Origin of the sequence: Desulfatibacillum aliphaticivorans DSM 15576 (genome assembly GCF_000429905.1) — a bacterium.
Taxonomy (GTDB): Bacteria; Desulfobacterota; Desulfobacteria; order Desulfobacterales; family Desulfatibacillaceae; genus Desulfatibacillum; species Desulfatibacillum aliphaticivorans.
In genome coordinates, this window is the sequence record NZ_AUCT01000041.1 from 1 (window position 1) to 44839 (window position 44839).

Here is a 44839-nt window from a genome sequence, read left to right on the forward strand (position 1 = left end):
GACGGCAAGTACTTGTTGTCCTGCAGCGACGATACCCTTTCGCCCGAGGAGATTGCCCTGGGCTACAAGCAGTTGTTGGAAGTGGAGCGAGCCTTCCGCACCCTGAAAAGCACCTTGGATCTGCGCCCGGTGTATCACCGCAAAGACGAACGCATCCGGAGCCACGTGACTTTGTGCTGGCTTGCGCTGTTGCTGGTGCGTTTCATTGAGTTGGAAACGGGCATGACCTGGAACCAGGTTCGCAGGATTCTGGAGCGCCTGCACATGGGCGAATTTTTTTTGAATAATTCGCGTGTACTACAGCGTACGGAATTGTCGGCGGATCAGAATAAAGTTCTGAAAAAATTAAAGATAAAGCCCCCACCCCTTATCAAAAAGATCGATTTGACCTCCTGATTTGTAGGCACCACACTATTTTTGTCCTCTCAGATAACTAATTGTTTTTATATCCTATTGACAAAATCGTGTTCCTACCACTGTCGAAGGCAGGTGCTACGTCACTCATCCTAGCTTTGCGCAGTCTCCTGAGCACTATGTTCGTGCCTTTTTGCTAATATTAAAAGACCTTCAAGAAATTTTTGACTTCGTCGAACCTTCAGACAAGAATCAGGAATGCTACTCATATCGGATTCATGCATTGCTTCTTCGTTCGTGTGTTGAGGTTGAAGCCAACTGCAAGGCCATAATGAAGGAAAATGGATACAATAAGTCTGGCAATTGGAATATGGATGACTACAAGAAAATAGACAAAACTCATTTTCTGTCTGCATATGAAATTAAAGTTCCGAATTGGGTTGGAGAGAATTCAATTCGGATGCCATTTATGCCATGGTCTGAAGATAAGTCTCTTTCTTGGTATCAAGCGTATAACGCTACCAAGCATGATCGTCATTTAAAATTTGAAAAGGCGACTTTCGAGCATCTAATTGATTCATGTTGCGCCGTCCTCATTCTCCTATCAGCGCAGTTTGGGACGAATGATTTTTCACCAAGAGCAGGTTCTTTAATGTTAGAAGGATCATATGATCAAATGGAAAGCGGGATAGGAGGGTTCTTTAGAGTAAAATTTCCTAACGACATACCTCATGAAGATAGGTATGATTTTAACTGGCAGGAGTTGCGGAATTGTCCAGACCCCTTTCAGGAACTTGATTACCAAAATATGTAAAGTGAATTCTACGTTTGACGCTTGAGTATGTTGAACGAGGCTGATTAACGGCCAACGCTGGATTCCCGCCAGGAACACGCGGGAATGACGGGAAAAATGGACCGGGATAGACTATGAAACGCCGCCTGGGCTGTTAGGCCGGGGCGGCGCTTTTGTTTTGATTTCAGGACGGCGATACTTATCTCAAGCGTCATGCGGCGGCCACTTCGATTTTCCGGCCCTGAGAAGCCGGGGCTTCCTTTCTGGGGATTTTGATTTTCATGACCCCGTTTTTATAAGACGCCTTAATGCCGTCCTGATCCGCATCATGGGGCAATGACAGGACCCGCTGGAATGAACCGTAAGAGCGTTCCATCCGGTAATGGTTCTTGCCCTTTTCTTCGGTCTCCTGCTTTTTCTCGCCGGAAATCCGCAGGACGTCCTTGTCCAGTTCCAGGTGGATGTCCTTTTCCTCCATTCCGGGCAGTTCCACGGAAACCTGATATTCCTTATCCGCGGCGCTGATGTCCAGGGTGGGCTTAATCCACGGATCCCTGGCCAAGGCCGGAAGGCTCCAACCGGTTCCCAGGCCGGGCATGCCGAAGCTGCGGAACACGTCATCGAACATCCTGTCGATTTCACTGTGCAACTGCGCCAGGGGCGCCTGGGGCTGTACAGCCTGCTCGGCGTTTTTGTTCACAATGGGCAGATTTTTTTCTTCCAGTTCCTTTTTAAACCAGTTCCATGGTGCGAGTTTTTTGGCATCCATAATAATGACCTCCTTGTTCTTGATCACAATTAGCGGACAATTCCCGCAGCACAGTTCCGCCCAATGGGCGGGCCTTCCATATTACACTTTGGGCACGGTGATGATGATCTGGTCATCGCCGTTGGTGATTTTGGCGCTTCCGTAATTGGCGTCGTCAGGCAGGGAGAACCGCTGGCTGATGGTGGAGGCGACCTCCTGCCTGGCCGTCACCTCGCCGTCGGCGTTTTTCTTTTCCACCACTTTGTTTAGGGTTCCCGAAATTTGAATGCCGTCTTTGGTGACGTCCACCTTCAAATCCTGGCTCGACCGGTTGGGTATGGAAATCTTGTACTCATAGGCGTGGGCCTTATCCTCCATGGACATGGAAAAGGAGTCGTGACCGGTGAACCGGGCGTCGTACCAGTCCCCCCAGGAATTGTCGAAAGCGCCTTGCTGACCTTTTTCCAATTGTTTATGGATATCCCTTCTCAACTGCTCCATCTTTTGAAAGGGGTCGGAATTGTCCTTGAAAAAGCCCTCATCAAAAAATTTATCCAGCATGTCAAAGGCCTGATCCTGGCCCAGCTTGAACTCCTTGGAGAAAGATTTTGAAAAAGATTCAAGGCCCTTGGGCATGGCGGGCGCGCTCAAATCGTCAATCCGGATGGGCTCGTCCTTGTCTTTCAGGAGGGCGGCGCCCAGCAGGACGCAAACTACCAAAAGAGCCAAAACGCCAAACTTGGCCAAGGTGTATTTTTTTTCCAGTTCCATGAGATTCTCCTTTCCGCACAATAGGCCGCGGTTTCGAAAGAGCGCTTTTCCTCCGAAAAGGGACCTCACTTGTCAGGTGCGATCTGTTTGGTTGGGATTTCTTCAGCTTGCAGGGACGGATTAACGGCCCTATATCCCTGCAGTAAGGATGGTTCTTTATGGAAAGGCGTTGGGTTTCATTTTTTTCCTCCTTCTTCGGCTTAAAGTCAGAAAAAAATATCGGTTGCGATGTTATTCTTATGAATACATCCAACTTCCGAGTAAAAAATAACGCAACGCCATGCCCTGTCAAGGGGAAGCTGGGCGACTTTTTATGAAAGGCGGCTCCATGTTGCAGACAAATAGGTAGAACGTCTATAGGCGCCAAATCAAAACAAAAAAGGACGCCGGGCCCCCCTTTCCGAGAATACGTCGCGGGAATGGCGGATATACTGCGACAGGCGGTCATGACATGTGCTTATGACATGTTGCGTCAAAGGGTCCGGATGTGGTATTCTGTTTATCGAACGTGGAATTCTCATCAAAAAATCTCTCTTAAAGGCCTTGAGACAAATCATGCTGGATTTTCTGAAAATGCGGGACATCGACGCCTTGGATAACAGGGACCTTGGCCTGATCGACTGGGTTTCCCCTTTGACGGGCAGGCTGTTGAAGGCTTACTTCCGCGCTTCGGTGCACGGTCTGGAGAACGTCCCCCGGGGGCCGGCGTTGTACGTAGGCAACCACAATATGGGGATGATGACCCTGGACACCTTTATTTTCTTTGCGGAGGCGTACAAGGTTTTGGGCGTGGACGCCCTGCCCTACGGACTGGCGCACGACTTGCCCATCAGGCTTCCCGGGGTCAATCAAGTGCTGACTAAAATGGGTGGAATCCGGGCCTGCCAAGAGAACGCGGCCAAGGCCTTCGCACAAGGCAAAAAAGTGGTGGTCTATCCCGGAGGAGACGCGGACGCCTGGAGGCCCTTCAAGCACAGGAACAAGATCGTCTTCAGCGGGCGCCGGGGATACATGAAGCTGGCTCTAAAAGAAAAGGTTCCCATCATTCCCTTTGTGGCGGCGGGCGCCCAGTCGACGACCATTATCGTGAGCGACAACCAATGGCTCGCCAAGGCCCTGGGCATGGATAAATGGCTGCGCACCAAGGTGTGGCCCCTCACCTTGTGCCTGCCGTGGGGAATTGCACCCGGGCCGGCGCCGGTCTTTCTGCCTTATCCGGCCAAGATCAAAATCGAAGCCATGAAGCCCATACGATTCCGCCGCCGCGGCCCCAAAGCCGCGGAGGACCTTGATTACGTCAATCAATGCGCCGACAAGGTGGAAGCCGCCATGCAGAAAACCCTCACTCGCCTGGCTGGCGAGCTTAAGGGTGAAAAAACCGCCTGACCGCTTCGCTTTTAAAACCGGATGACCACTTTGTATTCCCACGCGTTAAAATCTCCCCATGGGATCAGTCTTGTCCCGGCCCCAAGGCCGGGAGGGAACGGGTCTCTGGCGCGCAGGATAAAGGGGCCGGCGTCCGTGTATCCATAGACTACATAATAGTGATTCCGGTTGCCGATCACCACCAGCTTGTCAGAGCCGATATCCTCCCGAAAGTCTCGGGGCGAACAGGAAGAGCTAATGGTTCCGCCAAGATCCCAGTGGTTGAAGATTCCGTACGTGCGCTTTACCATTGCGACTCTCTCGCTGTCCGGATTGGGTGGATTGCCTGAGACATCCAATTGTTCGGGGGTAATATCGTCATCCACCTCCAGCAACAAGTCGGTTTCGGCGGCGGTTGACCAAGCAAGAAGAACATCCGGATCCCCCTGGCTGATCAACAACATGAGACTGGCATAGGCAATGCCGTACTGGGAAGGAACATCCATGTTCAGGTAAGCCCTGACCATTTGCTCTGCGGCGGCGAAGCACCATGCGCCGGTTTCCTGGGCCACCAGGTCCGGAGGGCCGGTCACGTCTCTGGACATAGCAATACCTCCATAAATGCGCGGCCAGGCGGATAATCTCCGGCATGCGCGGTTCTCCGCCAAAATCCGTCCTAAACGCGCCAGGCGCGCAAAATCGCTTTTTCACGCCCAAAGGATTAAAACCGGATCACCACTTTGGCGTGCCAAGCGTTGAAGTTGGCGTAGGGAACCGCTGTGGAAAGGCCTCCCACGCCCGTGGGCATGGGGTCCCGGACTTTGAGGTCAAATCCGTTGATGTCGTTATATCCATAAACCACATAGTAATGGATAAAGTTTCCGATCACCACGATCTTGTTGGCCTCTATATCGGCCCGGAAATTCCCCTGGGTGGCCTGTCCGCCCAAACTCGCTCCCGCAAAAGGCGCTATGTTAAAAGCCCCCATTGTGTTTTGCACCAGGGCGACCCGCTGGCTGTTGGGATTAGGAGGGTTGCCGCTCACGGCCAACTGGGCGGGCGTAATATCCGCGACTACCCCGTTCATCAAATCAAGCAGCGTGGCGTTGTTCCAATTGGCCAAATGGGGCGGCGCCATGGCCCCTACCAGTTGCATGAGGCTGTTGTAGGCAATTTCGTATTGGTTAAGGACAGGGAGCCCGTAATAAGCGCGCGCCATCTGCTCCGCGGCGGCGAAGCACCAGGCGCCGGTTTGCTGGGCCACAAGGGCTGGGGGGACGTTCACATCTCTTGACATGGCATTTTCCTCCTTTGCGGTGAAAAGGAACGAAAAAACGGGCCTGACATTATCATGGTCATTTATTTATCATGTAGTACACAATACACAATAGGTCAACAAAAAAATTCCATTGGCGTCCACTCTTAAGGAACGTTGAAAAATAAAAGAAGCGGGCTTTCAACAGCAATACAGTTCGCCATTGGATATTGGAACTCCGGTCATCACCGGTCCCCTTATTGGCCTGCGGCCCCTGGCATTGCATGCCAGGACCGGCCGGGTGATTCTTGCTGCGGAGTCACGATTGATCCTCCACCAAGAACGGGCGTCCCTCCTGATCAGCATTCTACCAAACGATATAGGGTGAAAATTGGTCTCCGAGTCACAAAATCGAGCTGATTATCCGGGCGAAGCGGCCGCTTTTGGCCATGGCCCATCCGGCCAGGGTCTTGCCCAGGCCGGGAAACTCCGGAGGAATGTCGGAGGCGAGGCGGGGTTCGCCGCTGTTTTTATGCCTTGCTTCCAGGGCTTGAAGGGCCTGGAGGTCTCCGCGCTTTTCAATTTCCTTCCACACGCATTTGCGGGCGGGGTCCACGGCGCATTGATCGCCCTCCTGGGGCTGTTTGGAGCAGGGGGAATATTGGCGTTTGGCCGGGCATTTGGACAGCGGGCAAATGCCGCCGGTATAGGTGAGGACGCACTGGCCGCAGCCGGTGCACAGGCTTTCCGCGATAATGCTTTCTTCCCGCGTGACCACGGCGCTTCCCATGGAGTCCAGGGCTGCGACAATGGGCATGCCTGGGTCTGCAATGAATGCGGATTTAACGCCTCCGGAGCAGGAGAGCATAACCAGGGCGTCGCATTTGGAGGCGACGGGGTCCAGATGCATTTTTTTGGTCTGGCTCATGATTTCCTGGGAGCAGCAGGCCACTACGCATTGGGAGAGAACTACTTTTTTGCCCCATTTTTTCGCCAGGCCGCGCATTTTTTTCAGTCCCTGATAACCGCCCGTTCCGCTCAGGTTGGCGCACACGGCGCAGGAGATGACGGCGATGCGGTCTTTTCCCTCCAAGGCCAGCCTGATTTCCTCTTCAGGCTTCCACTCGCTTTTTACCATTAACTTTCCCCCCAATTTTAACGGGACCAGACAAGGCGCTGCTTGTCGTAGTCCACATGGAACTTGAAGCCCATGAGAAAATCCATGCCCAACAAGCCGTCGTGGCCGCCGGCGGCCCTTCTTTCCAGCACAAGGACGTTCATGTTTTTTCTTTTATTCGGGCCCACCCTGATTTCATCCACCGGTATATCCATGGCAGGCAGCAGCCCTCCCCCCACAACCTGGATGCCTGTCATGCCCCCGTCCTCCGGCTTCAAACCCAGCCGCTCGCCCACGTCTTTATTGATCAAAGTCCTGTTGGCGCCGGTGTCCAGCAGCATGGATGCGATTACGGTCTTGCCTTTAACACGAAACTGAACCGGCACAACCACCTGGCTGTTGGCGATGGTCACGGCCGTATACCCGTGCGAGCCCCTGACGTCATTGGAGGTTGCCGAGTCCGCCTGGTTTTGCAATTGCTGTTTTTTTTGCTGTTCGCGCTGATACTCCAAAAGCTGCTCCCGGCGCATTTGGCGATAGTTCCGCTCCCTCTCCCTCCGGGCTTCCAGGGCTGCTTTTTCGGCGGGAGTCATGTTATCCGCCTCTTCGGCGTAGCTTTTTATCTGGTCCCTGTATTCGGGAGGAACTTTTGCGATGTCGTCCACATAGCAGGTCTTTCCGGAATCGTCTTTGTATCTGTAGAACTCCGCGCAAAGAAGGGCCGGAAAGCACAGCAGCGCAATCAAAAGCAAGATGGGATAAAAATATGCGGACGGTTTAATCATTGGAACCCCTATTCATCATCCACCAGGGACGCGGAGGTTTGGCGCAGCCTGTGAGCCAGCCGGGTGGCGCGGCGGGACGGCGTGTCGTTTCCCACGGCCAGGGACACGGCTTTTTGGCTGCCCACCAGCACCATAAGGCGTTTGGCCCGGGTTATTCCGGTGTAAACCAGATTGCGCTGCAACAAGGCGTAATGGGCCGTGGACAACAGCATGATCACCGCCGGATATTCCGATCCCTGGGACTTGTGGATGGAAATGGCGTAGGCGAGCACCAACTCCTCCATTTCGCTGAACGTATAGGGAACCGGGCCGGCGTCAAACTCCACCACCACGCTTTTGGATGACGGGCTTACATTGGTGATGGCGCCGATGTCGCCGTTAAAGACCTCCTTGGAGTAATTATTCTTGATTTGCATGACCTTGTCGCCCGCCCGGAAGCATTGCTCCCCTCTGGTAATGAGGTCCGGGCCGGGGTTTAAGATCTTTTGCAACTGCCGGTTGAGGTTGATGGTTCCTGCAGGCCCTTTGTGCATGGGCGTCAACACCTGAATCTGGGTCATGGGGTCGAACCCGAACCGGTTGGGGATGCGCTCCCGGCACATGGTCAGCACCAGGGACACCATCCTTTCCTGGTCGTTTTCGGACAGGAAATAAAAATCCGGGTCTTCCTTGCTCTGGTCGCGAACCGTGACCAGGTCCTCTCCCGCATTGACCCTGTGGGCGTTGCGGATAATCAGGCTTTGGGCGGCCTGCCTGAAGATCTTGGTCAAATGAAACACCGGAACCTGGCCTGACTCGATGATATCCCGCAATGCATTGCCCGGCCCGACCGGGGGAAGCTGGGAAACGTCCCCCACCAGGATGAGCACGGCGTTCATGGGGATGGCCTTGATCAGGTGATACATCAAAAAGGCGTCCACCATGGAGGCTTCGTCCACGATGATCACATCCGCGTCCAGGGGTTCTTCCTCGTTGCGGAAGAACTTGCCTGTTTTAAAATCGTAAGCCAGGGCCCTATGGATGGTGGAGGCGTCCCGCGAGGTGACCTCCGCCAGGCGTTTGGCCGCCCGCCCCGTGGGAGCGACCTGAAGCACGCTTTTCCCCATGGCGGAAAACAACAGCTGCACCGACCGGACCAGGGTGGTCTTTCCCGTACCCGGACCGCCCGTGATCACGGAAATCCGGGAGCCGAAAATTTTTTCCAGCACATCCAACTGCTCTTCGGACAAACGAATGGCAAAGCGCTGGTGCACCCTTTCCAGGGCTTCCTCGGCCTTGATTTTTTTCAGGTTCAAAGGCACGGTCAAAAAGGCCTGGATGCGGCGGGCCAGCCCGACTTCCGTGGCGTAATAGGCGGTCAGGTAAACGATATCCAGTGGATTTTCCGGATCGTCCGTGATTTTATCGAAAATCACCTTGCCCGTCTGCCACATGCCGCTGAGGATGTTGTCCACTTCCGAAGGGTTCTGATCCAGCAAGGAAGCCGCCTCGTGAATCAGCTCCTCCCGGGGCAAATAAAAATGGCCGTTATTGGAAGCCCGGCTTAGGGCGTGCAGAACCCCCGCCTCCAGGCGTTTGGGCGAATCCGCCGGGATGCCCATTTTCCGGGCGATGCCGTCGGCCGTGGAAAAGCCGATGCCGGCCACGTCTTCAGCCAGTTTATACGGATTGTCCTTGATGATGGCGCCGGTTTCCTGGCCGTAGGTCTGGAATATGCGCACCCCGTAGGCTGTGCCTATTCCAAAACTGGCCAGAAACATGAGAACGTTGCGCTGAGTGCGCTTGTCCTGCCAGTCGGCGATGATTCCCTTGAGCTTTTTTTTGCCGATGCCTTTGACTTCGGAAAGCCTTTTCGGGGATTGGTCCAGGATTTCCAGGGCCTTTTCGCCGAAATGATCGATGATGCGGTCGGCCATGGCCGGCCCCACGCCCCGGATCATGCCGGAGGCCAGGTAGTTGCGCACCCCCTCCGTGGTGGAGGGAAGGAGGATTTCAAAGGCGTCCACCTTGAATTGCTCGCCGAAGCGGGGGTGGACGTCCCACTCGCCCCGGGCTTTGATGGTCTCTCCAACGGCCAGACGCCCCATAGCGCCCACCAGGGTTTTCAGGCCGTTGTCCGTGTCCACCCTGGCGATGGTGTACATGTTGCGTTCGTTAAAAAAGGTGATGCCCTGCACTTTGCCTTGGATCTCAGGCATGAAGGCCTCCGGAGGCTTCCTTATCCCGCGCAAGAAGCCATTTCACCGCATCAAGAAGGTCATTAGCCGCATAATCGGGCTCCACGCCCTTACGGCGCAAATCCTCCAGGGCGGCTTCTCCGTTCCCCGTACCCACCAGAAGGGCCATGCCGCACCCGGCGGCCCTGGCCGCCAGGATGTCTTTGGCGCTGTCGCCGATCATGGCGTGATTGGACAGGTCCAGGCCGAAAGCGTCCCTGGCCTGGTGCAAAAGCCCCGGCTTGGGCTTTCGGCAATCGCAATGATCGTCGGGCGTATGGGGGCAGAAAAAAATCTCGCGGATTTCGCCGCCGTTTTCCGCCGCAACCCGGCGCATATTGTCATGGGTATTTTGCAAAATATGGGGCTCAACCATTTTCCGTCCTATGATGGACTGATTGGTGATAACCACCACATTATACCCGTTTTCCTTCAGTAATGCCAGGGCTTTAAGGCTGCCGGGCAGAAAATGGAATTCCGACCAGTTCTTGATATAATCAGGCGAGTCCCGGTTGATGACCCCGTCCCGATCCAAAAAAACAAACTTCCTGCTGTGCAAATCTTTCATAATACCGTTATTCAGCAACCACAAAGGCGTTTTTATATCCCCCGGACCTCATGACGGACTGGAACTGGGCGGCCTGCTCCAGGGTGGAGCATTGTCCCACCCGGACCCTGTAATAAAGATCACTCCCGACCATTGTCTGGACCATATGGGCGTTATTGTATTTGACCGACAATTTTTTTACCAGATTTTCGGCGTTGGTCCTATCTTTAAAGGCCCCTATCTGAATTGTAAAATTGCCTTTATAATAGACGTTCCGGTCTCCCTGGACCGCTCCGGCCGGAGGCGCCAGGGCTTTGATGCGCACTTTGGCCACTCCGGGGCCGACCAGGCCGATCTCCTTGGCTGCGGAGTAGGACAGGTCGATGATGCGGCCTCGTACAAAAGGGCCCCGGTCGTTGACGCGCACGTCGCAGGTTTTTCCGTTGGTGAGATTGTAGACGCGCACCCACGTGCCCAGGGGAAGGGTCTTGTGGGCGGCTGTCATGGCGTGCATGTTGTAGACTTCGCCGTTGGCGGTTTTCTTGCCGTGAAAATCCTTTCCGTACCAGGAGGCTTTTCCTGTTTGGGTGAAGCCCCTGGCGTCGGGAATGGGATGGTACCATTTGCCTTGGATCTTATAGGGCTTGGACGTGGGCGTGGAGGTCTTTATCTGCTGCTTGGGCGGCGGCGATTCCTTGACGCAAGCCGGAATCGCCGCCAGGCAGAAAGCAATCAAAACGCCCATGGCGGCTGAAAGGATCAGTCTTCCAGGGCCAGGGCCAATACCTGCTCCATGGAATCCACAAAGTGGAAGGTTATTTTTTCCCTGGCGCTTTCCGGAATGTCTTCCAAGTCCTTTTCGTTCCATTTGGGTAATATCAATTCCTTGGCGCCGGCCCGGTAAGCTGCCAGAACCTTTTCTTTAATGCCTCCCACGGGCAAAACCTGTCCGCGGAGAGTGATTTCCCCTGTCATGGCAAGGTCCTTTTTAACAACCTTGCCGGTGCACAGGGAGGTGAGCGCCGTTAATATGGTCACGCCGGCCGACGGGCCGTCCTTGGGGATGGCGCCGGCGGGCACGTGCACGTGGATTTCGTGCTCCTTGAAAAAATCAGGATCCACCTTCAGCTTGTCCGCGCGGCTGCGTATGAACGACAAGGCCGCCTGGGCCGATTCCTTCATGACGCCGCCCAACTGGCCGGTGAGGGTCAAGCCTTTCTGGCCGGGCATGGCCACGCTTTCCACGGTCAGCATTTCCCCGCCCGTGGGGGTCCAGGCCAAACCGTTCACCACGCCGGGAACCTTCACGGTCACGGCTTTTTCGTTAAGCCTCTTGATGGGCCCGATGTACTCATGCAAATCCTTGGGTTTGACCGTCACGGACTCTTCCAGGCCTTCGGCGATCTTGCGGGCCGCGCCCCGGCATACCGAGGCGATTTCCCTTTCCAGGTTCCTGAGTCCGGCCTCCCGGGTGTAGCCGTTGATGATCTGCTTGATAGCCCCATCCGTTATTTTTATGTCGCTGGCCTTGAGCCCATGGGCGTCCCTTTGCCGGGGGATCAGGTACTTCTTGGCGATCTTGACCTTTTCCTCCATGGTGTAGCCCAAAAGCTCTATCACCTCCATCCTGTCCCGGAGGGCCGGAGGGATGGTGTCCAAAATATTGGCCGTGGCGATGAACATGACCTTGGACAGGTCAAAGGGCACGTCCAGGTAATGGTCCGAAAAGGTGTCGTTTTGCTCCGGATCCAATACCTCCAGCAGGGCCGAGGAGGGATCTCCCCGGAAATCATTGCCCAGCTTGTCCACTTCGTCCAGCATAAAAATAGGATTGTTGGACTCCGCCCTTCTTATATTCTGAATAATCCTGCCTGGCAAGGCCCCGACGTAGGTGCGCCTGTGCCCGCGGATTTCCGCCTCGTCCCGGACGCCGCCCAGGGAAATGCGCACGAAGTTCCGGCCCAAAGCCCTGGCAATGGAGCGGCCCAGGGAGGTCTTGCCCGTGCCTGGAGGTCCCGCGAAGCAAATGATGGGGCCTTTGGAGTCGGGCTTGAGCTTGCGCACGGCCAGGTATTCCAGGATGCGCTTTTTCGGCTTTTCCAGGCCGAAATGGTCTGCGTCAAGTATCCTCCTGGCCTCGGCGATATCCAGGTTATCCTCCGTGCTTGCGTGCCACGGCAAGGAGGTGATCCAATCCAGGTAGGTGGCGGCCACGGTGTATTCCGCGGACGACGGATGCATCCTGGACAGGCGGGAAAGCTCCCTTTCCGCTTCCTTTTGGGCGGCCTCGGGGAGGTTCATCTCCTTGATTTTGGCCTCGTACTCCTGGACCTCGACGTTTTCCTTGTCGCCCTCGCCCAGCTCCTGCTGGATGGCCTTCAACTGCTGCCGCAGGTAGTAGTCCCGCTGGGTTTTATCCATGTCTCCCTTGACCTGGGTTTGAATCTTGTCCCCAAGCTCCAAAATTTCCAGTTGATGGGAGGCCATCTTGGTCACCGCAATGAGGCGCTTGTCCACCTCGCGGGTTTCCAGGATTTTCTGCTTTTCCTCCAGGGTGGACTGGATGGTGGAAGCCACCACGTCGGCCACGGTGCCTGCATCCCCCACGGTTTTGATCCACTCGGCCATTTCCGGGGGCAGGAGGGAGGTATAGTTGACGATCTTGCCGAACAAGGTCACCAGGTTGGCGGTCAACGCCTCGATTTCCTTGCCCTTGCCCTTGGGGTATATGTCTTCCAACGGAGTCACCCTGGCCATGAGGTAGGGTTCTTCCTGGGTGTATTCCTCGATTTTAAACCGGGTAATTCCCTGGACAAGCATCTGGGCCTTGTCCGGAGCCCCTTTGGCCATCTTCATGATAGCCGCCGCCGTCCCCACTTCAAACAGGTCGTCGGGCTTATGGTTTATCTGGGGATCGGCGATCTTGGATGCAATAATGCCAATGACCCGATCGTTGGCCATGGCGTTGTCCACCAACTCGATGAGCTGGCTCTGCCCCACAACCAGGGGCAATTGCATTTTGGGATACAGGGCCACATCCACCACGGGAACGATGGAAATTATTTCCGGGATCTTACCTGGCTGCATTTCTTCTTGGGACGAAATCTGGTCAGTCATGTTTTCACCCTGATTATTCCTTAGTCTTGAATTTGAACTCTCTGAGGCGACAATGTTTTCGCCTTGGCCACACGGATTTCCAGCATGCCTTCGGCGTAGGTGGCCGTCACCTTTTCCGGGTCCACGGGCCTGGGGAAAAACAACGTGCGTTCAAAATATCCGTAAGGAATTTCGGCCAAATGAAAGCGCGCCTGGGCGCCACGCCGGATTTCCCTTCTCCTGCCGGATATTTTCACCGCCCGCGAGTCGAGCTCGATTGACAGTTCATCCTTATTTACGCCAGCCATTTCAGCCATAACAACGATTTCATCGGGAGTTTCAAATACATCGGTTGCAGGCCGGAAGCCCTGGGAAGAACCGGAGAACACAGGGCTGGCGGTCCTGTACAAGTTGTTCAGCGTTTCTTCCAGCTCTGACTGCAACTGCCCGAAACCACCTCCGAAACGGATTTTTATGTAATCCATTTTCTACCTCCGGGTTAAGGGTCGCCGGTTTCACGCCCGGCGCCGTGTTAATGCCTTACCTACAATGATAACACAGGGTTCCGGCATCGTAAAGGTTAGGCGTGTTCGATTTTTATTCAGTAACAAGCATGAAGAGCGGAATTTAAGGCCGCAGGGGGCGTGCTTTTCGCCATAGACGGCGCGGGAGACGGCCCGCCTCCGGCGGTAAACAGCATAACTGCCTGCCTCCGGCGGCAAACCCTTTTTCTGCACGCCGCGAAGCGGCAAAAAGATTTGATCAAAACGTTAAAATGGCGCTTCGCGCAAGTGAGAAAAGAAGCAAACGTCCGTCATTCCCTTGCATGCCTCATCTCTAACCAACGACGAAATCGTAGATTGGGTTGAGCCTGCGAAACCCAAAAAATTCCGCCGCGATGCGGCATCCTTGTTTTTGCACTGCGTATCCCTTTGGGCGCTGCCGCCGCCCAATCTGATCAATTTTTTAGTTTTTTACCATCATCCCCAAGGTTTTTTTGACGGATATCCCCAAAACTTTTGTTTTTGCATTGCAAAGCAAAATGTTTTATCCTGGCGTCTATTGGGACTCTTTCTTGTGTGTTGTTTCGGCAGCCGGCAATGTCTAACATCGCCGCACTAAAATTGCTTTGCAAAGATTATTGCATAGTTCCAAGTATTTATATACATCCTCGCATATTTGCCGTATGGAGCTATGGCACGGATTTTAAAATGCTATGCACAACATGGCGGGACGGCGATAATTACCGTTGATCAGGAGGAGGCATGGGCATCAGCCTCGACATGAATGAAGACATCGGCATTCTGGTAGTCACCTACCTTCCGGAGCCCGTCACGCCGAATGATCTGGCAAAGCAAAGAAAGATGGTGGCTGACGCTTTATCGAGTAGCGTCATCCAAAAGGTCCTCATTGATGCCTCATCGCTCCTGAGATTCCCGCCAATCGTCGCCGCGCTGGAACACAACGAGAAAATTGCCGAAGACGAGAAACTCAAAACTATAAAATACGCCGTCCTATGCTCGTCACTGGGACAAGACGAAAGAAGCCTCGAGACCACGGGAATTAACCGCGGCATTTACTTAAAATGCTTCACGTCCAGAAAAGATGCGTTATCCTGGTTGGTCGAAGAACAAGAAAAATGAGTTTTACAGGACTCCCTGATTAATCTGCTAACAGGTCAACCTGTCTCTTTTAATAGGGAGAAAGACTTTTTTTGGGGACATCCGTCAAAATGTCAATAACTCAAAAGACTGCTTAAAGACTGATGGGAAGATTGTAAAAATGGAATAATTTGACGGATTGGGCAAGCCCTCTGAGAGGCCTGAAAAAGTGCAGACTCCCACAGCAAGCTGTAAGGCGCCTCAAAAAACCGGCGCAGCAGGCTGCGGGGCGTTTAACCACTCTACAACAAAAGGATTTGGGTTTTCGCCCGTACGCAAGGAAGCGTTTTTTTCCGATATCTGTATTGGGCAAGGTCTTTATCATTTCGAATAATGACTTGCCTTTCAAATCCTTATTTTGGACAAGAGTGAGTTCCTCTATCCATTTGCATCCAGCACCGCCCTAATCTTTTCAGCGAGATTTTTTCGTGTAAATGGTTTGGGGAGAAAATTCAACCCATCCGCCAAGCCACCGTGCCGCTCAATAATGTTGGCCGTATAACCGGACATATAAAGGCATTTGCCATTTGGATATAAACCCATCAGTCTTTTAGTCAATTCAAGGCCATTCATCTCCGGCATCACCAGATCGGTCATAAACAGATGAATTTCGCCGGTGTATTCCTCGGCCAGTCGGAGGGCTTCATCTGACGTGCTTGCTTCCAAGACTTTGTATCCAAACTGTTCTAACATTTGACGGGTCATGTTCAATATGGCGCGCTCGTCTTCCACCAATAAAATGGTTTCGTTTTCCCGTGCAGCAGGAAGCGCTTGATTCCGCCTTTTTTGAGGCGGTCCAGTAATGATTTCATGCCGGGGTAAATAAATATTAAAGGTGGTTCCCTGGCCAAGTTCACTGTAAACAGTGATGAAACCGCCATTTTGCTTAATAATTCCATATATTGCGGAGAGACCAAGTCCGGTCCCACTCCCCACGTCCTTGGTGCTGAAAAAGGGTTCGAACAGGTTGTCACGGGTTAGCTCATCCATACCGCAGCCGTTGTCTGAAATAGCCAGCAGGATATATTCGCCAGGCGCACAACCTATATGCTCCGCACACAGGGCCTCATCAAAGGCCACATTGTCCGTTTTTATGGTGATTTTGCCCTTCCCCTCAATGGCGTCTCGTGCGTTGGCGCACAACTTAACCAAAAGTTGATCAATTTGTGATGGATCCACTTTGACGATCCCCAAATTTTCGCCGGGCAGCCAAACCAGATTTATATCCTCGCCTATGAGACGCCGAAGCATCTTGAGCATTTCTTCAACCTTTGTATTCAGATTGATTGCTTTAGGTGTAATGATCTGTTTGCGTGCGAAAGTTAGCAATTGCCGTGTGATATCCGCGGAACGCTGAGCAGCGTTAAAAATCTCCAATACGTTAAAATGAAGCGGATTATCCGGGGCCATCCCGTCCAAAGCCATTTCCGCATGGCCCAATATTACACCTAACATATTGTTGAAATGGTGCGCCACCCCGCCCGCTAATCGTCCTGTGGACTCAATCTTCTGAGATTGAATCAGTTGGGCCTGTAGTCTCTTACGCTCTTCTTCAGCCTGTTTTTGGTCGGTAATGTCGATGGTCGAGGAGGTCATGGCGACCGGATTTCCCTTGTCGTCAAAAACTGTGGAAGCCGAAACCTGAACATCAAAAAGAGAACCATCTTTCCTTTTGGCTTTGATTTCTCCGGTCCAAATATTCTCAACTTCCAGGGCCTTCATAACATCTTCGTATTTCTCCCCCAATATCCAAAATTTTGTGAAATGTTGCCCGATACATTCATCAGGGCTTTTAAAATCCCACCATTTATAAAAAACAGGATTGGCGTAAGTCATCATCCCTTCAAGGTTGCAGGTGGCGATAGCGATAGAAGAACACCGGATAATGTTTTCTTTGACAAGTAACTTATTCTCATATTCTTTCTGCCCAGTAATATCTTCGATAATGCCCACACAACCCACAATCTTCCCACTGGTTAAAGATATGGGTGCATAATGCACCTTTACGGGAGTTTCCTTGTGAGCCGTCACAGAGCGATAAACATCTTCATAAAAACCAAGATCTCCTTGTAAGGCTTTTTGCATTTCCCCAACCATTTTTTTGTCCGGCAGGGTGAACATATCCAGCCCCACCAACTTGTCTCGTGATGAACCAATTATTTTTACAAAATTATCGTTACCCGATACAATAATTCCATTTTCATCGGTTTGAAAAACACCCAAAGGAGAATGCTCGAACAGCATGCGATAACGCTCTTCACTAAGCCGTAAGGCATCTTCCGCTTTTTTGCGGGCGGAAATATCCCTTGTGACACCAAGAATCCCGGACGGATTGCCCTTCTCATCACGAAGCAGAGTCGCTTTTACCTCAGTCCAGACCGTGGAGCCGTCCTTACGAATCATCTCCAGTTCAATATTTTTGGTAACCCTGAAATTTGAATCTGTTTGTTTTTTTTGTTCCAATTCTTCCGAAACGACTTGTGTCGCTATCAACAATGATTTGGGAGTTAATACTTGATCAATGGCCTGTCCAATCACCTCGGATGGTTCATATCCCCGGAGAATTCTCACCGATGGGCTTATATAGGTGTAATTCAAATCCATATCCAAAGTAAAAATGACATCTCCGGCATTTTCAGCTAAAAAGCGGTACCTTTCTTCGCTGCATTTAAGGGCGGCCTCCGCGTTTTTACGTTCGGTAATGTCATTATATGTGACCACCACCCCATGGCCTTCAATAGGCAGCGGGGCTGCAGTGACATTAAGCCAAGTGACGGTGTTGTCGGATTTGACGATCCCCATTTCGCAATTCCTAACCGTCTGGTTCTCATTTAGAGCAATGATACTCGCCCATTCATTAGGAGGCATGTCGGACCCGTCGGGACGAATAATCCGCCATTCCTGACTATCCAGGTTTCGCCCTTCATGCTCATCCTTACCTAAGCCCAGCAATTGCTCTGCAATGGCGTTTGTCTCAATGATGCGGCCCTGTTCATTCGATACCGTGATGCCCAGGGGAAAGGCGTGGAAGAGGGTTTTATACTTCTCTATGGCACGTTGAAGGTCCTTGCGTTGCTCATGCCATTTTGTCATGTCCCTTATGATCGTACAAGCTCGCTGATCCCCGTTCTGGTCTTTAAAAATGACAGAAGCAACTTCCGCGGGAAAAAGACTGCCATCCTTTTTCCGGTGGGTCAGAATCCCTCGGAATTTGCCGGTAGTCTCTCTTTCTGCAACGGCTTGCGCTAATTGTGCGTCACCGTCAGCATACATTAATGCTCGGCCTCCAGAGATCAGTTCCCCCTCCGTCATTTGGAACAGTTCACAGGCCGCCGGATTGGCATGGAGGACCTGCCCATGAGGCGCAGTCAGAAAAATGGCATCCGAGCTGACGTCGAATAATGTTTGCAATCTTATGGCCTTGGATCGCAACTCACGGTTTTGCTGCTCAAGTTCGGCGACTTTGCTTTTTAATGCTTCATATGAGGGGTTATCACACATAATGATATCTCCAGCGCCGGAAGGTATTGCTCATGTTCATCAGTACTGACATTTTTGGGACGATCTTTTCAACTTTCCAACATTGCTTTGAATGGTTAGTATTACTTAATATGGCCCCCGCCAAAAACATAATCCACCACAATCGAATCAGTCAAACTATTTAATTTTTTTACTGATTCCCAGAAAAATTGACCCCAGTTCAATCTATCTGGAGATTTTCAAAATATCGAAAATACCGTGACGTATATTTTTGAAATCCTATTTTTTACATTAAAATTATGATATATTTTCGTTTGATATTTGCTGCAATAATTTTTCACTTTTTTATCTTTTCATAAAAGATATTTTGCTTTTTTTGACAGGCCCGTCCCCCAAGCCCAATGTGCCTTAGGAACGCCTTTGATCAATCGACTAACTCCATGAGTGGTCTCGGGGATGATGGCAAAAAAAGAATGATTTGACAGGTTGGGCAAGCCCTCTGAAAGGGGCCTGAAAAAGGGAAGCATTCCACAGCAAGGTGTAAGGCGCCTCAAAAAACCGGCGCAGCAAGCAGCATCCAAATACAGGCAGGAAGAAGGGCAGGCCAAATGCGGCATTCCGGCCGATTAAGTCCGTCCTCCTCGCGCATGTGGGAACCCAAAGTCATTGTTGTTCTAAAGGCCAACGCTGGGTTCCCGATAACTACACTCGGGAATGACGGCGAAAAAATAAGGATGCCGCTTCACGGCGAAATATGTTGGGTTTCGCAGGCTCTACCCAGGGTTTCCTGAAAAAAATAAAATTCTAAAAAGGCAAGGCGCGAGTACAATTCCTGGCTCGGGAGGCATATGGATTTTTCTGTCCCATAGCCTCCCCTTCTTGTTCCAATGAGCCCGTCGCCTTCCATGCCTGCTCTAAAAAACAGGCTCAAGGACAGTTTAACCCCAAACTCCGTGCCCTTCCCGGCCTTGCCCCTGCACATGGGGCTGGCTTATGCTTACGATGCGGTCGTCCACGCGCTTGGCCTTGTTGCCGCACATTCACTGCTGCTGCCGGTGCACTTCGGATATCACCAGGAGATCCTTGTATTGACGTGGAGGCAGAACACCCAACCCCACTTCCCGGGAAAGCGCCTCAATTTTTAAAATAAACCGCTATAAATACATCATCAAGAGCAAGAATTAACGCCGGCGCCTATTCATATCCGTGGGGCGCCTCCCCTCCCCTTTGCAGGCGCTCACAGACTGCCTGATCCGTGGGAAAGGCCAGGTTGTGGGGCAATTCGTCCAGGGAAAAAAAGCGGGCGTCCAGGGCGTCGGAGCCCGGGGCGAGCCGCCCCCCGATTTTTTTACCCCAAAACCACACGCCCACGGTATGCCGGCGGTCGTCGTGAAAATTGGACAAGGCGTCGAATACCGGGCCGATGCGGACTTCCAGCCCGGTTTCCTCAAAAATCTCCCGGCGGGCCCCTTCGCGCACGTCTTCGTCCCATTCCAAATGGCCGCAGGGGATGCACCACATGCCCTCGTAGGAGCCTTTTCGTTTGACCAGGAGCAGCCGGCCCTTTTCCATGACGATCACGGCCACGCCCACCGTGGGGTTTCTATATTGGATGTAACCGCAGGCATGGCAAATTTTACGCCGGATTCCATCGGCTATGGATTCTTCCAGGCGTTTGCCGCATTTCGGGCAGAAGTCGTACAACATAAAGGGAGATCCTTTTGTGAGGCTGTGTAAGAACCGAAGCGCGTTCATGTATAGCACAAATCCGCCCGCCGCACCAAACAAAGCAGCCATTCTACACGAAAGACGTTGTTTTTCGGCTTGAAATAACATGGACTTGTTTGAAGATTGTTACTATTGATGACCCAAACGGCTGTTCCGTGTTATATTCCGGGCGGAAATTCGGAAAACGCCGGCGGAAAAAAGCCGCGCCAATACTTAAAAGCAGCCTATATGCCAGGGAAAGACAACCTTATTAAGCCCAGGACCATCCTGTCGCTCCATTATTTTTTGTATTTTGGAGTCTTCGGGATTGTGCTGCCCTATTTCAACCTCTACCTGGACCACCTGGGCTTTGACGGCATCCGGATAGGCGTGATTGCGGGCATTCGCTCCGCCGCAGTGGTGGTCATGCCCCTGTTATGGGGGGTGCTGGCGGACAGAAGCGGCAAAAGAAAGGCCATTTTCGTCCTGTGCAACGTGTGCAGCGCCGCCCTGTTCTCCTTGTATTTTTTGAGCACGGAATTCCTGCCTGTGCTGGCCATAACCGTCGTATATTCCCTGTTTTACGCGCCCATTATTTCGTTCATCGAAGCTTTTTCCATGGAAATTCTGGGGCCGAAAAGGAATCAGTACGGCCGCGTGAGGGTGTGGGGCACCATCGCCTTTGTGGCCATGGCCCTTGTCATGGGCAAGGTGGTGGAGACTTTCGGGGTTTCCGTCATTTTGGGTTTGATCCTGGCCGGCGCGGCTGTACAGGCCCTGATCAGCGCCCTCATGCCCGAAGCTCCCGCTCCTTCCGCTCCCCAGGAACGGATAAACGCCCTGGGCTATTTTTTTTCCAAACCCGTGGTGATTTTCCAGGTTTGCGCCTTCCTGATGCTGGCCAGCCATGGAACCTATTACGGCTTTTTTTCCATCCACCTGGAAAAAGCGGGCTATTCCTCCACCTTCATAGGCTTTGCATGGGCTCTGGCCTCCGCCGCCGAGATGGGAGTCATGATCAACTCGGGCCGGATCCTGGGACGGTTTCATCCCCGGAGGCTTTTGTTTTTCTCCCTGTGCATTGCGGCCATGCGCTGGGGCCTGACCGCCTGGACTTTATCCCCCGTCGCCCTTTGCATGGTGCAGGTTCTGCACGCTTTCACCTACGGCAGCTTTCATATTGCCAGCATCGTATACATCGAGCAGCTTATTCCGCCCCAGGCCAGGACGGCCGGGCAGGCGGTCAACAATTCCATGACTTACGGCCTGGGCATGATGGCCGGATTGTTCCTGAGCGGCTATTTGTTCGAACGCCTTGGCGGGGGCATGGCTTTCGCCGCCAGCGGCGCCATGGCCTTGCTGGGAGCGATTCTGTTTGCAGCGTACGGCAGGGCGCCTTCGGGGCGAAAAACCTCGCCTTAGCAGATAATAGTTTGTTATGATTATGATAGCAGCTTGACAGCCTTGGAATGCCCCCTATATTCCGTAAATAGGCTCCGGCCTTAACTGTTTTCCTAAACCTGTGAGGTAAAATGAAAAATCGTTGGACGTGGGTCGCCGGATTGGCTTTCATTCTGATTTTTGCGGCGCTTTTTTCCATTCGAGTAGGCTATTTTGACAAAGAGGTCGAGGTTCCTGAAAATTTCCTGGACGTGGAGCGCGGATTTCAGGACGACTCCCGGACCTTTATGGACATCCTGCAGAACGGCAAAAAGATCGGGTATGTGGATTCCTCCTTTATTAAAACCGATGACGGATGGCTTGCCAAGGAGACGGCTTATATGGAGCTCAACGCCCTGGGGACCGTCCAGAAAACCACGTTGACCTCCGGCGCCCACTTGAATCCGGATATGACGTTGCGGTCCATGGGCTTTAAGATGAAATCCGACCTAGGATCTTTTGACGCCAAGGCCTGGATGGACGGGGACGTCCTGAAAGTGGAAACCGGAGTAGGGGAAGCCAGGCAAGTCATGGAATTCCCTATGGAAAGCCCTCCCCTGATCGACGCAGGCCTGATGCACCTTAAAGCCTTGCGGGAACTGAAGCCCGGCGAAAAGGCCGCGTATCCCATCTTCGACCCGGCCACCATGACCAATTACAAGGTGGCAATCAAGATGGTCGGCCCGGACTCCATTAAAATCCTGGGGGAAACCATTCCCGCGAAAAAGCTGGAGATGGCCTTTATGGGCCAGACCCAGACCACCTGGATATCCGAAGACGGAGAGATGCTCGCCCAAGAGGGTTTGATGGGCCTCCGGTTGGAGAAAACCACCAGAGACCTGGCCATGGAAGAGACGAGTTTTGAAAAAGGCGACGACCTTTTCGCCCTGGCGGCCGTTCCCGTGGACACGCCTTTGATGTCGCCCCAGAAGCTGAAGATGCTCAAGGTGAGAGTGACGGGCGCCGATCATTTTGCAGAGAAACTGAATCAGGGCCGGCAGACATTTGAGGACGGCGTGTTGACCGTGAAGGTGGAGCCGCTGCCCGATCCCGGCTTGGAAGTTCCCTACACGGGCGATCCGGCCTTTTTAGGCTCGGACTCTTTTATCCAGTCGAACCATCCCGAAGTGGTGGAACTGGCTCATAAAATCGTGAATGAGAATGACGCGCCCCAAGAAAAAGTCCGGAAAATCATCCAGTGGGGATACGAGGAGTTGGAAAAAACGCCGGTCCTGAGCATGCCCCAGGCGCTGGAAACCCTGCGCACCCGCAAGGGGGATTGCGGCGAGCACGCCATGCTAATGGCGGCCCTGGCCCGGGCAGTAGGCGTTCCCGCCCAGGTGAACATGGGCCTGTACTATGTGGACGGCGTATTTGGATTCCATGCCTGGAACTCCTTTTACGTAAACGGACAATGGATTACGGGAGACGCCACGGTGGGGCAGTTCCCGGTGGACGCTGCGCATTTGCAGTTCGCCCAGGGCGGATATGACGTGCAGTTGGAAGTGGCCGGCTTGATCGGCCGTCTGACGATTGAAGTATTGGAGCAAAAAAAATGATTGAACTTTCCGGCCTGACGAAAAGATACGGCAGGATCATGGCCGTCGATAATCTGAATTTGAAAGTCGAGGAAGGCGAGGTTTTCGGATTTATCGGCCCCAACGGCGCCGGCAAGACCACGACCATCCGCATGATGGGCGGTTTGATTGCGCCCACCTCGGGAAGCGTTGTGATCAACGGAATCGACATGCTCAAAGACCCCGAACAGGGCAAGCAGGACATCGGCTTTATCCCGGACCGGCCTTATCTTTACGGCAAGTTGACGGGCATGGAGTTTTTGCGTTTTACGGCGGACCTCTACGGCATGAACAATAACGGCTTTTTCGACAAGGCCGAAAGCATCCTCAAAACCTTTTCCCTTTGGGACTGGGCAGGGGAATTGATTGACTCCTACTCCCACGGCATGCGCCAGCGTCTGATCATGAGCGCGGCCCTGATACACGACCCCAAAGTGCTGATTGTGGACGAACCCATGGTGGGGCTGGACCCCCGGGCCATCCGTCTGGTCAAGGATATGATCAAGCGGCTTGCAAGGGAAGGCATGACGGTTTTCGTCTCCACCCACACTCTGGAAGTGGCCCAGGACATATGCCACCGCGTGGGGGTGATCCATAAAGGCAAGGTGATAGCCACGGGTACGACCAAGGATTTGGTGGAGCAGGCCAGGGTGGACAGGGAGGACCTGGAGGCCGTATTCCTGCGCCTGACCGAGGAGGCCTCCTGACATGTTCAAGACCGCAACCTTGATTCGGCCCAGGGTAATCGGCCTGAAACGGTATAACGAACTTGATGACGGCAAGGGCAGCAAGTATCGGGCGTTGTTGTTTGCGCTTTTCGGGCTGGCGTTCTGGTTAGGGATTTTTTATATTTTTTTTCGCATCCTCACGTACTTCCAGGGGGTTGAGGAATTTGGAGACATCTTGGCGGAAAAGCTGCTGTCCATGGTGTTCCTCACCTTTTTCGCCCTGCTGTTGTTCAGTTCCATCATAGCCTCCTTGTCCAAGCTGTATCTCAGCCGGGACCTGCATCTGGTTTTCAGCTATCCGGTGGACCATAGGCAGATCTTCCTGGCGCGATGGATGGAAGCCGCGTTCGACTCCTCCTGGATGGTGCTGGTTTACGCCACGCCGGCCTTTTTTTCGTATGGAATCGTATACCAACAGGGCGCCCTGTTTTACCTGAACATGATCCTGGTCCTGATTCCCTTTTGCGTGTCCGCGTCCATTATCTCCACCCTGGCGGTAATGGCTGTGGTTGTGGCCCTGCCGGCCAACCGGCTGAGGGGCATGCTGATATTTGTCGGCATGGGGCTTTTTGTGGGCCTGTATTTTCTTGTTCGCATGCTCAGGCCGGAGCGGCTGGTGGACCCTGACGCGGCTTTTTCCGTGTCCGAGTATATAGCCAGCTTGCAGACGCCTGCGGCGGACTGGCTGCCTTCCACGTGGGCTTTCGACTCCATGACCGCTGTGATTCACGGGAATTACGGCGAGGCCCTGTTTCATAACGCCACGGCGTACAGCGCGGCCGGCGGCCTTGTTTTTATCGCCTTTCTTTTTTCCGGGCTGGTCTATTTTAAGGGGGTTACCAAAGCCCAGATCACCCGCACAGGCAAGCAAATCGAGCCGGAAAGGCGGCATTACCAGGGTCGGAGGCTGTTTGGCTTTTTAAAGGGCCCCAAACGGGCCATTATGACCAAAGAAATCAAAATTTTCATGCGGGACTCCACCCAGTGGTCCCAAATTTTCCTGGTCGCTGCGCTGGTAGCCATCTACCTGTATAATTTTAAGGTGCTGCCGTTGGAAAAGGCGCCCATTAAAACAGTGTACCTGCAAAACCTTTTTTCGTTTCTGAACATGGCCCTGGCGGCTTTTGTGCTTACGTCCATTGCGGCCCGGTTCGCCTTTCCCGCCGTGTCGCAGGAAAAAAGCGCCTTTTGGATACTGCAAAGCGCCCCGGTTTCCCTTAAAACAGTGCTTTGGATCAAATTCGCCGTTTATGTGGTTCCTTTGACGATCATGTCTCAGGTGCTGATTATAGCCACGAATATTTTGCTGCACGTCACGCCCTTCATGATGTGGATGTCATCGTTGACTTTGCTGTTCATGGCGCCGGGCATTGTCTCTCTGGCCGTGGGGTTGGGCGCGGCTTATCCCGATTTTCAGTCGGAGAATCCGGCCCAGACGGTCACCAGCTACGGTGGGCTTTTATTCATGATTCTCAGCGCCTTATTCACGGGGCTGGTGGTTATTTTGGAGTCCGGTCCGGTGTATTCCGTGGTGTACGCCGGGTTGCGCGGAAAGGCTGTTTCGGACGCCGCCTGGACCTGGACGGCGATCTCTTTCGGCCTTGTCCTGGTTCTTTGTGCCGCGACTATAGTTCTACCCATGCGATACGGAGGAAAAAAGCTGGCGGCGCGTTAGTAAAATACGGGGAAAGCCCGTCACTATTGTTATTTCTGAATTTTTATGTTGCAAAACCCGGTTGGGTCTGATAAATGCGGCCCCTGGATTAAACAACTTACTTATCACCGGATGTAAGCCGTATTATGCTGCAGGTTGGGATGCCTGGACACAGGCGTCAACCTTACTATGTTCTATGCGCAGCAGGGGCGGAACGCCCTTCCACCGTCACAAATTGATTTTGGGGGATCGACCCAGGTACGCCCTGACTGCCAAGTCAAGGGCATTACACGGTATTATGGAGAATCGCGTCCCAACGGAAAAACACCGTCAAGGGGCGCAGGACGGGCATATACAGGAATTTCAAAAACAAAAATGTAGTTTTTTTTGGCCCCATAACACACCAGCACGAAAGGAGCATTACATGAACAAAGCAGACCTGATCGAAGAAGTAGCCAAGGTTTTAGGAACCAAAAAAGACGCCCAAGCCGCAGTGGATTGCGTATTCGCCACCATTTCGGAAGCCCTGAAAAAGGACGACGCCGTGACTTTGGTCGGCTTCGGAACCTTTAAAGTGGACAAAAGGCAGGCCCGCAAAGGCCGCAACCCCAGGACCGGCGAGGCCTTGGACATTCCCGCACGCAACGTGCCCAAGTTCAATCCCGGCAAAGCTCTTAAAGACGCAGTCAACTAAGCCCGTTTCAGGGGAGGCCGGTTTTGGCCTCCCCTTGGGGCTCCATCTCCCACAACCGGGCTTGATTTTCCCTGCCAAAACCTGTTCCGAGGCGTTGACTTCGCGGCGCCCAAGGGGTATTTAGTCTTCGTGGATTCATTTGCACTTGAACAAAACATAAGGTTATAAACATGGCAGGCGCAACTCAGAAACATTTTCCTCCTTTTAAATTCGCCCCCGCATGGCGTTCCTATGAAGACTTCCCCTGGTTTGTCTGGGCGCTCGGCTGGATCGCCTTGCTTAAATCCAGCGTATGGTTTTTCCTGGAGCCGGCAAGCCCCCAACCCGCCATGTTGTGGAAATGCCTGATCTTGTCCCTGCCTTACCTGATCATGGCCAGCGGAGCGTGGAATCTTAAGCGGTGGGCCATTGTCGGATTGGCCGTTCTTGGCGCGTTTGATCTTCTCTTCATCATTTCCGGAGCCGTTGAAGGAGAAGGGCTGTTCAAGTCCGCGGCGCTAATGGGCGCTAACGGCGAGTTCAACGGCATGATTATTCTGAACAAGGCTGTGTTTATCGGCGCCAGACTGGGAGATCTGGCCTTGATAGGCCTGGCCCCTAAAGCGTGGAAGTACGCAGGAGAATGGAATCAGGGCTTGTGGAGGGATGTCGTCGATTCTGAGGACAAGGACGGACTGCGGATCATGATAGCGATTATTTACGTTGTCCTGGCCGTGGTAACGGTTCACGCCTTTGTCGAAGGAATCTAACCCCTTCCACCCGATCCGGCAGGAGAATCAGACCCATGAGGCCGTTTGCGCTTCTCACGATCATTTTCCTTGCAGCAGGCGCGGCTTTGGCTTCGGCCCAAGGCGATGTTGTAAAAAATGATCCCAGATTCACCCTGTACGAAAGCAGGGTCGTTTTAGACTCCAAAACCGGCCTGGAATGGTGGCCGGCGCCGGATATTGACGCCAACTGGCACGACGCCAAACGCTGGGCTCATTACGCGGCCCAGTTCAACGGCGGCTGGCGCATGCCCACCATCAAGGAACTGGAAACGCTTTACGAAGAAGGACTAGGCGATCACAACATCAGCCCCTTGATCCAAATCACCGAATACACCGTCTGGGCCTCCGAGTATAAGGGCGAAAAGTCCGCCTGGTGCTTCTCCTATGACACGGGGCAGGCCTCCTGGTCCGCCCGGCACAGAAGCCCCCTAAAACGCGCCATAGCCGTCCGTACGCTCAAACGGCCGCAACGCAATTAATAAACTTTTCCATTTTTCCCATGATTGAGTTCCCGGCTTTTTTGAAGGATGTCGCCGTGGCAACTGTCTTAAGAGAGTCCCCTGAAGTCACTCAATCACCAATCGGCTTGCCGTGTTAATTTTCCAAGATTCAGGCGTTAATAAACAGTCCTGTATTCATGAATTTCCTTTCGCATCTCTGACCTGTAAAAGACAATTTCATCGCCCTCAATAGTTCCCTCCCTCCTGAAGTAACCCCAATTCACAACCCCAGAATCGGGAACAAATGTTTCAACTATAATTGTTGAACCATTGAGTTCATAATAACCAATTCTGCCGGTTGTAAAATCTTCAATAAACTCAGACGTCGGCAACTCGTGAGAGAATCTTGACAACACTCGACCATCTTTCCAAAAACGAAAACAGGTGTACGTTGCTCCCGAGTCAGATCCCCTATGTTCAGTTACATGGAAATATACCGCATCAAAATCCAATGGAGAACTGTCCCCAATGAGTTTAGGACTTACCGAAAATTTGGGATGTTTTGGCCAATGCAATCCGTTGGGTAAAACACGATCATTTCTCGGCATGCATGACGTTACACACAACATCCCAAAAAGAACCATCAAAGCAACCGACATTCTATTCATCATCATTTCCCCTTGCCTTGACCGGAGTCATACTATTTCTCGTATTTTTGGCAACATACTATAAATGAGGTTCAATCAATTCTCAATAGGCGCTGATTGAGTGTGGAGGTTGCCAGCGCAAAAAGGCCGAGTCGCTTAAAAGCGAATCGGCCTTTGGGTTTTGATTATTGAATCTGACGACCCGGTTTATTTGTTGAAGACGCGCTTTTGGGCCTGGTCCTCGCTGACTTTCATGGAGCCCTGGGCGAACAGGGCGCCTTTCAGCCATTCGGTCCCCACCTTAAGCAGGGCCACATCGTCCGTTTTGATAGCCTCTATGGTTTTCTCGTCCAGAGGATGGAGGGTGAGGAAGGTGCTTTCAAACACAAACCTGCGGAATTGATCCAGGTTGTAGCAGGCCATGTAAAACATCTTCTTGGCGGGCTCGGTGATCTTGATATTGGGCGGAAACGAGCGTTTGCGGACAACCAGCTCGTTCCAGCCTTCGTTGATCTCATCGTGCGCTTCCACGCCCTGGTCTTTGCGCCATTCCGCGACGGACCATTCTTTTTCCACTTCAAAGCCCTTGCAATGGGGCTCCTTGACGAAAAAGAAGAATTCCTCGGTTGCATCCCCTTCCTTGGGCCGCATGGTGGCGTGCCCCAGGGGGTAGTACCGGCATGCAGCCGGGCGGTCTTCGTAGATGATGCAGCCTTCTTCCCGGACAAAGGGGCAAGGCGGGTTGTCTTCCTGGCCTTCTTCATCTTCCAGCATTCTAAGCACTGGCACCGGCAGGTCGGTCTTTTCCAGAAGTTCCGGCCGGGTGTAGATGGCCAAAAACTGCTCGGAATCCAGGTCCAGGCGTTTTTTCATGCGGATAATGTCATAAGGGGTCAGGACAATATCAATGCCCCTGCAGCATTTGGTAAAGCATTCCAGGTCCGGTCCGCAACGGAATTGAAACCGGCTGTTTATGGTAAGCTGCAAAGGCTCCAGTTGGGCTTTTGGGGTATCTTGGCTCATGTTAATTCCTTTCGCACATAACAATAAACGCCCTTTCCGGACCCGTGCGCAGGCCTGGGCGTTTGGCGGCCATTTTAATGGGTTTTAAAACTTTGTCAACAGGGGAAAAAATTAGGAGAGAGATCAGGGCTTTTCCGTTTTCATGATGTTGTGGATCACTTCCGACAGAAAATTGATGGAAAAAGGCTTTTGAATGAAGCCCATGCATCCCCGCTTCAACAGATCCGCGGAGGCGTCCTTTTGGTCAAAGCCGCTGGAAAGCAGCACCTTGACGCCGGGGTTGACTTCCTTGATCAAATCATAGGTGGCCACGCCGCTCAGGCCGGGCATAACCAAGTCCAGTATAAGCACGTCAATGTCGTCCAGGCCGGATTTGAGCATATTTACAGCCTGCTTGCCCGAGCTTGCGGAGTAAACCTTATACCCCAGGCTGGAAAGCATTTCTCCGCCCACCTTAAGGACGGACTCTTCGTCGTCCACCAGCAGTATGGAGCCGGTTCCGGGAATGGGATCACGGGCCGGAGGCGCCGCCGCCGGGGCTTCGGCGTCGGAGGCCGGCAGATACACCCGAAACGTGGTGCCGGATCCCAGTTCGGAAGTAGCGTTGACGTAGCCGCCGTGCCCCTTGACCACGCCGTAGACCGATGCCAGGCCCAGCCCGGTGCCTTTGCCGATTTCCTTGGTGGTGAAAAAGGGCTCGAAAATCCGGTCCATGATCTTGGGCGGGATGCCGGTTCCGGTGTCCGTAAGGCGCAAATGCACGTATTTGCCCGCCTTGACCGCTTTTTTCATACCCACAATATCCTGATGGGTCACGTTGCAGGTGGTCAGGGAAAGGCCTCCGCCCTCAGGCATGGCGTCCGAAGCATTGATGAACAGGTTCCACAAAACCTGCTCCATCTGCGCCTGATCCGCTCTCACGGGAAACAGGTCGGCCGCCAGATTCAGGGTGACGGAGACGTCCTTCCTGGTTCTGGCGAATGTTTCACAGGAATCCCGGACGATCCGGTTCAACTGGATGGGCTTCCATTCCAGCCGGCCTTTCCGGGCGAACCCCAACAATTGCCCGGTGAGCTTGGACCCGCTGGAAACTTGTTTCTCAATGCTTTTCAACCGCTCATAGCTGTCTTCATGGGGCGAGGATGTGAGCAGCATCAGGGAGACGTTGCCCTGGATCGCCATCAACAAATTGTTGAAGTCATGGGCGATCCCCCCGGCCAGGGTGCCGATGGCCTGCATTTTCTGCGCATGGACCATCTGGCTGGACAATTGGTTCCGCTCGGACTCCAGTCTTTTGCGGATATCCAGCTCCTCCTGATACAGATTCTTGTGCCGGTCCGACTCACGCACCTGGGCGTCGTACAGGTTCTGGAGCAGGGTGTTTTGCAAGGCGAAGCCCATCTCGCCCACCACCAGGCTCAACAATTGTTCATCTTCCTCATCAAAGGGCTGATTATCGGATTTCCCGGCCAGATTCAGCACTCCGGTGAAATACTTGCCTGCGAAAACCGGCATGCTGATGAACGACGGCGGGCCGTACTTGGGATTGTTGGGCTTTTCCACCCGGGGATCTTCCTCGATATCCCGAACCACCAGATTCTTTTTGGTTTTAAGAACCTGGCTAAGCACAGGCGAGGTTTCATCCACGGGAAAATCCGGCGGCGGCGGCGCGCCCGGCCCCTGATACCGGACAAGGACGAGATTTTTTGTGTGGGGATCGTAGGAAAAAACCGAGCCGATTTCCGCTCCGGAAAGGCGCATGGATTTTTCAAGCAGGAGATTCATGAGGCTTTCCATGCTGTCGCATTGATCCACGGAGTTCAGCAGTTCCTTCATGATGGAAAGGCCTTGAACCTTCCGGGACAACTCCGTGTTGGCCGATTCCATTTTTTTAAGCACTTCGTTAAAGGCGCCGGCGACTTCCCGCAACTCCCCCGCCGAATCCTGGTAGGCGAAGACCGTGGCCTGCCCCTCGGCGGCCTTTTTAACCATGGCGGAAAATTCGGAAACTCTGGCGAAGAATCGGCTTAAAATCATGAACCCGGCGAGAATCAGCAAAAGGCTGAACGCCATGACAAGCACCATCCAGGTGGTCACCTGGATGATTCCCTTGTATTGCAGATACAACATGCACAAAAACGGCACGCCAAAAACCAAACTTTGCACCAGCGAAAGCGTGTTTTGGACTTCATTCTTTATTGGAGAGCGCCGTTTATGAAGGGAAGAAGGCATAGAGCTTAATATCCTGCAATGTCTGGCAATGAGCCTGGCTCCCATACACAAGGAGGAGCCTTTGGCCGTTATGCGGGATGGACATCTTTATCCCGAAAAAAGCCGGGTGTATTGCGGGCGGATGAAAACCCATACAAGAACATTATTAATGCTTTGGTTAACCGGGCGTCTGTAGGCGCCGCAGGAAGCAACATATTCCGGCGGTCTTGGAAGACCCGCGTCCACAGGGGCGGCTTGGATTTCAGCGTAGCCCAAAAACCCATTCCTTGCAAGCAATTGTTTATTACATAAATGTTTGGACTTACTTCCGAAGCCCGCGGATAAACGCTGTCTACGGCCTTGAATCCCGAGTCGAAACCCGCCTTGGACCGGCGCAAAGCCGCACGGATTATTTACCACGGCGGCGCCAAAATCTCAACTTCTTGAACGCCAGCTAAAGATTGACACGGAAGGCGCCCTATAATAAATCCTATGCAAGCATTCCCCCCGCTTTCTACAACCTTTTGAGCACCTGACCCAGGAGGCGACATGAAAGACCCTTTGTTTGAGCCTATTACCATTAACGGCATGGACGTGAAAAACAGGATCTACCTTCCGGCCATGCACCTGAATATGACGACTGATTTCATCCCCCAGGACCGGATGATCGCCTTTTATGCGGAAAGGGCCAAAGGCGGCGCCGGCATGATCGCCGTGGGGTATTCCACGGTCAATGAACTGGCGGGAAACCCCGGCTGTCTGGGCGCCCACTCCGACGACTTCATCCCGGGCCTGAAAAGACTTTCCGGCGCCATCCGGGAAAACGGCGCCAGGGCCATCCTGCAGCTTAACCACGCAGGCAGGTACAATCACTCCATGCTCTTGGGCGGCAAACAGCCCGTGGCGCCCTCGGCCGTGCCCTCTCGCCTGACCAGGGAAACGCCCCGGGAAATGGAGTTCGGCGAGATTAAACAGACGGTCAAGGACTTTGCGTCGGCGGCGTTGCGCGGCGTGGAGGCCGGATACAACGGCGTGGAAATCCTGGCTGGCACCGGCTATTTGATCAGCGAGTTTCTTTCCAAAGTCACGAACCAGCGCTCCGACGAATACGGCGGCGCCTTTGAAAACCGCATGCGCTTCGGCCTGGAAGTGGCCCGGGCCGTCAAAGCCGCCGTGGGACCGGACTATCCCCTGATGTTCCGCATCAACGGCAACGAGTTCATGCCCGGAGGGCTGCGCCGCGACCAATTGATCCTTTTCGCCCGCCGCCTGGTGGAACAAGGCGTAGACGGGCTTTGCGTCAACGTGGGCTGGCACGAAGCCAGGGTGCCGCAAATCCTGGCCGAGGTGCCCAGAGGGGCCTTCGCCTACCTTTCCCGGGGCATCAAGGAATCCGTGGACGTGCCCGTGATCGCCAGCCACCGCATCAACGATCCGGAAACCGCCCGGAACATGCTTTCCGACAGCATGTGCGACATGGTCGCCATGGGCCGCGCCCTCATCGCCGATCCCTATCTGCCGGAGAAGGCCCGTACAGGAAAAGACGGAGATATCGTCCACTGCATCGCCTGCGCCCAGGGATGCTTCGACCACGTGGCGGCCCTGGCCCCAGTGGAATGCCTGTGCAACCCCCAGGCGGGCTACGAAGAATCCCGCTGCCTGCAGCCTGCGGCGGCGCCTAAAAAGATCTTGGTTGTCGGGGGAGGCCCGGCCGGACTTGCGGCGGCAACCGCAGCCGCGCGCCGGGGCCACCAGGTTTCCCTGTACGAACAATCCGGCGTGCTGGGCGGACAGCTTCTTTTGGCCGGCGCGCCTCCAGGACGGGAGGAATTCATCGAACTGGCTGCAGACCTCGCCCGGCAGGCCGAAATCCATGGGGTTAATACTTACCTGGAAACGCCCGTGGATCAGGCCTTGATCGAACAGGAAGCGCCCGATGAAGTCATCATAGCGTCCGGCGCGACGCCCATGCCCCTGCCCATCGAAGGCATTGAAGAGGCGGACGTGGTTCAGGCCTGGGACGTCCTGGCCGGCAAGGCCCGCACCGGCCGCCGGGTGGTCATTGTTGGCGGCGGCGCCGTGGGAATCGAAACCGCCCTCTTCCTGGCGGAAAAAGGAACCTTGTCGCCGGAAGTGCTCAAGTTCCTCCTGGTGCACAAGGCTGAACCCGTGGAAGACCTCTACGACCTGGCCACCAAGGGAACCAAGCAGGTCATTGTCCTGGAGATGGAGGACGCCGTGGGCAGAGACTTCGGCAAATCCACCCGGTGGGCCATGATGGAGGACGTGAAGACCGCGGGCATCCAGCTTCGCACCCAGACAAAAGCCCTGGCCGTCACGGAAAACGGGCTTAAGGTGCAAACTCCGGACGGAAAAAAGGACATCGCCGCCGACACCATCGTGCTGGCTGCCGGATCGCAACGCCATAACCCGCTCGGCGTCTGGCTGGAGGAAAAAGGCGTTCCCTTTAAGGTGGTGGGCGACGCCAAGGCCATCGGCCGGGCCATGGAAGCCATCCACCAGGGATTTTTGGCCGGAGCGGAGGTGTAACGTCAGGCTGCCATAATTAATTGAATTCAGTATCGATAATGAAAACCCCCTCGCCGAAAAGCGGCGAGGGGGTTTTTATTGGATCGTCTTGGTTGGGGCTTATTAAAGGAAGTTCACCGGCTGCTTGGGCTCCTTGCAGTTGTCTGCGAGCCACTTGGCGATCTCCTTGACCTTGCTGGCTTTCATGCTCCGGGCGTTCTCCGGGCATCCTTTGATGCAGGCGCAGCAGCGGATGCAAGAGTCAACGTCCACCATGACGTCGTTCTCGTAGTCAATGGCGTTGGTCGGGCACAGGTCCTCGCAAATTCCGCATTGGGTGCAGGCTTCGCTCACCTCGATAAAATCGGCGGATATTCCTCCCACCATCTCTTTGTAGGGATGGTTTCCCGGAACTTCCAGGGCGGGAATCCGGTCCGCGGAAGCCAGGGAGTCCAGCTTTTCCTTGATCTTGGCGCCAAAGGCCTGGGCGTGTTTCAGGTCGTCTTCGTCGGGGCGGGAAACGGCGATGGGCGTGTCTTCCGCCGAAAAGGAATGCTCTCCAATGTAGCCGGCGCCGGCGACAGCCTTGCAGCCTTGCTTTTCCAGGGTCTCCTTCAATTCCAGCAACGCGTCGTCAAACTCCCGGTTGCCGTATACGGCGATGCAAACGCAGGGGGAGTTATCCGCCTCTATGGATTGAAGCCACCCCATTAAAAGGCCCGGAACCCGGCCTGCGTAAACGGGCACGGCGGCCACCAGCAAATCGTTGGAGGCGACCTTCAAGGGCTGCTCCCTGGCGCCGGGCTGCGTGATGTCTATCTGCTCCACATTATTCAGGCCAATGCCCTGGGCGACCGCCTGGGCGACTGTTTTAGAGGTTCCTGTGGGGGAAAAGTATGCGACTTTCACTGATTGAATATCCATGGTCACTCCTCCTTGCTGGATAGTGGGGGTTATTCTTATGCTGTTATCAAATCGTGAAGGAAAGCGCCATGGCAAATTTTTCGGAACAGGCGATACGCGCCGGATGCGTGATTACGCACGCGCCCAAAAACAAGATTTAGGCTTGAAAATTGGCGCGTCATAGGATTTGCGCACTCGCCGCGTAAAAGCGGTCCGGCCCGCCGGCGCCCGGCCTCCATTTTGTTTGACCTTTGTATAAAATGAGGGTATTGAAGGGCGCTGTTTTTCATCAACCATATTCATTCCAAACATTGACTCGGAGCTATTCTTAGGCGGTATTCCCGTAGGCGCCGAGGCCGGGCCTTAGTCAGGCTTTTTGCCAGTACAATGATATATGGTTTCATTTTAGCACTTTGGGGATGATCAAGGAAGGTGGTTTTATGAAATTTGGAGTTTTAAAGATTGGCCAGCGGCCCCTCGCATCCTTGACGATGCTTTTCTTTTTGCTCTGGGCCGCGCCCTTATCCGCAGACAATTGGACCGGGATTGATGGAAGCATAGACAATGTCAATAATCTCATGGCTCAAGCAACGACCGCAGTGCAATCCGGAAGCTACGCCCAGGCCAAGGAGCAATTGGCGGCCACCGCCCGCAACCTGGAAAGAGCCTCAAGCTGGGCTTATTACATTTGGGACGAACGCAAGTCCGATCCGACATACACGCCCATAAGCCTGAATCCCCTTCCCGATGAGCTGAAAGTTTCCTACTACCAGGACAGGATGGATGACAGCAGGGCTCAATACAAGCAGTTACTGGGAAAAATTGACGAGGCCAGGATACAACTTGGGCTGAAAAAACTTCAGACTTTGTTTTCCATTCTCACCGGCATGGTCAACCTGAGCAAGGGTATTGTAGATACCGTCAAGGACAACCCTTTAATGGCGCCCAAGAACCTGATTGATCTTCAGGCCCAGGTGGAGGAGGACGCGGCCAACATCCAGGTGAATTTCACCAAGCTGGAGGCTTCCGGACAACTTCTGAACCGGTTGATCAGCCTGAAAAATAATGTTGTGACGCTTTTTCGCGAATTGCGCACCATACGCCAGGGAATCAATGTTCTGGTCCCGGAGGTGGAGCGCATCGAGGCGGCCATGCCCATGGCCCTGGACAGCATCCAGCGCGGCCTGTCCATGCCTCTCCCCCCCGCGCAGCAGGCGACCTTTGACGGCTCGCCGTACAGCGCCGAGCTTGCCGTGGTTGAAGACGGACTGGACGGAGCCGAGCTCCCCTGGGAAAGCGGCGAGACAATCATCAGCGAATTATACGCCGAGGCCCAGGCGGCTTATAATGCATTGACGCCCACGGCGGACGACACGCAGGCCTGGAACGATTTCAATGACTGGTATGACGCCTGGGAGGAAAGCCTGACAACTCCCAGGGAAAACAACATCCAGCAGTTGAACGCCCTGGGAGAGGAATGGCGGCAGGAGCTGATATCCATTCTGACGGACTACATGGCCATATCCTACGGATCGCCTGTGGCTCTGTCGGACTGCTCCAGCCATGACCCCATTCCCGAAAACTTGGAGTTGACCTGGACCGACCCCAGAGCATGGAAGACCGAATATCAAACGGCGCTGGGCGCTGCAACCGGTCCGGCCGTGGCGCCCTCGCAAACCGGCGCCCTGTCCGCGGACTGGCACGAGGTGGTCATTGATTATCCTTCGCGCCTTTCCAGCCTTGTGGCAACCTATTCAAAGGCTTCCCAGGCCGCCCGGGCCAGCATGAGCTACCGGGAATGGGAAGACCTGCTGTCCACTACGGACCCCCGCCAGCCCTACCAGGTGTTTGTGCTGCCGCGCCAGAGCCAGAACATCATGCTGGAAAACCTCAATGCCATCCGCAGCGAGGCCAACCGCTTTGCAGGCGCTGCCGCCTCCGCGCAGAGCGAGATCGAGTCCCTGGCCTGGAATTTGTCCGCGCTTCAAGGCAAGGCCGATGCATACCGGCAATTCATGGCGGATCATGCGGACACGGTTCCCACTGTGGAATTCGACGAAAAGTTCACGGTCTCGGATGCGGATGTGGCGGGATTGTCAGCCCGGGTGTACCTGGCCGAGGACGGCGTATCCATTCTGGAGACCGAAGCCATTATCCAATATTTTGAACGGGAAGTGGAGCAATTCGCCTTTGAAGCGGACGAAGCCGGCGATCAGGCCACGGAAATAGGCAATCAAGCGGACGCCCTCGCCTATTCCATCAACCGGATGCTTGCCTTTAACGACGCCATTGCGGGCAAGCAGGCGGCGGCGCAGGAGATGCTGGATTACAAATTCGGGGAGGATGACGTATTTTTGGGAGCGGGTTATTACGGATACCTTTTCGACTCTCTGGAAATCCTGGACAATTATATGTGGCAGCACGTGGACACCGTGTATTACCACTCCAGCCCGCCCGATGTTGAAACGCAAATCGCCCCCCATGTGGATTACATCCAATCCCTGGGCCAGACGGCATGGAGACGATTCGCCCAGTTGACGGAGGAAATCTGGTCCGTTACCGACAACCTGACCTTCGCCCATCACGAACTGCGCCCGCCGCTGTACAACGTGGGCAGCGGGTTCAATGCGGGCGAAAGTTTTGTGATTCTGCCGGAAAATCAAACCCTGGTGGATGAATTCACGTCCGTGCGTTTTTTGAAATACCATAGCCGTCCCTATTTGGAGCCATTCGGATACCTGACCCTCGACCAGATCCGCCAGGGCATACCAAACGCAGCGGATTGGGTTGCGGCCAAGCTCGCGGGCGGCTACGGAGAGCTTGTCATTCAACGCGTGTCCCCGGCCAGCTACACCATTCCCGTGGGCCGGACCATCACAACGCCCCTGGTGGTCCGGGTGACGGATTCGGACGGCGACCCTGTTGCAGGCGCGCCCATCTCCCAGGATTATGACGAAACCATCCTCCAGGGCGAGGCTGTCCGCAGCAGCGACGCTGAGGGGCTGGCCTCCTTTTACCCGGGGCCTTACAACCAGGCGGGAGCCCAGACCGTGACTTTTTCCGTGGCCGGCGAATACACCTTAACCGCGACCGTCTATGTGACGGAGGATACGGACGGAGACGGCTGCGGGGACGACTGGGAAACCTTTTACGGCCTGGACCCGACCCAGGATTTTGACGGCGCCGGGGACAACGACGGAGACGGACTTACCAACGCCCAGGAACAGGCCGTAGGAAGCAGCCCCCTGTCCGCGGATACGGACGAAGACGGTTTTACGGACCTGGAAGAAGTTGAGGCGGGGACGGACCCGGCCGATCCGGCGGATTACCCTCGGGACGCGCCTCCGGAATCGCTTTCCCCGCCGCCCATGCAGCTTGGGGTGGATTGGGAGAAAATGGCGGATGATCTCGGCGACGCCGCCGAGACCGATGACTGGTACTATTTCACCCACGCCATTTCCTTTCGCAACCGCATTGTAGCGCTGGCCAGATACGAAACCGAGGAAGTCTCCGGCGCCGTTAAGGCCGTGCACGAAGCCTGGACGTCCAAAAACGGCCTGCAATGGACGCGGGAAGCCAGCCAGCCTCTCTGGGCGCCCAGAACCGCCTTTTCCCTTGCAGTCCATAACGACCGTTTGTGGCTGCTCGGAGGATGGACCGAAGATCCTGAAAACCCCGGGTTGGTGACGGCCCGGCATGCGGACGTGTGGGTGTCGGACAACGGCCTGTACTGGTCCCGCGCAACGGATAATGCGCCTTTCGGCCAGCGCAGGAACGGCCGGCTTTTGTCCATGGGCGGCAAATTGTGGCTGGTGGGCGGATATGTTTATAACGAACAAACCGGAGTATACGAAGCCAAAAACGACGTGTGGTCCTCCTCTGACGGAATTTCCTGGACCCAGGCGACGGCCTCGGCGCCCTGGCCTTTAAGATACCCCACCGGCATGAGCGCCGCGGTTTTCGAGGACAAACTCTGGATTATGGGCGGCGACCACAATGATTCTCAATCCGGATGGACGACCTACCGGGACGTATGGAGCTCCCCCGACGGCGTTAACTGGACCCTGGAAACAGACGCCCCCGCGTGGGACTCCCGGTACGGCGCTGGGCTGGCGTCCCTGGACGGCCGTCTGTGGCTTTTGGGCGGAACCAGCCATGTTGATCCGTACAAATCCTTTGAGGCCTGGACTTCGGAGGACGGGATTACGTGGCAGTCCGTGGAAGCGCCCAGCAAAGTCAGGGGGCAATTTTTCACTCACGATCATTCCCTGTGGTCGCTCGTTCACACCAGCGGCGCCACATCCATCACCAAGCATACGCTTTGGCGCTCCAGAGGCCCGGGAATAAGCAGCAGCACTTCCGGAGCCCTGCAGACGAAATCCCCCTCTGCCTCTTTCGCCGCCGGCGCCGAGCACGCCCTGGCCATTGCGCCTGACGGAAGCCTGTGGGCTTGGGGAGCAAACAACGCGGGCCAGTTGGGAGACGGATCCACGGAGAACCGCGCAAAACCCGTCCGCATCGGCGAGGATTCCGATTGGCGGGTTGTCGCCGCCGGCAATTATTTCAGCATGGCGATCAAGTCAGATGGCTCCCTGTGGGCATGGGGGCAAAACTATTACGGACAGTTGGGCCTTGGAGACGCCGAAAACAGGCACGAACCCGCCCGGGTGGGCGTCAGTGAGGAATGGGCTTCCATAGGAGCAGGGCAGAATCACGTCCTGGCGGTCAAGACGGATGGAACCCTTTGGGCGTGGGGCCTGAACAACGGCGGGCAATTGGGCCTGGGGTCCAAGGAAAACCAATCGGCCCCGGTGCAGGTAGGGACGGACAACGACTGGCTGTGCGCCGCCGCAGGGTCCGTCCATGGAGCGGCCATAAAGATGGACGGCTCCGTCTGGACCTGGGGCAACAACTATTACGGCCAGTTGGGAACGACCACGTTTCAGGAGGCCCTGGCGCCCTCCCAAGGCACGGAGTACGAATGGAAAGCGCTCACTTACGGAAACCAGTTCATTGACGCCGGAAATACCACCAATGCGTCCTTGACCTCAGACGGCGCCCTGTACCTGTGGGGGGACAATTACAGCGGCCAAATCGGCGACGGAGAAACCTCCCTGAAAAGATGGTCTGCGACCCAGATCGCCCCCTACGACATCTGGCTGGCCGCGTCCTGCGGCAGCGCATCAACGGTCGCCATCGGCGGAGACAACTCCCTGTGGTCCTGGGGCTCCTTGTCCCACTTCCAGCCCTCCGGCATAGAATACGCCCCTGAAAACATTCCCGTGCCCGTGGGCGAGGCCAAGGACTGGATCGCCGTGGACGCCGGGGCGAATTTCTGCCTCGCCCAAAAATCCGACGGCTCCCTGTGGTCATGGGGAACCAATCAATACGGCCAACTGGGGACCGGAACCAAGACAGCCGAATACGAGCCGGCGCCGGTCCTTGCGCTGGGCCCCACGGAGTCGGACGCGGACGGAGACTGGATGGACGACAGCTGGGAAATCCTGTATTTCGGCGGAACGTCGCGGGACGGCGAGGGAGATTACGACAATGACGGGCTCAATGATTTTCTGGAATTCCGCATTGCCACGCGCCCGGACAGCCGGGACTCCGACGGCGACGGCATGCCCGACAAGTGGGAAAGGGATTCGGGATTCAACCCCGCTGTTGACGACGCCCTTTTGGACGCAGACAGGGACGGGCTGTCCAACCTCAAGGAATACCTGATGGTTGAATCCCGGATTTCCCTGGACGGTGGGATTGAGGCCATGGCGGTCTCGGGAGATTATCTCTATCTGATCGACGGCGTTGAGGGCGCTTTGAAAATTTTTAATACGGCGGCCCCTGAAAACCCGGTTCCCGCCCGATCTTACGACGGGGGTTTCCAGGGAATTTACGGCCTCTCCGTAAACGGAAATCTGGCCTGCATCGCCAACGGGGACGGAGTTTTCCATTTTATCGGCGTAAGCAACCCGAACACCCCTCAAGGCTTGGGAACCTACGCCAGCGGCGAGGGTTGGATTCAGGGATTTGACATAAGCGAGTCCGTTCTGGCCTTTGCCGACAGCCCCGGCAATCTGCAGGTGGTGGATATTTCCGATCCCGCCGCCCCGGAGTATAAGGGAACCTACGACAACGAGGGCGTGGGAGGCCTGGGAAACGTTATCGTCTCCGGCGGCCGAGTATACGCAACCCTGTGGGGCAGCGCCGTGCAAATCATCGACGTTTCCAATCCCGCAGCGCCCCAAAAAATCGGAGAGGTAGTTGTAGAACTCATCTGGCCCCCTTCCATGCACATATCCGGAAATTTGCTGTACCTGGGAGTGCGGGACGGAGCCGACGGCGTTCTCACAGCCTTTGATGTATCGACGCCGGCCGCGCCCCAAGTCGTGGGGGGCTTTCCGGGATTCGTCGAAGGGCTCGCCATGGAAGCCCAATTGGCTTCCGTCCTGGTAGACAACAGCGTCAACATTCTGGACTTAAGCGACCCCGCCGCCCCTGAATGGCTGGCCGACATCGACAACGTCTCGGACAGCCGCATCGGCGAGATTGAGATGTCCGGCGATCTTGTGTTTGCGCTATGCGGCTTTGGGACCGAGGCCAATGTCGCCGTCCTGGATATCTCGCAATTCACCAGAAGGAACGCAGCCGCCGCGCCCGGGGATATTAACCATAATAATTCCGTGAATTTGGCGGACGCGGTGATCGCCCTTCAGATAGCAAGCGGCAATGTGCCAGATGAGCCTGTGTTCGCAGACGCGGACGTGAATGACGATAACCGGATCGGAACAGCTGAGGCTTGCTTTGCATTGCAAAAAGCAGCAGGGCTTTAAAAAGGGGCGCCCCCTGGACGTAAACAGGCGGGCGCGCTCCGACTTTTAGTGAGGTCTTTGGTAAAAGCCCGCCATGAAATGACAAAAAAGGCGTTGGAAGCAATTCCAACGCCTTTTTTTACGCCCGACGCTTGCCGGGAGCTTAGCCAATAAAAAAAGGCTACGCCGGAGTTGACGTAACCTATTGATTTTAAAGTGGGCCGTGAAGGAATCGAACCTTCAACCTTCTGATTAAGAGTTAGGTCGGGCCATTTTCCCAGAAGAACCAACGGTAACATAAAGTAAGTAAATTTACTTTATTTACAAAATGTTAACAACTATCTATCTTTCGCTGATTTCACTTTGCTTACCCCTTATTACCGATGGCTTTTTGCCAATTTGGGCAAAATTTGGGCAAAAAATTAAGGGGTAAACATAGGTAAAAAGAATGCTCGTGCGCATCAAAAAAACGCAGCAGATGCGTTTTTTCCAATCAAGGCTGTCGGCAATCCCCGGCGGCCTTTTTTGTTCCCGAAAGGAGGTGATGCCTATGAACGTATAATTTTGGAGGAATGATCAATCGGCAAAACACTTATATTTGAGGTCGACGAACATGCGTCGGCCTTTTCTTTTTTCAAAGGAGGTTTTTATGCAAATCAAAACCCATGAAATCGTCGCCCGTCCTAAGGATGACGCCTTAACCCTCAACACGCAGCCACTCAAAGAGGCCGAGATATCCCTGGAAGAAGTTAAGCCCACTATCAAGGTGGAATATCATTTCGAAGAAGATAACGCCTTGGTACAGGCTATCATAGACCCGAATCTCAACATCCGAGTTCTTTCCAATCACAAATGGCTCGGCATGCTGTTCTTTTCCAGGGTCTTTCTCGGCAGAGAGGGCTATGGGCGCTCTTTGTTCGAAAGCATCAAAGAACGCATTGTCCGGGACAAAGACTTCGAGAGTTTGGTAAGGCGGACAGTCAACCCCATGCCAACCGTTGACGAGGATGAGCAGGCTCACGAACTGAAGGAATACGACCTCTTGTCACAATATGTCCCGACGCGGAAATACCCAGAATCCATCTCCGTGTACCAGATTTCGACAAATACATATCGTCGCGGAGTAGAGGTGCCTCCAAATAGTTTCGATGGCGCCAACGTGGAATTCATCGATGGTATGATAAGTATTTTCTGGGTTTTCAGGCCAGAACAGGATTATATCGTTCAACTTCAGATTTGGAAGAACCGGAATATCCTTGTTTATTCCAATGATGAGATCGCTGGGCGCAACTTTTTCATAAGATTCCTTGCCTTTCAGGGCTTTCCTATACATAGAAGCCACTTGGATATCGTGGATGGTTGGGTCGAGGATGATACGATAGCGACGGACTTTGAAAATCACATTGACGCCTATAAGGAGGCACACGATGAATGAATCATACGTTCCTGAAGCCTACCGCATCACCGGCAAGTTGCATGATCGCCGGACGAAAATATGCCTTGATGGCTCCCGATGGATGGAGATCAGCAAGAATCCCGACTGTACATACATCAATTTATTATACGGCGGGCCTTCTCCGCTACCGCCCGTTGACCTCCGGATTCATAGGAACGGGGATATGGAGGCCATTAGTTCCGACTCAGAACTTCTGACCAAAACTCTCCCTGGTCTCTTCCAACATGAAGGTGATGCCGTCGCGCCAACCTGGGGAGCCGTGGTCCTATTTGATGCTCAGGAAGTAAAGGAGGAGACGCTTATGACCTAACGACAAAATAATAAAAACTGATGCAATCGGACGGCTGTCAGGAAATCCTGGCGGCCTTTTTTTGTCCCTGACCTTGGGGCTGTGAGCATTGGGCTTGCAGCCCTTTTTTTAATCCTAATCGCCGAGTTCATACGAACTCAGAAAGGTAAAACAAGATGAAAGAAAAAACTATCGCCTTCAACCATCAACCAGGAACAGAAGTGACTACAGCGGCTTCTCAATTGGCGGACGCCTTGGCCAGGTCCATGATGGAGCACCCTGACGTCAAAAGCCTGAATCTGGATGACGATCTGCCTCTTCACATTAAAGACATCCATTGGGATGCCTCAGGAGATCGGGGCGCCCTGCTAGCCTTCGAAGCCAACTGCACGGTCAAAGGCCAAACCAAAACCAAGGAACTGATGGTGATGCTGGAAGTCTTTGTCACCACACGGGAGGAAAAAGACAATGAAAATTGAAATTCCCAAAACGGAGAAGGTGTATCTGCCAAGCGGTACCTACGAGGCTGAGCTGAAAAATGTGGCTGGAAAAGAAGTGGGCGAGGACAAGCAATTTGCCTACTATTTCCAGTGGAGGGTTCGTGAAGGTAAGTATGCTGGCGAGGATTTTGTCACATCCTTTTGGCGAGACAACCAAGAGTCCATGATGGCTATGAAAAAAGCGATTCAAGCTATGGGCTTGGCCCCAAACGACAAATACGACTCAAATCAATTGATCGGGCGTGAGTGCCTGGTGACTATTGAACAGACTGTTGAGCCGTTTCACAGAGCTGTTCGTTATGAAGCGATTCAGCATCCTGAAAACTGCGACGAATTGCCATAGCATCCCAACGTGATGCACGGACCTCAACAAACTAACGAAGCCAAGGGGCTGTCGGGAAACCGGCGGCCCTTTTATTTTCAAGAAAGGACAAAAAAACATGAAAGCAACAGACATCGAAACGATGGAGAACCGCTACCGGTATTTCTCCATCAAGGCGCGCCCTCGCGGTGGGACCTGGAATTTCAAACCGGAGTTGCTTGATTCCCTGGAAACAACAGAAGAGGCCGTCCGTTTCAAGTTCAAGCATAAAAAACAACTATGGGTCGTGGAAGGCGAGATCGACCAGGAGGGACTGTTAACCATTATCTCCAACTGCGACTGGTTCGCCATCTGTTCCTTTGTAGACGCTTTTTTACGGGAGAACGGCGAAATCACCAAGGATCGGCTTAAGGAAGTGGAAGCCGGCTGGAAAAGCGACTTTGATAGCATCGACAATATGGAGGAAGCAACATGACTGAAAACTATGTCAATGCAGAAATCGAAGAGGAAATCACCCAGGACGTACCTGATCCGCATGAAAAGCTCCAAAAAGACCTTGAGGGGCTTATTGCCCAACAGAAAAAGGTCAACTTGGATGAAGGTAAGCGTCCAGTGAAGTACCCGGTTGGGTAAAAATCAATTGTTGGAAAGGTTAAAATCCGGGGATGGCAGGAGAGCTTGGTAGTCTTTCCGGGAGGTCGCCAGGGGGAGTCTTTCAAATAAAACTTTCAGATAGGCAAAGGGCTCCAGGCCGTTGGCCTTGGCCGTCTCGATCAGGCTGAAGAACAACGCGCTGGCTTCCGCGCCCCGGGGCGATCCCGCAAAAAGCCAATTCTTCCGGCCCACCACAAAAGGCCGAATCGCGTTTTCCGCCGCATTGTTGTCCGGCTTCAGATATCCCTGTTCCAGATAGACGCCCAGATATTTCCACTGGTTCAACGCATATTGG

At 54.0% G+C, this 44839-nt stretch carries 37 protein-coding genes; 19 read left to right on the forward strand and 18 right to left on the reverse strand.

Annotated elements, in window-relative coordinates; all coding sequences use genetic code 11:
- A partial coding sequence (locus G491_RS32405) for an IS1634 family transposase (protein WP_035220102.1) occupies window positions 1-396 on the forward strand: 396 nt, incomplete at its 5' end.
- 328 nt (window positions 397-724) lie between these two features.
- The gene (locus G491_RS32410) at window positions 725-1168 is read left to right on the forward strand and encodes a hypothetical protein (RefSeq protein ID WP_051327512.1); all 444 of its coding nucleotides are present in this window, start codon (window positions 725-727) and stop codon (window positions 1166-1168) included.
- A 190-nt stretch (window positions 1169-1358) separates the two neighbouring features.
- Here the strand turns inward: G491_RS32410 and G491_RS0124810 are convergent, their stop codons facing one another.
- Both G491_RS0124810 and G491_RS0124815 read right to left on the reverse strand, forming a co-directional pair.
- Window positions 1359-1916: an Hsp20/alpha crystallin family protein gene (locus G491_RS0124810; protein ID WP_028316456.1), complete on the reverse strand. Its 558-nt coding sequence runs from the start codon at window positions 1914-1916 to the stop codon at window positions 1359-1361.
- An 81-nt stretch (window positions 1917-1997) separates the two neighbouring features.
- Window positions 1998-2666: an Hsp20 family protein gene (locus tag G491_RS0124815; RefSeq protein WP_028316457.1), complete on the reverse strand. Its 669-nt coding sequence runs from the start codon at window positions 2664-2666 to the stop codon at window positions 1998-2000.
- A 555-nt stretch (window positions 2667-3221) separates the two neighbouring features.
- On the opposite strand from G491_RS0124815, the gene G491_RS0124820 reads away from it, so the two are divergent.
- Entirely contained in the window at window positions 3222-4052 is an 831-nt protein-coding gene (locus G491_RS0124820) for a 1-acyl-sn-glycerol-3-phosphate acyltransferase (RefSeq protein ID WP_051327513.1), read from the forward strand.
- 11 nt (window positions 4053-4063) lie between these two features.
- Here G491_RS0124820 and G491_RS0124825 read toward each other — a convergent pair whose 3' ends face one another.
- The 9 genes from G491_RS0124825 to G491_RS0124865 all read right to left on the reverse strand — a co-directional run bounded on the left by G491_RS0124825 (window position 4064) and on the right by G491_RS0124865 (window position 13532).
- Window positions 4064-4636, reverse strand: a complete 573-nt coding sequence (locus G491_RS0124825; RefSeq protein WP_028316459.1) for a hypothetical protein — start codon at window positions 4634-4636, stop codon at window positions 4064-4066.
- Between the two features lie 116 nt (window positions 4637-4752).
- Window positions 4753-5328: a hypothetical protein gene (locus G491_RS32415; protein WP_015947632.1), complete on the reverse strand. Its 576-nt coding sequence runs from the start codon at window positions 5326-5328 to the stop codon at window positions 4753-4755.
- Window positions 5329-5689: 361 nt separating this feature from the next.
- A complete protein-coding gene (locus G491_RS0124835; protein WP_028316460.1) occupies window positions 5690-6424 on the reverse strand; it encodes a methylenetetrahydrofolate reductase C-terminal domain-containing protein in 735 nt (244 codons plus the stop codon).
- A 17-nt stretch (window positions 6425-6441) separates the two neighbouring features.
- Window positions 6442-7188 carry a retropepsin-like aspartic protease gene (locus G491_RS34600; protein WP_051327514.1) on the reverse strand — a complete coding sequence of 249 codons (747 nt, stop codon included), beginning with the start codon at window positions 7186-7188 and terminating at the stop codon, window positions 6442-6444.
- Window positions 7189-7196: 8 nt separating this feature from the next.
- Complete coding sequence (gene recD2 / locus G491_RS32425) at window positions 7197-9386, reverse strand: SF1B family DNA helicase RecD2 (protein WP_035220106.1); 2190 nt, start codon at window positions 9384-9386, stop codon at window positions 7197-7199.
- On the reverse strand, window positions 9379-9972 hold the full coding sequence (gene gmhB / locus G491_RS0124850) for a D-glycero-beta-D-manno-heptose 1,7-bisphosphate 7-phosphatase (RefSeq protein WP_028316461.1): 594 nt from the start codon (window positions 9970-9972) through the stop codon (window positions 9379-9381). The genes recD2 and gmhB overlap by 8 nt, the downstream gene beginning before the upstream one ends.
- 7 nt (window positions 9973-9979) lie before the next feature.
- Entirely contained in the window at window positions 9980-10696 is a 717-nt protein-coding gene (locus G491_RS0124855; protein ID WP_015947637.1) for a septal ring lytic transglycosylase RlpA family protein, read from the reverse strand.
- 14 nt (window positions 10697-10710) lie between these two features.
- On the reverse strand, window positions 10711-13068 hold the full coding sequence (gene lon, locus G491_RS0124860; RefSeq protein ID WP_015947638.1) for an endopeptidase La: 2358 nt from the start codon (window positions 13066-13068) through the stop codon (window positions 10711-10713).
- A gap of 20 nt (window positions 13069-13088) precedes the next feature.
- A complete protein-coding gene (locus G491_RS0124865; protein ID WP_015947639.1) occupies window positions 13089-13532 on the reverse strand; it encodes an Hsp20/alpha crystallin family protein in 444 nt (147 codons plus the stop codon).
- Between the two features lie 780 nt (window positions 13533-14312).
- Between G491_RS0124865 and G491_RS0124870 the strand changes: the two genes are divergently transcribed.
- Window positions 14313-14690 (forward strand): hypothetical protein, encoded by a 378-nt coding sequence (locus G491_RS0124870; protein ID WP_028316463.1) that lies wholly within the window; start codon window positions 14313-14315, stop codon window positions 14688-14690.
- Window positions 14691-15086: 396 nt separating this feature from the next.
- Here G491_RS0124870 and G491_RS32430 read toward each other — a convergent pair whose 3' ends face one another.
- Both G491_RS32430 and G491_RS0124890 read right to left on the reverse strand, forming a co-directional pair.
- Window positions 15087-18209: a PAS domain S-box protein gene (locus G491_RS32430; RefSeq protein ID WP_051327515.1), complete on the reverse strand. Its 3123-nt coding sequence runs from the start codon at window positions 18207-18209 to the stop codon at window positions 15087-15089.
- Window positions 18210-19382: 1173 nt separating this feature from the next.
- Window positions 19383-19895: an NUDIX hydrolase gene (locus G491_RS0124890; protein ID WP_028316465.1), complete on the reverse strand. Its 513-nt coding sequence runs from the start codon at window positions 19893-19895 to the stop codon at window positions 19383-19385.
- Between the two features lie 249 nt (window positions 19896-20144).
- Here G491_RS0124890 and G491_RS0124895 point away from each other — a divergent pair, with 249 nt between their 5' ends.
- The 7 genes from G491_RS0124895 (at window position 20145) to G491_RS0124925 (ending at window position 27237) form a co-directional block, all read left to right on the forward strand.
- The gene (locus G491_RS0124895) at window positions 20145-21317 is read left to right on the forward strand and encodes an MFS transporter (protein ID WP_028316466.1); all 1173 of its coding nucleotides are present in this window, start codon (window positions 20145-20147) and stop codon (window positions 21315-21317) included.
- A 110-nt stretch (window positions 21318-21427) separates the two neighbouring features.
- Window positions 21428-22894, forward strand: a complete 1467-nt coding sequence (locus tag G491_RS0124900) for a transglutaminase-like domain-containing protein (protein WP_028316467.1) — start codon at window positions 21428-21430, stop codon at window positions 22892-22894.
- Window positions 22891-23619, forward strand: a complete 729-nt coding sequence (locus G491_RS0124905) for an ABC transporter ATP-binding protein (RefSeq protein ID WP_028316468.1) — start codon at window positions 22891-22893, stop codon at window positions 23617-23619. Before G491_RS0124900 ends, G491_RS0124905 begins: the two co-directional genes overlap by 4 nt.
- 1 nt (window position 23620) lies before the next feature.
- Window positions 23621-25315 (forward strand): putative ABC transporter permease subunit, encoded by a 1695-nt coding sequence (locus G491_RS0124910; RefSeq protein ID WP_028316469.1) that lies wholly within the window; start codon window positions 23621-23623, stop codon window positions 25313-25315.
- 403 nt (window positions 25316-25718) lie between these two features.
- Window positions 25719-25988: an HU family DNA-binding protein gene (locus G491_RS0124915; RefSeq protein ID WP_015947648.1), complete on the forward strand. Its 270-nt coding sequence runs from the start codon at window positions 25719-25721 to the stop codon at window positions 25986-25988.
- A 170-nt stretch (window positions 25989-26158) separates the two neighbouring features.
- Window positions 26159-26737 (forward strand): hypothetical protein, encoded by a 579-nt coding sequence (locus G491_RS0124920; protein WP_028316470.1) that lies wholly within the window; start codon window positions 26159-26161, stop codon window positions 26735-26737.
- 35 nt (window positions 26738-26772) lie between these two features.
- Window positions 26773-27237, forward strand: coding sequence for an Lcl domain-containing protein (locus G491_RS0124925; RefSeq protein ID WP_028316471.1), 465 nt, complete (start codon window positions 26773-26775; stop codon window positions 27235-27237).
- A gap of 137 nt (window positions 27238-27374) precedes the next feature.
- On the opposite strand, the gene G491_RS35675 is transcribed toward G491_RS0124925, so the two are convergent.
- The 3 genes from G491_RS35675 to G491_RS34605 all read right to left on the reverse strand — a co-directional run bounded on the left by G491_RS35675 (window position 27375) and on the right by G491_RS34605 (window position 30998).
- On the reverse strand, window positions 27375-27872 hold the full coding sequence (locus tag G491_RS35675) for a hypothetical protein (RefSeq protein ID WP_157468560.1): 498 nt from the start codon (window positions 27870-27872) through the stop codon (window positions 27375-27377).
- 180 nt (window positions 27873-28052) lie between these two features.
- The gene (locus G491_RS0124930; protein ID WP_028316472.1) at window positions 28053-28868 is read right to left on the reverse strand and encodes a YkgJ family cysteine cluster protein; all 816 of its coding nucleotides are present in this window, start codon (window positions 28866-28868) and stop codon (window positions 28053-28055) included.
- Between the two features lie 123 nt (window positions 28869-28991).
- On the reverse strand, window positions 28992-30998 hold the full coding sequence (locus tag G491_RS34605) for a GAF domain-containing hybrid sensor histidine kinase/response regulator (RefSeq protein WP_169829518.1): 2007 nt from the start codon (window positions 30996-30998) through the stop codon (window positions 28992-28994).
- Window positions 30999-31628: 630 nt separating this feature from the next.
- Between G491_RS34605 and G491_RS0124945 the strand changes: the two genes are divergently transcribed.
- Window positions 31629-33629: an oxidoreductase gene (locus tag G491_RS0124945; RefSeq protein ID WP_028316473.1), complete on the forward strand. Its 2001-nt coding sequence runs from the start codon at window positions 31629-31631 to the stop codon at window positions 33627-33629.
- A gap of 102 nt (window positions 33630-33731) precedes the next feature.
- On the opposite strand, the gene G491_RS0124950 is transcribed toward G491_RS0124945, so the two are convergent.
- On the reverse strand, window positions 33732-34532 hold the full coding sequence (locus tag G491_RS0124950) for an EFR1 family ferrodoxin (protein WP_028316474.1): 801 nt from the start codon (window positions 34530-34532) through the stop codon (window positions 33732-33734).
- 419 nt (window positions 34533-34951) lie between these two features.
- Here G491_RS0124950 and G491_RS34610 point away from each other — a divergent pair, with 419 nt between their 5' ends.
- From G491_RS34610 to G491_RS35680, 7 genes are all read left to right on the forward strand, one after another.
- A complete protein-coding gene (locus G491_RS34610) occupies window positions 34952-41344 on the forward strand; it encodes a hypothetical protein (protein WP_051327516.1) in 6393 nt (2130 codons plus the stop codon).
- A 628-nt stretch (window positions 41345-41972) separates the two neighbouring features.
- The gene (locus G491_RS0124965; protein ID WP_028316475.1) at window positions 41973-42758 is read left to right on the forward strand and encodes a hypothetical protein; all 786 of its coding nucleotides are present in this window, start codon (window positions 41973-41975) and stop codon (window positions 42756-42758) included.
- Complete coding sequence (locus G491_RS0124970; RefSeq protein WP_028316476.1) at window positions 42751-43089, forward strand: hypothetical protein; 339 nt, start codon at window positions 42751-42753, stop codon at window positions 43087-43089. Before G491_RS0124965 ends, G491_RS0124970 begins: the two co-directional genes overlap by 8 nt.
- Before the next feature lie 155 nt (window positions 43090-43244).
- Window positions 43245-43547, forward strand: a complete 303-nt coding sequence (locus G491_RS0124975; RefSeq protein WP_028316477.1) for a hypothetical protein — start codon at window positions 43245-43247, stop codon at window positions 43545-43547.
- A complete protein-coding gene (locus tag G491_RS0124980) occupies window positions 43537-43911 on the forward strand; it encodes a hypothetical protein (RefSeq protein ID WP_028316478.1) in 375 nt (124 codons plus the stop codon). Before G491_RS0124975 ends, G491_RS0124980 begins: the two co-directional genes overlap by 11 nt.
- A gap of 97 nt (window positions 43912-44008) precedes the next feature.
- Window positions 44009-44365: a hypothetical protein gene (locus G491_RS0124985; RefSeq protein WP_028316479.1), complete on the forward strand. Its 357-nt coding sequence runs from the start codon at window positions 44009-44011 to the stop codon at window positions 44363-44365.
- Entirely contained in the window at window positions 44362-44523 is a 162-nt protein-coding gene (locus G491_RS35680) for a hypothetical protein (protein ID WP_157468562.1), read from the forward strand. The genes G491_RS0124985 and G491_RS35680 overlap by 4 nt, the downstream gene beginning before the upstream one ends.
- A 3-nt stretch (window positions 44524-44526) precedes the next feature.
- Here the strand turns inward: G491_RS35680 and G491_RS0124995 are convergent.
- Window positions 44527-44839: IS66 family transposase (locus tag G491_RS0124995; protein WP_028316480.1), on the reverse strand; the 313-nt coding region annotated here is incomplete at its 5' end.

Coding starts and splice junctions, on each gene's coding strand:
- recD2 (WP_035220106.1), bottom strand. CDS start 9,386: ATGCCTGAGATCCAAGGCAAAGTGCAGGGCATCACCTTTTTTAACGAA.
- G491_RS0124865 (WP_015947639.1), bottom strand. CDS start 13,532: ATGGATTACATAAAAATCCGTTTCGGAGGTGGTTTCGGGCAGTTGCAG.
- G491_RS0124920 (WP_028316470.1), top strand. CDS start 26,159: ATGGCAGGCGCAACTCAGAAACATTTTCCTCCTTTTAAATTCGCCCCC.
- G491_RS35675 (WP_157468560.1), bottom strand. CDS start 27,872: ATGATGATGAATAGAATGTCGGTTGCTTTGATGGTTCTTTTTGGGATG.
- G491_RS32410 (WP_051327512.1), top strand. CDS start 725: ATGGATGACTACAAGAAAATAGACAAAACTCATTTTCTGTCTGCATAT.
- G491_RS0124855 (WP_015947637.1), bottom strand. CDS start 10,696: ATGGGCGTTTTGATTGCTTTCTGCCTGGCGGCGATTCCGGCTTGCGTC.
- G491_RS0124810 (WP_028316456.1), bottom strand. CDS start 1,916: ATGGATGCCAAAAAACTCGCACCATGGAACTGGTTTAAAAAGGAACTG.
- G491_RS0124985 (WP_028316479.1), top strand. CDS start 44,009: ATGAAAGCAACAGACATCGAAACGATGGAGAACCGCTACCGGTATTTC.
- lon (WP_015947638.1), bottom strand. CDS start 13,068: ATGACTGACCAGATTTCGTCCCAAGAAGAAATGCAGCCAGGTAAGATC.
- G491_RS0124925 (WP_028316471.1), top strand. CDS start 26,773: ATGAGGCCGTTTGCGCTTCTCACGATCATTTTCCTTGCAGCAGGCGCG.
- G491_RS0124930 (WP_028316472.1), bottom strand. CDS start 28,868: ATGAGCCAAGATACCCCAAAAGCCCAACTGGAGCCTTTGCAGCTTACC.
- G491_RS0124965 (WP_028316475.1), top strand. CDS start 41,973: ATGCAAATCAAAACCCATGAAATCGTCGCCCGTCCTAAGGATGACGCC.
- gmhB (WP_028316461.1), bottom strand. CDS start 9,972: ATGAAAGATTTGCACAGCAGGAAGTTTGTTTTTTTGGATCGGGACGGG.
- G491_RS0124905 (WP_028316468.1), top strand. CDS start 22,891: ATGATTGAACTTTCCGGCCTGACGAAAAGATACGGCAGGATCATGGCC.
- G491_RS0124980 (WP_028316478.1), top strand. CDS start 43,537: ATGAAAATTGAAATTCCCAAAACGGAGAAGGTGTATCTGCCAAGCGGT.
- G491_RS34600 (WP_051327514.1), bottom strand. CDS start 7,188: ATGATTAAACCGTCCGCATATTTTTATCCCATCTTGCTTTTGATTGCG.
- G491_RS0124975 (WP_028316477.1), top strand. CDS start 43,245: ATGAAAGAAAAAACTATCGCCTTCAACCATCAACCAGGAACAGAAGTG.
- G491_RS34605 (WP_169829518.1), bottom strand. CDS start 30,998: ATGTTGTATCTGCAATACAAGGGAATCATCCAGGTGACCACCTGGATG.
- G491_RS35680 (WP_157468562.1), top strand. CDS start 44,362: ATGACTGAAAACTATGTCAATGCAGAAATCGAAGAGGAAATCACCCAG.
- G491_RS0124970 (WP_028316476.1), top strand. CDS start 42,751: ATGAATGAATCATACGTTCCTGAAGCCTACCGCATCACCGGCAAGTTG.
- G491_RS0124870 (WP_028316463.1), top strand. CDS start 14,313: ATGGGCATCAGCCTCGACATGAATGAAGACATCGGCATTCTGGTAGTC.
- G491_RS0124915 (WP_015947648.1), top strand. CDS start 25,719: ATGAACAAAGCAGACCTGATCGAAGAAGTAGCCAAGGTTTTAGGAACC.
- G491_RS0124945 (WP_028316473.1), top strand. CDS start 31,629: ATGAAAGACCCTTTGTTTGAGCCTATTACCATTAACGGCATGGACGTG.
- G491_RS0124825 (WP_028316459.1), bottom strand. CDS start 4,636: ATGTCCAGAGACGTGACCGGCCCTCCGGACCTGGTGGCCCAGGAAACC.
- G491_RS34610 (WP_051327516.1), top strand. CDS start 34,952: ATGAAATTTGGAGTTTTAAAGATTGGCCAGCGGCCCCTCGCATCCTTG.
- G491_RS0124900 (WP_028316467.1), top strand. CDS start 21,428: ATGAAAAATCGTTGGACGTGGGTCGCCGGATTGGCTTTCATTCTGATT.
- G491_RS0124820 (WP_051327513.1), top strand. CDS start 3,222: ATGCTGGATTTTCTGAAAATGCGGGACATCGACGCCTTGGATAACAGG.
- G491_RS32430 (WP_051327515.1), bottom strand. CDS start 18,209: ATGTGTGATAACCCCTCATATGAAGCATTAAAAAGCAAAGTCGCCGAA.
- G491_RS0124910 (WP_028316469.1), top strand. CDS start 23,621: ATGTTCAAGACCGCAACCTTGATTCGGCCCAGGGTAATCGGCCTGAAA.
- G491_RS0124835 (WP_028316460.1), bottom strand. CDS start 6,424: ATGGTAAAAAGCGAGTGGAAGCCTGAAGAGGAAATCAGGCTGGCCTTG.
- G491_RS0124950 (WP_028316474.1), bottom strand. CDS start 34,532: ATGGATATTCAATCAGTGAAAGTCGCATACTTTTCCCCCACAGGAACC.
- G491_RS0124895 (WP_028316466.1), top strand. CDS start 20,145: ATGCCAGGGAAAGACAACCTTATTAAGCCCAGGACCATCCTGTCGCTC.
- G491_RS0124890 (WP_028316465.1), bottom strand. CDS start 19,895: ATGTTGTACGACTTCTGCCCGAAATGCGGCAAACGCCTGGAAGAATCC.
- G491_RS32415 (WP_015947632.1), bottom strand. CDS start 5,328: ATGTCAAGAGATGTGAACGTCCCCCCAGCCCTTGTGGCCCAGCAAACC.
- G491_RS0124815 (WP_028316457.1), bottom strand. CDS start 2,666: ATGGAACTGGAAAAAAAATACACCTTGGCCAAGTTTGGCGTTTTGGCT.